This is a genomic window from Mycobacterium simiae (assembly GCF_008370645.1).
Lineage (GTDB): Bacteria > Actinomycetota > Actinomycetes > Mycobacteriales > Mycobacteriaceae > Mycobacterium > Mycobacterium simiae_A.
Genome location: NZ_VTZN01000011.1, coordinates 1 through 50,935, shown reverse-complemented (window position 1 = coordinate 50,935; position 50,935 = coordinate 1). Strand labels below are relative to the sequence as shown.

The window sequence follows — 50,935 nt, the reverse complement described above, 5'->3', positions numbered from 1 at the left end:
GGGCGCGGACCTCGTCGGCCGTGTACGCGCGACGTTTGCGCTCGTCGCGCACCACCAACGCTCCCCCGGCCACCACGCCAGCGACGCTGGCCAGCCCAAGCCACTTCCACATACTGCGCATCACGACAGGCTATCGGCGCCTATGGTGCTGGGGGTGGAAAACAGCACGCTCACATTGGACCAGGCGCTGAACGAAACCCGCACTGGCGACCTGTGGCTGTTTCGCGGCCGGTCCAGACCCGATCGGGCCATCCAGGCCTTGACCAATAGTCCAGTGAATCACGTCGGCATGACGGTGGCCATCGACGACTTGCCACCGCTGATCTGGCACGCCGAATTGGGCGACAAGCTCGTCGACGTGTGGACCGGTAGCCAGCACCGCGGCGTGCAGCTCAATGATGCCCGTCAGGTCGTCGAGCAATGGACGGGGCGCTACCAACAGCGGTGCTGGCTGCGGCAGCTGATCCCATACGCCAACCGCAAACAGGAAAACGATCTGCTACGGGTCATCGCCCGGATGGACGGCACCGCGTTCCCCACCACCGCCCGCCTGACCGGCCGATGGCTGCGCGGCCGGGCGCCCACCATCAACGACTGGATACGTGGAATTCCGTTGGTGGAGAAAAAGGTTTACGAACAAACGCAACGACGCAGGGCAAGCCGTCGCAAGATGGGCCTAGAGACAGCGTACTGCGCTGAGACGGTGGCCATCACTTACGAGGAAATGGGTCTGCTCGTCACGGACAAGAACACAAACTGGTTTGACCCGGGCAAGTTCTGGAGCGGTGATGTGCTGCCGCTGGCGCCGGGTTATCAGCTGGGCAACGAGATCGCGGTGATCGTCGGTTAATCGACCGCCATCTCCCCCAACCTCGACCACCCGGCTGCGTCGATCGTCTGGCTGATGATCTTGGGCGTGGCCGTCAGTGCCTGCGGCAGCTGCCGCATCGCCTGCTGGAAATGGTCGCTATTGACGTGGACACTGCCCGCATCACCGTCGCGGAAGGCCTCGACCAGGACGTACTCGGCGGGGTTATCCAGGTTGCGCGACCACTCGAACCACAGGTTGCCCTCTTCAGCACGGGTGGCCGCGGTGAACGACGCGACCAGGTCCGGCCAGCGCTCGCTCCACTCGGGTTTGGTTTCAAACTTGACGACGATGAATATCATTGCCGCTCCCCACTTCTGCCGCTGGTCTGGTCCGCGGCGAGCAGAGTCAGGATACCCAGGGGAGCCAACTCAGGTGGCCGGTTGGTCGTCACCGCGTCGAATGGTAAGGCGCATCGCCCGTTGTATCGAGCCGCCCGTTCAGTGTGAGCTGAATCTTCATCACTACCGATGACGAATTGACAACAATTGCTCCACCAGGAAAAATGGCGCGACCATGCCCTTTCCGTAAATGTGACTGACCGCACAATTACGGATTGGGCAGGCGGCTGTTATAGCACGCGTGCGATGTGTGTGACCCAGCTCGCAGAATAGTCACTGCTTGGATCACTCACCTGCCAATTGTCACGTATTTGTTATTCCGGAATCGCCCGGATTAGCCGCGTCCACCACAGCCGCGGGCGCGTCCGGCCCTGACGCGTCGAGTTCGGCGGCGTCAGCATCCATCGGCAGGAACATGTGATGGGTGAATTGTGCCTGGTAGGCGCCTGCGCCACCGATGTGGACGCCGCCACCTTCACCGCTGGATACCGGGGTTCCATCAGGCAGCGTGACGGCCGTGTGACGCCCATTCCAACCGATCACCAAGGCATTGGGAGCAGTCCCTTGTTGAAAGCCCCGAGCCGCCAAAGCGGCTTCCTCGGTGCCGGTGTTGAATCGGTCCCCGAATACTGGCCGGTCCGTCGCCGCATTCGATACCCACGAAGCCAGGCCTGAACAGTCGGTTCCGGCGGGAGAATCGCCACCCGCAATATACGGCGTTCCTGAGACCTGGTTGATAAGCGTCAACAGCGTTGCAAGAGCAATCATGACCAGCGACGCTACAGAAATTAGCCATTAAAAATCAAAAATTGTGGCAGTTATCACGCACAAACAGATAATCCTCTGAACGGCATATACCGAAGGAAAGTCACGCAATTATCGATAAATCGAAACAGAAGTGATTCCTCTGCAGGTAGCAAACTGTAAGAAAATCACGAAGCTGGCGGTAAAAGAGCGTTGAACAGCGGCAACACGCGGTCTGCAGTCGCCGTGTTCGATTGCACGGCAACTGTACGATCAGGGCGTGGGAACTGCCCACGGAGATGGAAGGCCGGGCCGACTATGCCTTCCTCTGCTGTCCGGACGCGGCTTGGAAGCGGAACTCGACCACGTCGCCGTCGGCCATCACGTAGTCCTTGCCTTCCATGCGGACCTTGCCGGCCGCCTTGGCCGCAGCCATGGATCCGGCGGCCATCAGGTCGTCGTAGGAAACGATCTCTGCCTTGATGAAGCCTTTTTCGAAGTCGCTGTGGATCACCCCGGCCGCCTTGGGCGCGGTGTCACCCTGGTGGATGGTCCAGGCGCGCGCTTCCTTGGGTCCGGCCGTGAGGAAGGTCTGCAGTTTGAGAGTATGAAAACCTGCCCGCGCCAACGCATCGAGGCCCCGCTGGGTCTGTCCGATCGACTCCAGCAGCTCCGCGGCCGACTCGTCGTCGAGCTCGGTCAGCTCCGATTCGATGGCCGCGTCGAGGAAGACGGCGTCTGCGGGCGCAACAAGCTCACGCAGTTGGGCGACGCGTGCGGGATCGGTCAGCACCGCCTCGTCGGCGTTGAACACATACAGGAACGGCTTGGTGGTCAGCAGGTTCAGCTCTTTGAGCACCGCGGCGTCCACCGCCCCCGCCGTTCCAGCGGCGAACAGGGTCTTGCCACTGTTGAGCACTTCGTGGGCGGCGTGTGCCGCGTCACAGACCGGTTTGCGTTCCTTGGTGGTGCGAGCTTCCTTCTCCAGCCGCGGCAGGGCGCGCTCCAAGGTTTGTAGGTCGGCCAGTATCAGCTCGGTTTCGACCACCTCAATATCGGATTGCGGATCGACCTTACCGGCGACGTGGGTCACGTCGTCGTCAGCGAAAACCCGCACCACCTGACAGATCGCGTCGCACTCGCGGATGTGGGCCAGGAATTTGTTGCCCAGCCCGGCCCCTTCAGACGCCCCCTTGACCAGGCCGGCGATGTCGACGAACGTCACCGGGGCAAAAACCGTGCGCTCGGACTCGAAAAGGTGGGCCAGCTTGTCAAGGCGCGGATCGGGCAGGGAAACGACACCCTCGTTCGGCTCGATGGTCGCAAACGGATAGTTCGCCGCCACCACGTTGTTCCGGGTCAGGGCGTTGAAAAGGGTCGACTTGCCGACGTTGGGCAGGCCCACGATTCCCAGGCTCAGGCTCACAGGGACCCAAGTCTAGGACGGGCTGCGAAGGTGGTGCCCAGGGCTGCCCGGCACGGCTGGATGGCCGGCGAGTGCGGCGCGCGCACCGAGTAGCACTGAGGTTCCCGTGGCGTATGTGACTGTCGCCGGGACGAGCCGCTGCACGCGGGAGATGGCACGCCAGCGGCCGCGGTCCAGCTATATACGAGCCTTTGGCCGCATTCCCGGTACGGTCTAGATGTGTCAACGCGGCGGGCGAGTACAGCGGTGGAGCCAAGTCACCGCTCAATCGTCCCCAACATCCCTGGTGTGCCGTGGTGGGCAGCCGTACTGATAGCCGCCACCGCGACGGTGGTGGGGTATGCGTTCGACGCCGGCCACAAGGAATTGACGCACGTTTTCGCCGGCTTTTACATCGCGGGCTGCCTGGTAGCAGTGCTGGCTGTGCGCCAGTCGGGTGTCTTTACGGCAGTCATCCAGCCGCCGCTGATCCTTTTCTTCGCGGTCCCCGGCGCCTACTGGCTGTTCCACGGCGGCAGGGTCGACAAGTTCAAGGATCTCCTGATCAATTGCGGCTATCCGCTCATCGAACGCTTCCCGCTCATGCTGGGCACCGCTGGAGCTGTGTTGCTGGTTGGCCTGGTCAGGTGGTACTTGGGTATGACCCAACGATCGACCGCGGCCGCAAAAGCCGAGGACGGCACGGCTACCGCCAGCACCCGATCGGCTGTCCTCAACAAAATCGTGTCGAAACTGAGCGGGTTGCTGGCCCACGATTCCGACGACACCGGCGACGAGGCTGCCGACGCAGGTTCACAGCCGTCCCACGCGATCGGCCGTCCATCGAGAAGCAGTCGGTCCACCCGAAGCAGTCGCAGTGCTAGCCGCCGTACCGACCGAACCCGATCACGGCATAACCGACCACCGGTCGACGACCCACCCGACCCGACTGCCGAACGTGCGCGCCGCCGCCGCCAGGCCCCCCGCACGGACGAGGCCCCCGAACAACTCCGTCGATCGCGCCGCCCCCGGCCGCAGGTCGATCCCGGGCAGCCGCCAAGCGAAGCGCGACGCGACCCGCACACCCGTCGCAACCCCTATGAGCGGCCTATGCCGCGTAGCAGCCGGTTCGATCCCTACCGCAGCTACGAGCCGCCTGAGTCGGCCGGCCCCGCCGAGCCGGTAAACCGGTACGAGCGCCGGGGTGCCCGTTACGAGCCGTATGAGCCGTACCAGCCGCCGCGCCGGCGGACCACCCCGAGCGGCTCGACCAGCGCCAACCCAGCACACCACCCGATTGCCCAGGTACGCTACCGCGGAGCCACCCCTCGTGATGAAGTGCGCGAGGTGCCGCGTGATGAGCCGCGCTCAGATCGCCGGATTCATTCCCGCCCTCCGCGTACACCGCAGCCGGAATCCTGGGAATTCGACGTCTAAGCCCGTCTGAGACGACCTCACCGAGCCGAGCGGATCTCCCGGGGCAGCGCAAATACCAGCGTTTCGTTGGCTGTCGTCACCGGTTGCACCATGTCGTAACCCAACTCGGCCAGGCGTTCCAGCACGCCGCGCACCAGCACCTCGGGAACCGAGGCCCCGGACGTGACACCGACAGTGACGACACCGTGCAACCACGCCGGGTCGATGTCGTCGGCCCAATCGACCAAGTGAGCCGCCCGCGCCCCGGCGCCCAGCGCCACCTCAACTAGCCGCACCGAGTTCGATGAGTTGGGTGAGCCGACGACGATCACCAGCTCACATTCAGGTGCCATCGCCTTGACCGCGACCTGTCGATTCTGAGTCGCATAGCAGATGTCGTCACTGGGCGGATCCTGCAATCTCGGGAACCGCTGACGTAGCTTCTCGACGATCTCCATGGTCTCGTCGACCGACAGGGTGGTCTGCGATAGCCAGACGACCCTATCCGCATTGCGCACGGTCACGGCATCGACGGCTGCCACCCCGTCGACCAGTTGTACGTGGTCGGGCGCCTCCCCGGCAGTGCCGATGACCTCCTCATGACCCTCGTGACCAATCAACAGGATGTCGTAATCGTCGCGGGCGAAGCGCCTGGCCTCGTTGTGCACCTTGGTGACCAGTGGACACGTGGCGTCGATGGTCTGCAAATTACGCTCGGCCGCAGCTGCATACACCGTGGGCGCGACCCCGTGCGCGGAGAACACCACGATGGCTCCCTCCGGAACCTGGTCGGTTTCCTCGACGAACACCGCCCCGGCCTTCGTCAACGTCTCAACGACGTGCCGGTTGTGCACGATCTCGTGACGCACGTAGACAGGGGCGCCGTGCTTGTCCAGGGCTCGTTCGACCGTTTCGACGGCCCGGTCCACACCTGCGCAGTAACCCCGCGGCTCGGCCAGCAGTACCCGCTTGCGATGCGGGACACCACCTTCGGAGGCCACCGACCTCGATGCGCCGGGAATCCCCATGTCAACAGTCGGCACCATGACATTCAGGGTACGTTCCAACGACGCGGCCGGGCCATTTCAGGGATCGATATGCCCATCACACCGCGGCTAGCTTGGCGTTCGCGGCCCCTTAAGGCAGTCTTGGACCCATGGCTACTGCACCGTACGGGGTTCGGCTACTAGTCGGCGCGGCGACAGTCGCCGTCGAGGAGACGATGAAACTGCCGCGAACCATCCTGATGTATCCGATGACCTTGGTCAGCCAGGCTGCGCACATCGTCATGCGCTTCCAGCAGAACCTGGCCGAACTGGTCATCAAGGGCGACAACACATTGGAGTCGCTGTTTCCGCCAAAAGACGAGCAGCCGGAATGGGCAACCTTCGACGAGGACCTTCCGGAGGACCTGCAGGGGCTTGCTGCGCTGCCCGGTGCCGACACTATTGATGCCGATCGCCGATCGGAGGGGCGGTTCGCGTTGTACTCGATATCCGACCCGACGGAGTCCAACGCCGCAGCGGCGCAGCCGACACCGGCCAGACAACCGAAGACGTCGTCATCCAGCCCGACTGTTCCCGCACCGGCGATCGCCAGCGAACTCGACTATGCATCGCTGACGCTAGCTCAGCTGCGCGCCAGGCTCCCAGCGCTGGACGTGACCGATCTCGAAGTCCTACTGGCCTATGAGCAGGCAACCAAGGCGCGCGCCCCGTTCCAGACGTTGCTCGCCAACAGGATCACTCGCGCGACCGCCAAGTGACCCGAGCCGCAGAACCAAATTCGGCCGAGAATCCGTTCCCGGTACGTGCGGTAGCCATCCGGGTCGCTGGCTGGATCGACAGACTGGGTACGGTCTGGGTGGAGGGGCAATTAGCCCAGGTAACCATACGACCGAACGCCAAGACAGTGTTCATGGTGCTGCGCGATCCCGCCGCTGACATGTCACTGAATGTGACCTGCCCGCGCGAACTGATACTCGGCGCCCCAGTGAAATTGGCCGAGGGTACCCAGGTGGTGGTCTGCGGCAAGCCCTCGTTCTACACGGGGCGGGGCACATTCTCCTTGCGGCTCAGCGAGATTCGAGCCGTCGGAGTTGGTGAGCTGCTGGCCCGCATCGATCGGTTGCGGCGGTTGCTGGCGGCCGAGGGACTATTCGATCCGCGACTGAAGCGGCCGATTCCATTCTTACCCAACATGATTGGGGTGATCACCGGTCGCGCCAGCGCCGCCGAGCGTGACGTGATGACGGTGGCCGCCGCGCGCTGGCCGGCAGCGCGGTTCGCCGTGCGCAACACCGCCGTGCAGGGTCCTGGCGCCGTGGTACAGATCGTCGAGGCGCTGCGTGAACTTGACCGACACCTCGAGGTGGACGTGATCGTGCTCGCCCGTGGCGGTGGAAGTGTCGAAGACCTGCTGCCGTTTTCCGACGAGACGTTGTGCCGCGCGATCTCGGCCTGCCGCACGCCGGTAATCAGCGCGGTCGGTCACGAACCCGACAATCCGCTCTGCGATCTGGTCGCCGATCTGCGCGCCGCCACCCCCACCGACGCGGCCAAGAAAGTCGTCCCGGATACCGCTGCCGAGCAGCGGTTGATCAAGGATCTGCGCCGGCGCAGTGCTCAAGCGCTGCGCAACTGGGTTACCCGTGAGCAACGAGCACTGGCCGCGCTGCGCAGCCGACCGGTGCTGGCCGACCCACTGCGAGCACTGGCGACCCGCACTGAAGAAGTCCATCGCGCCCGTTCAGCGCTGCGTCGGGACATCACCCGGCTGGTCGCCGCCGAAACCGAGCGCGTCGGCCATCTGTCCGCACGGCTGACGACGCTAGGCCCGGCCGCGACGCTCGCCCGCGGTTACGCAGTGGTGCAGAGGGTTTCGGAGGCGGGCCATCCGATGGAGGTGCTCCGCTCAGTCCACGAGGCGCCGGCAGGCACCAGACTGCGGGTGCGGGTTGCCGACGGCGCAATCGCGGCGGTAAGTGAAGGACGTACTGATGGGTGCTGACGACACCAACAACGACACCAACAACGCCACCAACGAGACGGCTAGCTCTACTACACCTATTAGTCAACTCGGCTATGAAGACTGCCGGGACGAGCTAATTGAGGTCGTCCGTCTTCTCGAGCAAGGCGGACTCGACCTCGAGACGTCGCTAAAGCTCTGGGAAAGAGGAGAACAACTCGCCAAAAGTTGTGAAGAACACTTAGCTGGCGCGCGCCAGCGGGTGACCGATGCACTGGCTGTCGGCACGGCCGATGAGACTGAGGCAAACTGACACGCACCGGTTCTGGACGCGAATAGTTATTCCGAACTGGAACACGTTTCAGTTATGCTTCGCCGCATGGGTGATGCATCACTGACAACCGAACTCGGGCGCGTCCTGGTCACCGGCGGCTCCGGCTTCGTTGGCGCCAACCTGGTCCGCACGTTGCTGGATCGGGGATACCAGGTGCGGTCCTTCGACCGCGCGCCGTCGCCACTGCCCCAGCATCCGAAGCTGGAGGTGCTGCGCGGTGACATTACCGACGCGGCTACCTGCGCGGCGGCGGTCGACGGCATCGACACCATCTTCCACACGGCGGCAATCATCGATCTGATGGGCGGCGCTTCGGTGACCGACGAATACCGACAGCGCAGCTTCTCGGTTAACGTCGGCGGCACCGAGAACCTGGTGCGAAGCGGCCAGCAGGCAGGGGTCAAACGCTTCGTCTACACGGCATCCAACAGCGTGGTGATGGGTGGCCAGAACATCACCGGCGGTGACGAGACGATGCCGTACACCACTCGGTTCAACGACCTCTACACCGAGACCAAGGTGGTGGCTGAACGATATGTGCTGTCGCAGAACGGTGTCGACGGCATGCTGACCTGCTCGATCCGACCCAGTGGCATCTGGGGCCGAGGCGACCAGACGATGTTCCGCAAGCTGTTCGAAAGCGTCGTCAAAGGCCAGGTCAAGGTGTTGGTCGGCCGTAAGTCGACCCGGCTGGATAACTCCTACGTGGACAACCTCATTCACGGTTTCATCCTGGCCGCGCAGCACTTGGTGGCCGGGGGGACCGCACCCGGGCAAGCATATTTCATTAACGACGGCGAGCCGATCAACATGTTCGAGTTCGCCCGACCGGTGGTCACGGCGTGTGGCGAAAGTTGGCCGCGGATACGGATACCTGGCCGGCTGGTGCGCGACATCATGTCTGTATGGCAGTGGCTGCATTTCCGGTTCCGGCTGCCCAAGCCGCCACTGGAACCCCTTGCGGTGGAACGGATTTACCTTGACAACTACTTTTCCATCGGCAAGGCCGAGCGTGATCTGGGCTATCGCCCACTGTTCACCACCGAGCAGGCCCTTGCCGAATGCCTGCCCTACTACAAAGATCTTTTTGCGCAGGTCAAGGCGGCAGCCAAACCCCACCTGGTGTCTGTGGTCGACACTTCACCGCCGGAATAGCGTGCAGGGCGCGGCATCGGCCGAAGGCCCGCGGCCTGACCATCGGACCGCCATGTTCGACGAGAGTCGCCGCGGTGGGTCCGTGCGGCCGGTTTCCGGCCAGACCTAGATAGGTTTCAGCGAAAGCTCACAACCTCGCCACCCCAGGTTGCTCGGATGTGCGCGTCCAGATCGCGCGCGACGATGTCGCTCCTGTCGATGATCAGGCAGCGTCGGTCGGCCTCGTCGTATGCTGGCCATTCCGGTTCGCCGGCCGCGCCCACGGGCTTGCCCCGCGCAGCGAAGTTGACCCACCGGGTCCGCACTCTTCGCGACACCGCCTTGGCGGTCTTGGCACCACCGAGCCGTAGCGTCGGATCGTGAGGCCCACCCAGATTGCCCCAGATGTAAGGCAATTCGGTGGCATGGGCGGCTCGCACCAGCAGCAGTTTGAGCAGCGGCGTCGAGTAGTCGAAACGGTAAAGATACACCGGCGCCACCCTGCTGTGGCCATCAGCCAACCACACCGAAGGCATCCGGAAGCCGACATCGGTGGCAATACTCACCGGCCTAGACCTACGCCGAATCCGGGAGTACACCAGCCCCATCTCCTCCTCAGTCGGCAACTGCAGGTCGGGCTGTTCGGCAGCAATCTCGTTAAACATCGACGTGATCGCGTGCGGCGTGATCGGCATCAGCGGCGACCTCATCAACCGAAATAGCGCTGCCTCATGCTTGTTGGTGCCGATGATCAACGGGACCGGTTGCGAACGGCCCTCCTGCGCCAGCTTTACCGGATAGTCGGTCAGCACGTCGCCATCGACGATGGGAACGAACGCCAGCGTGCCGGGGTTGTGGACCGGCACTTCGTCGAACACTTCTTTGGCCGCAGCCATGAGCGCAGTGGTGGGCACCAAGGGAACCCGGTGCACATCGGAGGGGTCGATGCCCAGCCTATCGAGAATGCAGGCCGCCACGCGTTGCGCTCGGCCGCGGTCGTATACCGAGGTGGCCGGTGAGCTCTGGGCGATCGCCCGAGCGAACAAGCCTTGAGCCGCTGAAGTGGCCAGCAGGGTCGTGACGATCCCGGCCCCAGCGGATTCACCGAACAGTGTGACCCGTCCGGGATCGCCGCCGAAGCCGGCGATGTTGTCACGTACCCAACGCAGCGCGGCCAGCGCATCACGCAAGCCGATATTGGAATCGAAGCGCCGCCGCGCGCTGCTGAACGAGGACAAGTCGAGAAAGCCCAGCGCTCCGAGCCGATAATTGACCGTCACCACCACAACATCACCGGATTGGGCCAATCTGCGGCCATCATAGAGAGGCTGGCTGCCGGACCCAAACATGTACGCGCCGCCGTGCAGCCAGACCATCACCGGTTTTCCGCCACCCGGTTGGGTATCGGCGGGCGCCCAGATGTTCAGCCTTAGGCAGTCCTCGCGCTGCGGCGCGCCCAGCTCGAGCGGCACGTTTGGAATGGGCGGTTGCGGGCAAGCCGGGCCAAACAGGGTGGCGTCGGCAACCTCTGTCCACCGCTCGGGTGGCTCTGGCGCGCGGAAACGCAGGTCGCCCACGGGCGGCGCGGCGTATCTGATGCCTTTCCACACCCTGACGCAACCGTCGTCGATGCCTCGCACCGCGCCGTAGCTGGTTTCGACCACACAGTTGTTGATCGCCATACGCCCAAAAGCTCCTAACCCCGTGCTTAGCATTAGGTTAACGACCAGTTGCGCGATGCGGCCACGGGGCGATGCTGGACGTCTGCCACCCACCTGGGAGGGTCAGCACAGCAACCGCTTGCGCCCAGATAACCTGACTAGGCCCACCGCCTCCGGTTATGGTTGCGCTCGACACCGACGCGGAGGGCGGACCCGGTCAGCAATGAACACCGAATTCACGCTCACTCAGAAGCGCGCTCTGGCGGTCCTGACGCTCATCGCGCTGCTGTTCGGCGCGTACTTCCTGCGGAACTACTTCGTCCTCATGGTGGTGGCAGCGGTCGGCGCGTATCTGTTCACGCCGCTGTTCAACTGGTTCAACAAACGCCTAAGCACCGGTTTGTCGGCCGCGTGCACGGTGTTGACGGCACTAGCCAGTGTCTTCCTTCCAGTCGGGCTCTTGGTGGTACTGGCCGTAGTCCAGATCGCCCGCATGATCGACAACGTCGCCGCGTGGTTCCAGACGACCGATCCCAGCCAGCTCGGCGACAAAGTACTGCACCTGATCAATGACGTGCTGGCGCAGGTACCGTTTTTGCACGTCACCGTCACCGCCGAGATGCTGCGATCCACGATGATCTCGGCGGCCCGCACGGTCGGCATGTGGCTGCTGCATGTCCTGCAAGGCGCGGCGGGAAGTCTCGCCGGCGCAATCACCTCAGCCATCATCTTTCTGTACGTATTTGTCGCGCTGCTGCTGAACCGGAACAAAGTGCGGACACTGATCAGCCAGCTCAATCCGCTGGGTGAAGAAGTTACGGATTTGTACCTACGCAAGGTGGGCTCCATGGTGCGTGGCACCGTGAACGGCCAGTTCGTCATAGCCCTGTGCCAAGGCGTAACCGGCGCTGCTTCCATCTACGTGGCCGGATTTCACAACGGGTTCTTCATCTTCGCGATTGTGCTGACTGCGCTGTCCATCATTCCGCTGGGCGGCGGGATCGTGACAATTCCGTTCGGCATCGGAATGATCTTCTACGGCAATATCGGGGGCGGGGCCTTCGTCATCCTCTGGCACCTCGTGGTGGTCACCAATATCGACAACTTCTTGCGTCCGATTCTCGTGCCGCGCGATGCGCGGCTAAATTCGGCGCTGATGTTGCTGTCGGTGTTCGCCGGTATCAGCATGTTCGGCCCATGGGGCATCATCATCGGCCCGGTGCTGATGATCCTCATCGTCACCACCATCGACGTCTACCTCGCGGTGTACAAGGGCGTGGAACTCCAGCAACACCACGCCCCGCCACCAGCCCGTCGCAGCTGGCTCTCGCGCCGAACCGGGAATGCGCCGGTGAGCGTGGCTACCGACTCAGCCGCTCGGTGAGGAACTCGACCACGCGCTTGCGCGCTTCGTAGGCCGGGTGGCCGTCCACCTCACGGACCTCTTCGGTCAGCACCGAATGCGCCATCCGGCCGAAGCCGTACGCATTCCCCGGACCGGAGTCAATCTCGACCACCTCGAAGGCGTCACCAAGACGCTCCTTCAGTGCGTGGAACCGTTCGCGCGGCACCATCCTGTCCGCACTGAACCGTAATCCCATGGCGCACAAGCCATCATTGGCGCAGCGACCGGTAACGACGCTGAGCTCCGTTTCGCTCAGCCCGGGGTCGCGTCGCTGCGCAGCCGTCAACGGCAGCGGCACCGACGGCTGGCTGAGCACGGGGGCCAGCACGCTGTCGTCGACAGCGGCGGCCAGAGCGAAGCCGCCGGTGAGACATTGGCCGATCACACCGACGCCCTTGCCCGGCGTCGACGCATTGAGGTCGCGCGCCAACGCGCGCAGGAACACCGATACCGGGCGCTGTTTGTTGGTGGCCATAGCCGCGAATTCTCTTGCCACACAGGCCCGGGCCAGCGTGGTCGCCACATACCCGGCCGACACCGCGCGCCCCGGCGTGCCGAACAGTGAGGGGATGGCGACGGTGAACCCGTTGTCCACCAGGTGATTACCCAGCGCCAGCACGCCCGGGTGCATGCCTGGTATCTCCGGGATCAGCACCACTCCGGGGCCAGATCCTTTGCGGTAGACATCGTGGGTGTACTCGCCACCGGTGAAGGGTGCCACCGACCATCCGGACAGGTCTGCTGCGGGTCCACTCACCATAGCTCCCTTCTATCGGTTCGCTGGCTGGTTCGCAGGCAGGGGCGGTTGCGATTGTGTCGCCACAGCCAGCGTACGGAACTGATCGGCGCTGCCGGCACCAGTCACCGCGATCTGGGCAGCGCCAGCGGGCCCGGTGAGCCTGGTCGTCCACACCGGCTCGAGCGCCCTGTCCTGGTCTGCACCTTGATAGACGACCCAGCTGGTACCGGCCACCTCGACGGTTCCGGTCGGGTACATGCCCGGATGAATCGACCCGATCAGCTTGTCCTCGTCGGCGTTGCTCTGGGTCAGACTCACGTACATGCCGGTCGGGCTGAGGTATCCCACGGTCGAGGCGGCCGCGTTCAGGCGCTGCCTGCTCACAGGGTCGGTCCGACCGTCCTCGATGCCGCTGCGCCCGCCGGAGTTGGATTGCCAGCCCGGCGGCAATACCGGTAACCGGATCGGGAAACCCAGTGTCAGGGCGTCGGCACGCAGTGCTGCGGCGGCGTTATAGGAGGGGACTCTGCCGCGGTTCGTCCCGCCTGGCGCAAACGTACACATACCAACCATGCCGGCCAGCAGGATGCAGCCCGCCACCAGCGGCACCAGCGACCAGAACATGTCCCGACCGTCCTGCAGCAGCCGGGGTTTGGCTGGCTTCGGGGTCGGCTGCGGCTCAGCAGTCACGAGGCCAGTATCCCAGCTCCAGCTCAATAATTCGCTTCTGGGACAATCAGCAACCATGACAGCACAGGGATCCGGTTCGTCGCCGACGGCCGTTGTGAGCCCCGACCCGGCGTCCGCGCGGCCGACGCGCGGAGAAGCTCCCGACCGCAACCTGGCCCTGGAACTGGTGCGTGTCACCGAAGCGGGCGCGATGGCCGCAGGGCGTTGGGTGGGCCGCGGCGACAAGGAAGGCGGCGACCGCGCAGCGGTCGATGCGATCCGCGAGCTGGTGAATTCGGTGTCGATGCGCGGGATCGTCGTGATCGGCGAGGGCGAGAAAGACGACGCTCCGATGTTGTACAACGGCGAAGAGGTTGGCAACGGCGACGGCCCCGAGTGCGACTTCGCCGTTGACCCGATCGACGGCACCACGCTGATGAGCAAGGGCATGCCCAACGCCATCTCGGTGCTGGCCGTGGCCGACCGCGGCGCGATGTTCGATCCGTCCGCGGTTTTCTACATGAACAAGATCGCCGTCGGCCCTGACGCCGCGCACGTGCTAGACATCACCGCGCCGATTGCCGAGAACATCCGCGCTGTCGCCCGCGTCAAAGAATTGTCGGTGCGCGACATGACCGTGTGCATCCTGGACCGACCGCGGCACGCCCTGCTGATCGACCACGTCCGCGCCACCGGGGCCCGCATTCGGTTGATCACTGACGGCGACGTCGCCGGCGCGATCTCAGCGTGCCGACCCGAGTCCGGCACCGACATGCTGGCCGGAATTGGCGGCACCCCGGAGGGAATCATCGCCGCCGCGGCGATCCGGTGCATGGGCGGCGCCATCCAGGCACAGCTGGCACCTAAGGACGATGCCGAACGCCGCAAGGCGCTCGACGCCGGCTACGACCTCGGAAAGGTGCTGACCACCGAGGACCTGGTCTCCGGCGAGAACGTTTTCTTCTGCGCCACCGGCGTCACCGATGGCGACCTGCTTAAGGGTGTGCGCTACTACCCCGGCGGCTGCACTACCCAATCGATCGTGATGCGGTCAAAGTCCGGCACCGTCCGGATGATCGAGGCCTATCACCGGCTGTCGAAGCTCAACGAATACTCGGCCATCGACTTCACCGGCGACACCAACGCCGCCTATCCACTCCCATAACCACCTTCCAACGAATAAGGAACCCTATTCTATGGCCGAAGACGCCGAATACCGCATCGAGCACGACACTATGGGCGAGGTCCAGGTGCCGGCAAAAGCGTTGTGGCGCGCGCAAACCCAGCGTGCAGTGGAAAATTTTCCGATCTCCGGGCGAGGCCTGGAGCGCACCCAGATTCGCGCCTTGGGTCTGTTGAAAGGTGCATGCGCGCAGGTGAACAAGGACCTCGGGCTACTGGCCCCGGAAAAAGCCGACGCCATCATCGCCGCGGCGGCTGAGATCGCGGACGGTCAACACGATGACCAGTTCCCCATCGACGTCTTTCAGACCGGTTCGGGCACTAGCTCGAACATGAACACCAACGAGGTGATCGCGAGCATCGCGGCCGCCAACGGCGTGACGGTGCACCCTAACGACGACGTCAACATGTCGCAGTCGTCCAACGACACCTTCCCGACCGCAACCCACATCGCAGCCACTGAGGCCGCGGTCAGTCACCTCATCCCGGCCCTCGAGGTGCTGCAGGACGCGCTGGCGGCCAAGGCTTTGGAGTGGCACACGGTGGTGAAGTCGGGGCGGACCCATCTGATGGACGCTGTTCCGGTGACGCTGGGCCAAGAGTTCAGCGGATATGCTCGCCAGATCGAGGCCGGTATGGAAAGAGTGCGCGCCACCCTCCCGCGGCTGGGCGAACTGCCCATCGGCGGCACCGCGGTCGGTACCGGACTCAACGCGCCCGACGGCTTCGGCGTCAAGGTGGTCGCGGTGCTGATCGCACAGACCGGTCTGTCTGAATTGCGAACAGCGGCAAACTCTTTCGAAGCCCAGGCAGCCCGTGATGGATTGGTCGAGGCATCTGGCGCACTGCGTACCATCGCGGTGTCACTGACAAAGATCGCCAACGACATGCGGTGGATGGGCTCTGGCCCACTGACCGGCCTGGCCGAGCTTCAGTTGCCGGACCTGCAGCCCGGCAGCTCCATCATGCCGGGTAAAGTGAATCCTGTTATCCCCGAGGCGGTTACGCAGGTCGCCGCGCAGGTGATCGGCAACGACGCGGCGGTGGCCTGGGGCGGCGCCAACGGCGCCTTCGAACTCAACGTGTACATCCCTATGATGGCCCGCAATGTTCTGGAGTCGTTCAAGCTGCTGACCAACGTGTCGAGGTTGTTCGCGGAGCGGTGCATCACCGGGCTGATCGCCAATGTCGAGCACCTGCGTCAGCTGGCCGAGTCTTCGCCCTCGATCGTGACACCGCTGAACTCGGCCATCGGCTACGAGGAGGCGGCTGCCGTCGCCAAGCAAGCACTTAAGGAACGAAAGACGATTCGCCAGACCGTCATTGACCGAGGCCTGATCGGCGACAAGCTCTCCATCGAAGAACTCGACCGCCGTCTCGACGTGCTGGCGATGGCCAGGGTGGAATCGGCCGACGACTAGGCTGACCGCTGCGATTGCCCGTTACCTCAGGCGCGGTGGTCCAACGAAAGCCCAACGAAACGAGGGTGTTTAGCACATGACGGCTCCTCCCGGCGGTCCCTACGATCCATACGGAACGAATCCGTATGGACAGCAACCATATTGGGGCGGCCAGCCGCAGGGCGGGGGGTACCCGTACCCGCCAGGTGGCCCGTACCGCAACCCCCAGGGCGGTGCGGACCCGTACACCGGGGCCGGCTACCCATCCCAGCAATATCCGCCTACCTGGCCGCCGGGGGCCTACCCGCCCGGGCCACCACCGAAAGGGCCGGGCTCAAAGCTGCCGTGGGTCATCGTGGCCGGCGTCGCGGTGCTGGGCGTCATCGCGCTGGTGGTAGTCCTGGTGATCGCTCTGAGCCACCGCAACAAGCCGGTCACAGCCACCCCCTCTTCCACTCTGACGAGCACCCCCACCTCGCAGCCCAACAGCTCCGGGCAGACAGCGACCGGCTGCACCCCTAACGTGTCCGGCGGCGAGCAGCCCGGCGACGACACGATCAGCGCCGGCAAGCTGTCGTTTCCGGCCAGCGCGGCACCCGGATGGTCGCCGTTCTCCGATGACCAGAGCCCGAACCTCATCGACGCGGTCGGAATCGGTCAGGAGGTGCCTGGCGCCAGCCAGTGGATGATGCAGGCTGAGGTCGCCATTACCAATTTCGTCCCCAGCATCGACGTGGCCGCGCAAGCGTCGAAGCTGATGGAATGCGTGGCCAACGGTCCCGGTTACGCGCAGTCGGGGCCCACGCTGGGCCCGACGAAGAAGTCGTCGATCACGGTCGACGGTGTCAAGGCCGCCCGGGTCGAGGCCGATATCACGATCGCCGACACCTCGCGGCGGATCAAGGGCGACACGGTCGTCATCATTGCGGTTGACACCAAGCCGGTCACCATCTTCTTAGGCGCCACGCCCATCGGCGATGCGGGCTCGGCGGCCATCATCAACCGGGTCATCGCGGCGCTGAAGGTCTCGAAGTCGTGAAGCCGCAGTTACGCATCACCGGCCGGTGCCGAGACTAGCGTGGGTTCCGAGCGACCCCGCTGCACCGTCGAATAGCATGCGCCCCACTCGTCGCGCTCGGCCTCGTCGGCGCGCTCAATCGCCGCCGCTGAGCCCAGGATCCGGCGGTCGGAGGTCTTGGCAAGGTCGGCAAGTCGCGCGGCTTCATTGACCGCGTTGCCGATAACCGGGTATTCGTAGCGGTTTTCGGCGCCGATAACCGCTACAGGCAACTGTTGCAACCGGGTCCCAGCGCACGTGCCGTCGCCAGCGCAGCCGATGCCGGTTCGCTCGTTCGCAGGGGCGCTCCGAAGACGGCCAGCGCCGCGTCGCCCTCGAATTTGTTGATTAGCCCTTGATGTTCGTCCACGGCCCGGACAACGATCCGGAAGAACTCGTTGAGCACTCGGGCAACCTCTTGCGGCGCAAGGTCTTCCGCAAGCTGCGTCGAGCCCACCAGGTCGATGTAGAGAATTGCGGCCTCTACCACGTCGCCAGACAGCGCGGAACCCTCATCGAGGGCACGGCGGGCCACATCTGCTCCGACGTGTCGACCGAACAAGACGCGCAGCCGTTCGCGCTCGTGGAGACCCACGACCATCCGGTTGAATCCACTTTGCAGTCGCCCGATTTGGGAACGTTCGTAGGCACCCACGCACGTAGTGGTGTTGCCTTGCTCTACCTGGGCCATCGCGTCGACGATCTCGTCGAGCGGATCAGAAATGGATCGAGACGTCAGGATCATCGTCGGAAGCCCGAGCAACAGCGCGGCCAGCGACACCACCAGAATGGGCACATTCAGGTCCGCGGACTCTCGGATCAGCCGGCCGTAAGACTGCAGGATGACGAAGGTCGAACACCCCGGGTACCGCCAGCCGCGGCTGGCAACCCCGGGTGGCCACTCCGATGATCGGCCGCAAGGTGCGTTGCGCCAGCAAAAAACCGGTGCCCGCGGCGGCCGGTCCGCCCAGTACCACCCCGAGCAGAACTGGCAGCAAGGTCTGCGCGACGTCAGCGTGATTCATCAGTAGGAGGACTGCGCCGCACGCTGACCAGGCGCCCACCAGGATGGCCGACTGGCGGCCGCCAAGCTTGATCGCGGCCTCGCGCTGTTGTGGCGTGGGCTCGTGGCCGGGGACATACCAGCGCAGTGTAGGAGCCAGGATCAGAACACCACCCAGCGCGACGCCGATGATTCCCAACACAACCAGCACCAACACAGCTGCCATGTTCTTCTGGGCGAAGTCGACGTAGGTGTGACCGCGCAGCGGGATCAGGATGGCCGATGCGTCGACGACGGCGAGCAGGTAGGCCAAGGAGAGGTCAAACGCATTCTGCAGCAACAACCTGCGGCGCTCTTCGGATGCGCTTCAGCTGCGGCAGCGCGCGTGCTACGCACCGTTGTTTGGCCCGCCCGAGTTTTGGCCGGGAATGTCGGTGATCGGGAAGTTGGGCATGGGCTTAGGCGAGGGCGTGTTGGGCAACGACGGGATCTGGCTGGCCGGGATGTCATGGAGTTCGTTGACCGCAGGACCGTTCTCCCGGCTGCCGTAGCTGCTTCCCGGTGTCCGCGGGCCGAGCAGCTCGCTGACCGTCACCAGCCGGTAGCCGTTGGCCTTAAGCACTGGGATGAACTGATACACCAAGTCGACGGTGCTGGAGTAGGTGTCGTGGAACAACACCACCGAGCCGGGCTTGATGTGGGTCATCAGTTGGTATCGCGTCGCCGCGGTATTCGGGTCGTTGGCCCAGTCGAAAGGAATGACATCCCACAGGATTTCGGCTTGACCGAACGTGGCGGCGGTGTGCCGCACCGCCTGGTTGGACAGTCCGCCGGCGGGACGGTACAGCGTGGGCGTGCGGCCGGTCGCGGCGGTGATCGCGTCATCGGCCCGGGAAAACTGGCCGGCGATGTCCTCGGGGGGGATCGTGGTCATGTTCGGGTGTTCCCAGGTGTGGCTGCCTATCTCCATTCCTGCGTCGGCGATCCGCTTGGCTCCCGCCGGGTTAGCCGCCACCTTGTTGCCAATCAGGAAGAACGTGGCTTTGGCGTCGTTGTCCTTGAGGATTTGCAGTAGTCGGTCGGTGTACGGTCCCGGCCCGTCGTCAAAGGTCAGCGCGACGCACCTGACCGCCGCGCAGTCGAGGCTCTCAGCCCGGGTGACGTGGCCGGTAAGGCCGCCGATGACCAGCACCGCGACGGCCGTCACGACGCCAACCACCATGCGCCAGTAGCGCCAGGCCTGGTTGTCGGGTCGTTTGGGCACTGCTGAAGTTTACCGGGCATCGAGCGTGCGGTCTGGGCGGTGCGTGTCGACTCGCGGCGGTGCGCGTGCCGTCAGGGCGCGATCCGAACGATTTTCCCGCCCTGGACGCGCACCCGAAGCCCACGGCGCACACTCAGCGCGGTCCGGTGATTTCTTCCAGCATCTCGGTGACCAGCGCAGCGATCGGCGACCGTTCACTGCGCAGCAGAGTGATGTGCGCGAACAATGGGTGACCTTTCAGCTTCTCGATCACTGCGACGATCCCGTCGTGGCGGCCCACCCGCAAGTTGTCGCGCTGGGCGATGTCGTGGGTCAGCACCACCCGCGACCCGGAGCCCAGCCGCGACAGCACAGTCAGCAGCACATTGCGTTCCAGCGACTGCGCTTCGTCGACGATGACGAACGAGTCGTGCAAGGACCGACCCCGGATGTGAGTCAGGGGCAGCACCTCGAGCATGCCCCGGGATAGCACCTCGTCCAACACCGCCGGGCTGGCCAGCCCCTCGAGAGTGTCGAAGACGGCTTGCGCCCAGGGGCCCATCTTGTCGCTTTCGCTTCCCGGCAGGTAGCCCAGCTCTTGGCCGCCGACGGCATACAGCGGGCGGAAGACGACCACCTTGCGGTGGGTCCGCCGTTCCAGCACCGCCTCCAGCCCCGCGCACAACGCCAGCGCCGACTTTCCCGTGCCGGCTTTGCCGCCCAGCGACACGATGCCCACCGACTCGTCGAGCAGCAGGTCCAGTGCCACCCGCTGCTCGGCCGAGCGGCCTCGGAGCCCGAACACTTCGCGGTCACCGCGAACCAGCTGTACCCGTTTGGCCGGGTTCACCCGCCCTAACGCATGCGAGCTGCCGCCGAGCAACCGAATCCCGGTGTGGCAGGGTAGTTCCCGCGTCTCGGCCAGGTCGATCTCGCCGTCGGCGAACAACGTGTCGATGTCCTCGACAGCGGTCTCGATCTCGTGCATCCCCGACCATCCGGAGGCGACGACGTCTTGCGCGTGGTACTCGTCGGCGGCCAACCCCACCGCAGCGGCTTTGACCCGCAGCGGGATGTCTTTGCTGACCAACGTGACTTGCTTGCCCTCGGCGGCGAGGTTGGCGGCGCAGCTCAAGATCCGCGAGTCGTTGCTATCGGTCCGGAAGCCGGCGGGCAGCACCGCCGGGTCGGTGTGGTTCAGTTCGACGTGCAGCGTACCGCCTTGGGCACCAACAGGAATGGGCTGATCCAGCCGTCCGTGCTCTAGCCGGAGGTCGTCGAACAATCGCAATGCTTGGCGGGCGAACCAGCCCAGCTCGTGGTGATGGCGTTTCGCTTCGAGTTCACTGATCACTACCAGCGGAACCACCACTTCATGCTCGGCGAACCGACTGCACGCCCAGGGATCAGACAGCAGCACGGAGGTGTCGAGCACGTAAGTCCGGATATCGGTCACGGAGCGCTCCTCGAGCGAATTACGCCCGGGCGGACCCACACGAGCGTGTCGGCGCGGGCCGCGGCACCAGGACCGGGGCCGGTCCTGCCTTTGTCATGACAGCAGTCGTGACGGAGGGTGCCGCCCTGGCAGCAGAGCATGTCGCTGACCATCGAGTGCGACGCTACTCCGGTGACGACAACCCTGCAGGGCAGGCGCGCCGACCTCGGGTCTAGCTGGTGACAAACTGCTTCAGTTGCGGCTCGTCAGCCAAACCCCAGGCGGTGATGCGGTCGGAGATCACCTGCTTGAGTTGCTGGGGGCCGAAAATCCCGGCGTCGGCCACATGCTGCAGCTTGTCGTGATAGGCGTCGATATCGCCACCAACGACGTGCAGGTCGGTGGCGCGGGCGGCAATCGCCGCGATGGTCTCGTCGCGGCTGTAGTCAAGGCAGTGCGTGACCAGATTGGCGAAAAACTGCTCGTGACGCGCCTCGTCCCGGGCGATCCGGTCGATCAGCGCAGCCAAGATCGGTTCTTCGATCTGCGCGGCCAGGTTTTGGCAGAACACCGCGAAGGAGCGCTCGTCGAATGCCATGTACACCAGGGTTTCAACTTGCGTGTACTGGTCGGCCCGGTAGCCCTTCATCACATGCTGGACTCGGACTTCTTCGTTGGCAACCGGGTCGACCTCGCGGGTCACCACCAAATATTCGCGCAGCGCGATGGCGTGCAGGTGTTCCTCTGCAGTCCACCTGCCAAGCCAGCGGCCCCACCCCTCCTCGAGGAGGAAGTGCTCGACCAGCTCGCGGTGATGACCGGCCAAGTTGTCCTTGAGAATCAGCAGGATTTCGCAGGCGTCGGTGATCACCCTGGGCAGGGTCGCCTGCGACGGGTCCCAGTCACGCCCACCGAGGAAGGCAAAGTTCTCGCCGCGGTCGAACGGGACGTAATCGTGGGCGAACCAGATCTCCTCGGTATCGAGGTGGCGAGCCATGTTCACTTCGACCACCGGCTCAAGCTCAAGGGTCAGCGCATTAGCGACAGGTTTCTGTGCCATGCGGTAACTGTAACCCGAAGACACAGGTTCTGTGAAATCAGGTAGCGCGCGTGTCGCGAGCTAGCGGCCGACAAGGCCCCAATCCTCGAGACCGTCATACAGCGGGAACTCTTCGGCAAGCCGGGTTACCCGTTGTCTCAGCGCGGCCAGGTCAACAGAGCTGCCAACGGCAAGGGCGGTCGCAATGACGTCGGCCACCTCGCCGAATTCGGCGTCGCCGAACCCGCGCGTCGCCAGCGCCGGAGTGCCGATCCGCAGCCCCGATGTCACCATCGGCGGCCGGGGGTCGTTGGGGACGGCGTTACGGTTGACCGTGATCCCCACTTCGTGTAGCAGGTCCTCGGCGGCCTGGCCGTCGAGTGGGGAGTTGCGCAAGTCGACCAGGACCAGGTGAACGTCGGTACCACCGCTGACCACCGACACGCCGGCTTGCGCGACATCGTCAGCCAGCAGTCGATCCGCGATGATCCGGGCACCGGAGAGGGTGCGGCGCTGACGGTCAGCGAACTCGGAGCTGGCGGCGATCTTCAGCGCAACCGCCTTGCCGGCGATCACATGCATCAGTGGTCCGCCCTGCTGGCCTGGAAAGACCGCCGAGTTGATGGCTTTGGCGTACTCCTGCTTGCCCAGAATCATGCCGGAACGGCCCCCGCCCAGCGTCTTATGGATGGTGGTGGAGACCACGTCGGCATGCGGTACCGGCGAGGGATGCAGCCGGGTGGCGACCAAACCCGCGAAATGCGCCATGTCCACCCACAACTTGGCGTCAACTTCGTCGGCGATGGACCGGAACGCCGCGAAGTCGAGAATTCGTGGGTAGGCCGACCAGCCGGCGATGATCACCTGCGGGCGGAACTCGAGCGCTTTGGCCCGCACCGCGTCCATGTCGACCAGATGCGTCGTCGGGTCCACGCCGTAGAAGCCGGTTTCATACAACTTGCCGGAGAAGTTCAGCCGCATGCCGTGGGTCAAGTGGCCGCCGTTGGCGAGGTCCAGGCCCAGCAGCCGCTCCCCCGGGGTCATCAGCGCATGCAGCACCGCGGCATTAGCTTGGGCACCCGAGTGCGGCTGCACATTGGCGAAATCGGCGCCAAACAGTGCCTTGGCCCGGTCGCGGGCGATGTTTTCCACCACGTCGACGTGCTCGCAACCGCCGTAGTACCGCCGCCCTGGCAGCCCCTCGGCGTACTTGTTGGTCAGCACGCTGCCCTGCGCCTGCAACACCGCGCGCGGCACGAAGTTCTCCGAAGCGATCATCTCCAAGGTGTCGCGTTGCCGGCCGAGTTCCTTTCTCAGCAGCTCGGCGATGTCCGGGTCCACCTCGGCGAGGGGGGCTGACATGACGGAGTTCGTTTCACGGGCAGAAATGCGGGCGTCGGGTGCGGCAGTCACGCGCGCTAGTCTATCCAGCGGGCGGTTTGGGGGGCTGGCCACGCGGCGTGCAAGTGTGCACTGAGGGTCTCAGCGGGCGTTCCGGGTGCGGAATCGGCGAAATTCCCGCCCGCAGCGCACACCGGAAACGCTCCCTGCAAGACTTGGCATTATGCCGCGGCTTAGCGAGCCGAGCCCGTATGTCGAGTTCGACCGGAAGCAATGGCGTGCGCTTCGCATGTCCACGCCGCTGGCGCTCTCCGAAGAGGAACTGACCGGGCTGCGTGGTCTTGGCGAACAGCTTGACCTGCTCGAGGTCGAAGAGGTTTATCTGCCCCTGGCCCGGCTGATTCACCTTCAGGTGGCCGCCCGCCAACGGCTGTTCGCCGCTACCGCGGAATTTCTCGGCGAGCCGCAGCAAAACCCGGACCGGCCGGTGCCGTTCATCATCGGTGTGGCTGGCAGCGTGGCAGTCGGCAAGTCCACCACCGCCCGGGTGCTGCAGGCACTGCTAGCGCGCTGGGACCATCATCCGCGAGTCGACTTAGTCACCACCGACGGCTTTCTCTACCCCAACGCCGAACTGGAACGGCGCAACCTCATGCACCGCAAGGGTTTTCCCGAGAGCTACAACCGCCGGGCCCTGATGCGGTTCGTCACCTTGGTGAAATCCGGCTCGGACTACGCCTGTGCGCCGGTCTATTCGCATCTGCATTACGACATCATTCCGGGGGCCAAACACGTGGTTCGCCATCCCGACATCCTGATCCTCGAGGGGCTCAACGTCTTGCAGACTGGCCCCACCCTGATGGTGTCGGACCTCTTCGACTTCTCGCTCTATGTCGACGCCCGTATCGAAGACATCGAGCAGTGGTACGTATCGCGTTTCCTGGCCATGCGTAACACCGCGTTCGCCGACCCCGAATCCCACTTCCACCACTACGCGGCATTGTCGGACCCGGAGGCCGTCGTCGCCGCTCGTGAGATCTGGCGGTCGATCAACCGCCCCAACCTGGTCGAGAACATTCTGCCTACCCGACCACGCGCCACACTGGTACTGCGCAAAGACGCCGACCATTCCATCAACCGGCTGCGGTTGCGGAAGCTGTAGTCATCCGGCCGGTCTCGCGCATGGACACCCAACGGCTGACGCGGGACACCAAGCGCCAGCGGCGCAGGTGCCCCGCATCAGCGGGAAGGGGAGCTACGCTGGCAGACGGCGCACTCCCAGGTACTGCAAACCGGCGAACCCCGCCGTGTACACGCCGCTGGCCAGCGTCGCGGCTACCCCGGTGGCGGTCATCGGCACCAGGTCAGCCGCTAGCACCGCTGCCATGGTGTAGCTAATGTTGCCCACGACGACAGCGATACCGGCACGGCGCAAATCAGGCAGCGCGGCAAGGCTGAATACCACCAAGCCGTAGGCCACAAAGAAGGCGCCGATGCTGTATTCCTGGATGGACGTAAGGCCGGTCATTGTGGAAATCGGGTCGGCGGCGACGGCTACAGCCAGACCCATCAGGCCGGTCAACGTAGCATCAGCGCGCATTGCGAACCGCAGCAGTGAATCTGTCGCGTCGTTGCGGGGCCGAGTTGTTGGGCCAGAAACAGCGGTCATGCCAGTACTCCTTGAGGCTTTCGAGCGAGCGGTTGGTCGGTCACTTCCGAGGGTGCCGTTGCCGCACTGCCAGATCGACACATAGCACTGCCAACTGCTGCCAACCCGAGCCCGAGTCAGCTGGCGGTCGCCTCGATGACGCTGTAAGGCGATGTGGTTTCGACGACCCGCGTCATGCGAAAGCCAGCCTGCTCGAAGAGCCGCTGGTATTCGCCGGCGGTACGCTCGCGGGCGTCGAGTGAAACCAACATTTCCAGGTCGGCCCACTTCCCCGGGAATTCACGGCGATGCGACGGAATCACTTGCTCGACGAGCAAGACCTTCTGGCCCGTCCCCGCCGCCGCGCGCACGTTGCGCAGAATGCGCACCGCATCGCCATCGGGCCAGTCGTGAATGATGTTCTTGAGAAGGTACGCGTCTGCACCACTGGGGACGGCGTCATCGAAGAACGACCCCGCTGCGATCCGCACCCGGTCGGCGACGTGATGTTCAGCAAGCACGGCCGGGGCGCCGGCCACCACCTGAGGTTGGTCGAACAGGATGCCTTTCGCATGCGGCGCCGTTTGCAGGATCGCGGCCAAGAGCCTTCCATGCCCGCCACCGACGTCGACGATCGTCGCGAAAACACCGAAGTCATAGGCAGCGACCACCGGCGCGATGGAAAGTTCAGATGTGCTCGTCATGGCCTGATTGAAGATCTCGGCCAGCTCCACCTCGCCGGACAGGTACTCGAAAAAGGGCTTGCCCCGCAGCGCCGGGATGACGGCGCGCCCGCTCCGGATCGCATCGGTTAAATGGCTCCAATGCTGGCGGTGTTGGCGTGCCCCCACCCATCTGGCCATGCCGGCCACAGACACCTCAGCATCCCGGCGAAGAGCTTGTGCCAGCGGGTTCAACTCGTAGCGCCCATCGCGGCGCTGGCGGAATATGCCCCGACCGATCAGGGCCCGAAGCAATCGAGAGAGGGCGTCGGCGTCGGCGTTGACCGCGGCCGCCAACTCCTGTGCCGACAGCGGTCCGTTGGCGAGGGCATCAGCCATGCCGAGTTCCGCGGCAGTAGTGATCGCCTGAGCTACCCAAGCGTCCAAGATCATCTCGATCAACGCAACCGGTGGCGGGACCAAACGGCGATGTAGTCGGTTGAGGTAATGCCGCGCAAAGTCAATGACCCGCACCAATTTTGCGGGCGGCAGCTTTGGTGTCATGGATTCCCTTGGCTGATCGCCGGCGCTCTCGGTGTGTATTTGAAGCGCACGACCACGAGGATGGAGTCGACTGTAATACACACCGCGGCGACACACATCAGCGCATGCAGTGCTCATCCCCGGCAGCGGGGACCCGCCCGCGCAGATCGGCGGCAATAAGCCGGGCCGCAGCGTTTTGCCAATTGTGCAGTGAGCGCTGTGGCACCTCGGTGACCAGCCATTGCCACGCTTGTCTGGCGGTCGCGTCCAAACCGGCCGCAGTGGCGTTCTGAGCGTAGGCGCGCACCCCGGCAACGTAGGGAAAATACAGCGAGTTGTAATAACGCCACTGTTCGGTGGTGCCGAAGTCGCCGGCGTCGCGCGGCTTAAGCCGCGCAATACCGTCGGCCAGCACGGCCTTGAGTTCATTGGCCCGTTCCAGCGGATGATCGGGTGCGCCGCGGGCGGCCAGGCGTTCGTCGATCACCGGCAACGCGGTCAACGGGCTGGCGACCAGCTTGGTCAGGTCGCCGTAGTGGCCGAGTGCCCGGCGAGTGAGTCTGACGAACGCGTCGTCATCGATGTGCTCGAGCGAATCAGCCGACCGAAGTGGCAAGGCCGCGCCGGTGTGCCGCAACGCGGCCCGGTCCGCCCGCAGCGCCGGCGATTGAGCGAAAGCCACGCGGTCCAGCATCCCGGCCAGCGGATCGGCCAGCACTTGCACCGTAATCGCGACCGCCACACTGGTGAATAGCAGTATGGTCAGAGCCGTCTGTGCGGTGGGCTCACTGCGGGTCACCGCCAAGCCGGTCAGCGCCTGGCCACCGAACAGAACCGCCACTGCCACCGTGCCGAGGAACGAGCGCAGCATGTCCGCCCGCAGTGCCTGGCCCTCGTCGAAGGCATCCCACAGCGCAACCGCCACCCCGAGCGCCAAGATGTCGAAACCCGTCGACGCCAGGGCCAGCCAGCTGGGCAACAAGCCCAGCGGGATGATGAGGATGGCATTGGCCAGCGCGAAGAACAAGGTTGCGACAATCACCACGCCGACGACCGGGGTCGGCTGGCTGGGCCGAACTACGGCGCCGACCATCCCTCCGAGGGCGGACACGGATATCACCGCGAACATCAGTAAGTGACCTGCCCGCAGCGGGCCGTCCACGCTGCCCGCCATCACTGCGCCCACCAGAGTCAGCGCGGCGACGCCGCAGACCAATAACAGCTCGCGGCTGCGCGCCCGCCAGCTATCGCTGGGCCGGGACAGCTCGAGCAGCACCGCGAACCAGGCAATGCCGGGAACCGCAACCAGATAGATCTCGACCTGGCTGAGCCGATCGCCGTGCAGGACGCTGGTTGTTCGCACCGCGTCCAAGGCGACTACCGCAGCAAAGCCGCACAGGCCGATCGCCGCCAGGGCCAGTACCGGCTTGCGCGGATCCCGGGCTAGCAGGTACAGCCCAAGCCACGCACTCAGCGTGAACACCACCGCCGACAGCACAGCCACGCATCCAGTGTGTCACGCGACTACTTGCCGTAGCGGCGATGCCGCTGACTGTAATCGCGCAGCGCGCGAAGGAAATCGACTCGGCGAAAAGCGGGCCAGTGTGCTTCGGTGAACCACATCTCAGAATAGGCGCTTTGCCACAGCAGAAAACCCGACAGTCGCTGCTCACCGGAGGTGCGAATCACCAAATCAGGGTCGGGTTGTCCAGAGGTGTAGAGGTTTTCGGATATGCCGTCTTCGGTCACCGCGTCGACAAGTTCCTCGGCGGTGGCGCCGTTGGCTAATCGCTTGCTCAACAGCGCTCGCACTGCATCGACGATCTCCCGGCGGCCACCGTAGCCCACCGCGACGTTGACGTGGAACGGCGCCGTCTCCGGTGTGGATTCCACCGCCTCGCGCAGCCGGCGTGCCGGCTCCTCCCCGATCAGCCCCAGATCGCCGACTGTGCGGACACTCCAACGGTTGGCGGGGGCGCAGATCTCCTCGACGACGTCGGTGATGATCTCGATCAATCCGGCGAGCTCGTCGGGATCACGTTGCAGGTTTTCGGTGGACAGCAGGTACACGGTGGTCATTTCAATGCCCGCGTCCTGGCACCAGCGCAACATCTCGGCGATCTTGGCGGCACCCATCCGGTAGCCGTAGCTGACGTCCTCATAGCCCGCGTTGCGCGCCCAGCGCCGGTTGCCGTCACACAGGACCGCAATGTGTCGCGGCAATTCGGATCTGGTGGCGGCCAATCCTTGCCGCAGCCGCAGCTCGTAAATCCGATACAACGGCTCTTTGAGCCGCGGCGGGATGATCTCCACGAGAATCCAGCCTACTGTGACCGACACCCAATCCCGGCCTGGTTTCCTCCTAATATCACCGCGCGCTTGCCCACGTTGTCGGCCCGTTGAGAAATCGACGCGACTAGGGTGATCGGTGACGAATACCGGTACACGACGGGGAGACGGGAGACATGAGCAGCCAGGCCAGCATGGCTAGCACCGCAGAGCCCGAATCACACGGGTTCAAACCGTCCGATGCTGCCCACCACATCGTCGAAGGCGTTACCCGGGCCCTGACCAAGCCCCGCTTCCGCGGCTGGATCCACGTCTATTCGGCCGCCACCGCCGTTGTCGCCGGTGCGTCGCTGGTCGCGGTCTCGTGGGCGGTCGGTTCTACCGAGGCCGGGCTGGCAACGCTCGCCTACGCCGCGGCCACGATTGTGATGTTCACCGTCAGCGCCACCTATCACCGGGTCAACTGGGAATCGGCGACCGCCCACAAGTGGATGAAGCGGGCCGACCACTCGATGATCTTCGTGTTCATCGCCGGCAGCTACACACCGTTCGCGCTACTGGCGCTGCCTGGCCACGACGGGCACCTAGTGCTGGCCATCGTGTGGGGTGGCGCCATGTCCGGGGTGTTGCTGAAGATGTGCTGGCCGACCGCCCCGCGCTGGGTTGGTGTGCCGCTCTACCTGCTGCTGGGTTGGGTGGCGGTGTGGTTCACGGCGACGATCCTGCACAACGCGGGGGTCGCAGCGATGGTGCTGCTGTTTGTCGGCGGTGCCCTGTACAGCATCGGCGGCATTCTCTACGGAGTACGCTGGCCCGACCCGTGGCCGTCAACGTTTGGCTATCACGAGTTCTTTCACGCTTGCACCGCGATCGCAGCAATCTGCCATTTCATCGCGATGTGGTTTGTGGTGTTTTAAGCGACCTGCCCCGACCAGCGTGAAGCCAGTTTCACATTCGGCGCCGAGCGTGAAGCCAGCTTCACATTCGCGAGCCACTCCCTAGGGCGGCCGCCAGCTCATCCGCACTGGTCACCGGCAGATCGCAAACCGGTCCGCGGCACACGTAGGCAGCGTCCGCACCGTCCACCCGATCCCGACCCGCCAGCAGCGCTGACGAATCGACGTGGCCGCCGACGACGATCGCCCCGCCGGGCGCCAGCCGGCGGGCGGCGGCCAGTAGCGCGGATTGCGCGCCGTCATAGGCCACCGCGATTTGCAGCGGTCCACGCACGGCGGCTTCGGCGACAGCCAGCCAGTGGCCGGCCGACCGTGGCGCGCGGGCCAGCAGGATCGAGTGTTCGCGCAGCGTATCGGCGGCCGCCTGCAAGTACCGCTCGGCGCGGACCCCGTCCACCAGGTGCGCAGCGGTCAGCAATGCCTCGGCAATCGACGAAGCCCCCGACGGTGTGGCCCCGTCTAGCGGATCGGCGGGCCGCAGCACCAACTGCTCAGCATCGTCTGCGGTGTCGAACCAGCGGCCAGGGCGTTGCGGATCGGCGAAGTGCGCCAGCGCGGTATCCAGCAAACCGGCGGCCGCGGTCAGCCAGGCGGCATCGGAGGTGAGCTGATAGAGCGCCAGCAGCCCGGTGGCCAGCATGGCGTAATCCTCCAGAATGGCGGCGCTGTCGCCGACCACCCCACCTAGGCTGGCTCGCCGCAACCGGTCCTCAACGAGGTGTAGGTCCAGCAGCGTCTTGGCACAGCGCTGTGCAGCTTCGGCCAGTTCGGGTTGCTGCAGTGCCACACTGGACTCGGCGAGCGCGGTGATCGCTAACCCGTTCCAGGACGTGACGACCTTATCGTCGCGCCCGGGTTGGGTTCGGGTCAGCCGGGCCGCCAACAAAACGGCCCTGACCCGCTGCAGACGCTGAGGGTCGTCGGGGTCGCTGAGCAACTGCAGCACCGAGGTCCCGTGCTCAAACGTGCCGGGCTGGGTAACCGCGAAAATCCCTGCCGCCCAACGCCCGTCGTCAGCACCGAGCATGTCGACCAGCTGCGCCGGGGTCCAAACGTAGGTCGAACCCTCGCGGCCGTCGGCATCCGCATCCAGCGACGACGTGAACAGGTCACCTTCGGCCAGGTCGTCAAGCAGAAACCGCGCCGTCTCAGTGGCGACTCGCTGAGCCAGCGGGTCGCCGGTGCGCCGGGCCCAGTGCGCGTAGGCGCGCAGCAACAGCGCGTTGTCATACAGCATCTTCTCGAAATGCGGTACCACCCAGGCGTTGTCGACGCTGTATCGAGCGAAGCCACCGGCCAGCTGATCATAGATGCCGCCGCGGGCCATCGCGGTGCCGGCGCGCGACACCGCCTGCAGAGCTGCGCGTGACCCGGTGCGCTCGTAGTGCCGCACCAGCCCTTCCAACAGCGCCGACGGCGGAAACTTGGGTGCGTTGCCCCAGCCGCCGTGCGTAGTGTCCTGCTCGCGTAACACCACCGCGACGGCGTTGTCGCACATCTGCGGCGCCACGTCCGGACCGCCGCCGGGCAGGCCCGACGCCATCGAGCGCAACTCGCCGGCGATATGGTCGGAGGCCTGCTCCACCTCGCCGCGCCGCTCCCGCCACGCCTCGGATATGGCCGAAAGTAGTTGCAGAAAGGCGGCTTTGGGGTAGTAGGTGCCGCAGAAAAAGGGGCGGCCGTCGGGGGCGAGGAAGCACGTCATCGGCCAACCGCCCTGCCCGGTGAGCGCGACCGTGGCGTTCATGTAGACCGCGTCGATGTCCGGACGTTCCTCGCGATCTACCTTGATGGCGAGGAACCCGGCGTTCAGCACGGCAGCCACCTCGTCGTCCTCGAACGATTCGTGGGCCATCACGTGACACCAATGGCACGCGGCGTAGCCGACCGACAGCAGGATCGGCACGTCGCGCGCGGACGCCTCGGCCAGTGCTTGCGGCGTCCACTGCTGCCAATGCACCGGGTTGTCAGCATGTTGGCGCAGGTAGGGGCTGGTAGCCTGCGCGAGGTTATTCGTCCCAGACGAATCAACCGGGTTCATCGGCGGGTCCCGCTGGTCGGGCGTTTCCGTCGGCCGCGCTGCCGGGCGGCTCCGCGGAGTTAACCGCATCCGTGCCCTCGTCGGCGGCCTGGTCGGGCTCGGGGTGCTGGCGGTCGAATGATTCGGGCACCTTTTTCAATTGCCGGTTCATCGACCGCACCAGGAACAGGGTGGCCACCACCAGTAGCACGACGACCAGTAGCCCCAGCGGACTGGCTTTGCCGAAATCAGGCCCATGGTTGCGGGGCGCCTCATCCGCAATCACGGTGAGCATAAGGCGGCTCACCGGTCGAGCTCGATTCCGGCGAACAGCTCACTTTCCGGTAACCGTAGCGGGACACGCGAGCGCGCCAACTCGAATTCCTCGGTCGGCCATAGCTGCTGCTGCCAGGACAGCGGGGCGGCGAAGAACTCGGCATTCGGGTCGATCTGGGTGGCATGCGCACGCAGCGCGTCGTCACGTTGAGCGAAGTACTTCGAGCACTCAACGCGCGTGGTCACCCGGTTGGCGAAGGGATCGTGGTCGGGATGCCAGTGCTCGAGCCACTTCGCGAACGGACCTTCTTGGCCCCGCTTGATGAACTCGTCCTGCAGGACTCGCATGCGTTCCCTCAGGAAGCCGTGAATGTAGTACAGCTTGGACACCGTCCACGGCTCACCGGCATCCGGGAATCGACGGTAGTCGCCGGCCGCCTCATAGGCGCCGATGGAGACCTGATGGCAGCGGATATGGTCAGGATGCGGGTAGCCGCCGTTCTCGTCATACGTAGTGATCACGTGTGGCCGAAACTCCCGGACCACGCGCACCAGCGCCTCAATGGACTCCTCGAGCGGCACCAGCGCAAAGCAGCCGTCCGGCAGTGGCGGCGGTGGATCGCTCTTGGGCAGTCCGGAGTCGACGAAGCCCAGCCAGGTGTGCTCCACGCCGAGAATTTCGGCAGCCTTCGCCATCTCGTCGCGGCGAATTTCAGAGATGCGCCCATGTACATCAGGTAGGTCCATCGCCGGGTTGAGAATCTCGCCGCGCTCACCCCCGGTCAACGTCACCACCACTACGCGATGACCCTCGTCGGCGTAGCGAGCAAGGGTGGCCGCGCCCTTACTGGACTCGTCGTCGGGGTGGGCATGCACCGCCATCAACCGCAGTTCGCTCACGTGCCCCCTTGTCTCTCGGCCGGTCGGTGGGTCAGCTGGTCGCCCGATTGCGAGCCTATAATTCCAGTTCTCGATCGTTACATCCTCCTCGGCCGGAGGCCCCGTCAACTGGCCGGCCACGAACCAGGCATGAACTCAGCACCCGTTTCCCGTCCCGAAGCCCGCTACGGTCAGCGGCGGCTATCCGGTAGATCGCGGCGCCGCGTCACCGTCGCTTCGACACTGTTGGTGGCGGCGGCCGGCACCGGCCTGGCCGTCATCGGCTACCAACGGATCAGCACCAGCGACGTCAGCGGGGCGCTGGCCGGCTACCAAGTGATCGATGACGAGACGGCATCGGTGACGATCAGCGTGACGCGCAAAGACCCGTCGCGCGCGGTGGACTGCATCGTGCGGGTTAGGTCCAACGACGGCAGCGAGACGGGCCGGCGCGAAGTGCTGGTGCCGCCGTCCGATCAGACCACGGTGCAGGTGACGACAACGCTGAAATCGGCCAAGCCGCCACTGATGGCCGACATATATGGTTGCGGCACAGACGTACCCGCTTACCTTCGGTCGTCTTGATCCGAACTGCGCAGATGCCGTCATCGAGTGTTAGCTCAGTGGTAACATAGGTGAATGCACGGTCCGCTTTGGACCGTGTATTGCTGCATTAATGGCCGTGAGCAGAACGGAGTGGCAGCACCCGGGGCGGGAACCCGCCGGCAGATGAGTTCACGGCGATCAAAACCTACGCGATTACGCGGCAGAGAACACAAGGAGCGCGACGAGATGACGGATATTCAGGTGACCTGGCTGACCCAGGAGTCACATGACCGACTCAAGGCCGAGCTCGATCAGTTGATCGCCAATCGTCCGGTCATCGCCGCCGAAATCAACGATCGCCGCGAAGAAGGCGACCTGCGCGAGAACGGCGGCTACCACGCTGCCCGCGAAGAGCAAGGCCAGCAAGAGGCCCGCATCCGTCAGCTGCAGGATCTGCTCAGCAATGCCAAGGTCGGCGAAGCGCCCAAGCAGTCCGGTGTTGCCCTGCCCGGTTCGGTGGTCAAGGTCTACTACAACGGCGACAAGTCCGACACCGAGACGTTCCTGATCGCCACCCGCCAGGAGGGCGTCAACGACGGCAAGCTCGAGGTCTATTCACCGAATTCGCCGCTGGGCGGCGCCCTGATTGATGCCAAGGTCGGTGAGACCCGCAGCTACAAGGTGCCCAACGGCAGCACCGTCAAAGTCACGCTGGTGAGCGCGGAGCCGTATCACTCTTAATTGGTGCCGCCAAGCGTGAATTTCGCAACAGCCCGCTAGCGGCGTGTCTCGTCGTGTAATTCGCGTTCGGAGCGAAGGGCTAGCTGAGCGCCTGCTCCAGATCGGCGAGCAGGTCGGCGATGTCCTCGATTCCGACAGAAAGCCGTACCAGGTCGTCGGGCACCTCCAGCTGCGACCCGGCCGTCGACGCATGCGTCATGGCGGCGGGATGCTCGAGCAGCGACTCCACGCCGCCAAGCGATTCGGCCAGGATGAAAATGGTGGTCGTGGCGCACAAATCCTGGGCGGCCTTCCGGCCGGCTGCCATCCGCACCGAGACCATGCCGCCGAAGCCGCGCATCTGCCGCGCCGCCACATCATGCCCGGGGTGACTCGGTAGTCCGGGGTAGCACACGGCACTGACCGCCGGATGCTGCGCGAGGTATTCCGCTACGGCGGCGGCGTTTTCGCAGTGCCGCTGCATCCGCAGCGCCAGAGTTTTCAGGCCGCGCAAGGCCAGATAGGCGTCGAACGGGCCGGGCACCGCGCCGGCTCCGTTCTGCAGGAACGCGAAAGCCTGGTCCAGCTCTTCGTCGTCAGTGACAAGCGCACCGCCCACCAAATCGGAGTGACCGCCGATGTACTTCGTCGTCGAGTGCAGCACCACGTCGGCGCCCAGCGTGAGCGGTTGCTGCAACGCCGGCGATGCAAACGTGTTGTCCACCAATACTTTTGCCGAGTTCTTGGCGGCGATGTCGGCGATGGCCGCGATATCGGCGATCGTCAACAGCGGGTTGGTCGGTGATTCCACCCACACCAGCTGCGTCTGCGGCCTGATCGCGGCGCGCAACGCGTCCAGGTTGGCGAGCGGCACCGGCGTGTACTCGATACCCCACTGCGTGAACACCTTGTCGATCAACCGGAAGGTACCGCCGTAGGCGTCGTCGGGAATGATCAAGTGGTCGCCGGGGCGCAGGATGGCGCGCAACGCACAGTCACCGGCCGCCATCCCGGAGCTAAACGCCCGGCCGTACCTGCCCTCCTCGACCGCGGCGAGTGCAGCCTCCAGCGCAGCCCTGGTCGGATTGCCGGTGCGCGCGTATTCGAACCCGCCGCGCAGCACCCCGACACCGTCTTGGGCGAAGGTGCTGCTCGCGTAGATGGGAGCGTTGACGGCTCCGGTTGCCGGGTCCGGACGATAACCGGCGTGGATGGCCTTGGTAGCCAGTCCGGTGAACTGGTGATGTCCCTGGCGCTCGTTCATTGGTGCACAGCCTAGTAGCCGCACAGCCACCGCCGTGGCGAGTCGCTAGGTTGCCACCCTTGATCAGTCTCGATCAGAGCGGCAAACAGACCGTCGTCATGATCTTGTCGGCCAGCGTCTGCCGCTTGGCGTCCCACAGCGGCCACAGGAAGCCGACGTAGCAGATGATCGCATCGACGAAGTGCGCAAGTTGGCGTACCAGCGACAAACCGAAGCCCAACGGCTGTCCCGTAGTCTCGCTGACCACCTTGAACTTCATTACCGACTTGCCGAGGCTCGATCCGGTAGTGCCCTGACGGTAGCCCCAGTTCCACACCCAGTACGCCAGTATTAGCAGCGAGGCCAGCCCTTGCGCCAACCCACCGATGATCGAATCCTGCGCGTAGCAGTACTGGCTTACATCGAACTGGTTGACGCTGGTGACACACGACGATTGCTGCGTGACCAACGCGATCACCCAACCGATGCCGTAGACCGCAACGATCGGGGCATTGTCGATCAAGGCGGCGAGCACCCGGGTGATCCACGGTGTGTAGGACTCAGTGGGCTGCGACCGGATAACCGGTCCCGGCGGCGGCGGCGCGTACCCGCCGGCCGACGGAGGAGGTGGCGGCGGGTAGCCGCCCGCGGGCGGTGCAGGGGGCGGAGGCGGAGGGTAGGAACCACCGCTAGGCGCCGAAGGTGGTGGTGGTGGCACATACCCCCCAGCAGGCCCAGGAGGTGGGGGCGGTGGCGGGTAAGACCCGCCGGGAGGCGGCTGATCGGTCATTGGCAACCTTCCACTCGGGGTTAGCTCTCGGGCGGCCTTACAGTACCCGAGGTTGGGCTGTCACGGAGCGCAGCCGGACGAAACCAGGGTTAGCGCCGGCTGCGGGCAGAACCCATTCGCGGCGCGACTTTCGCACTAGCGCCGGCCGGTGCCTTCGGACAGGAAGCCCAGCAAGTCGTAGCGGGTGATGACACCGACCGGTTTGCCTTCCTCCACCACCATCAAGGCATCCCAGTCCCGTAATGCCTTGCCGGCCATACTGACCAGCTCGCCGGCCCCGATCATCCTCAAGGGCGGGCTCATATGCTGCGATACGGCGTCGGCCAACTTGGCCCGGCCCTCGAAAACGGCCGACAGCAGTTCGCGTTCGGAGACGCTGCCAGCGACCTCGCCGGCCATCACCGGCGGTTCGGCGCCGACAACGGGCATCTGCGACACCCCGTACTCGCGCAGAATCCCGATCGCGTCGCGCACCGTCTCCGACGGGTGGGTGTGCACCAGATCGGGCAACGCACCAGACTTGCGGCGCAAAACGTCACCGACCGTGGCTTCCTCCGTCGACCCGTCGAGACGGCTGCGCAAGAACCCGTATGACGACATCCAGGCGTCGTTGAAGATTTTCGACATGTAGCCGCGGCCGCCGTCCGGTAATAGGACGACAACCAAAGCGTCGGGCCCCGCGTCTGCGGCAACTTTCAATGCCGCAACCACGGCCATCCCGCACGAGCCGCCCACCAGCAGCGCTTCTTCGCGAGCAAGCCGCCTGGTCATGTCGAACGAGTCGGAGTCCGACACCGCGATGATGTCGTCGGGCACCGACGGGTCATAGGCTGCTGGCCAGAAATCTTCGCCGACCCCCTCCACCAAATAGGGGCGGCCGGCACCGCCTGAATACACCGACCCTTCGGGGTCGGCACCGATCACGCGGACCGAGCCTCCAGATACCTCTTTGAGATAGCGGCCCGCACCGCTGATCGTCCCACCAGTGCCAATTCCGGTGACGAAATGAGTGACCCTACCGTCGGTATCGGCCCAGATCTCCGGGCCGGTGGTTGCGTAATGGCTGGCCGGCCCCTCCGGGTTGGCGTACTGGTCAGGCTTCCACGCTCCGTCGATTTCTCTGACCAAACGGTCGGAGACGCTGTAGTAGCTATCGGGGTCGTCGGGCGGCACCGCCGTCGGGCACACCACTACCTCGGCACCATAGGCGCGCAGCACATTCCGCTTGTCCTCGCTGACCTTGTCGGGGCAGACGAACACGCATTTATAGCCGCGATGCTGTGCCACCAAAGCCAGTCCGACACCGGTGTTGCCGGAGGTGGGCTCAACGATGGTCCCGCCCGGCCTCAGCTGACCACTGGCCTCTGCAGCATCGATCATCTTCACCGCGATCCGGTCCTTGGAACTGCCTCCCGGGTTGAGGTATTCGATTTTTGCCGCCACCGTTGCGGCCTTAGCGGGGACGACCGAGTTCAGGCGGACCAGTGGTGTGCCGCCGATGAGGTCACTGATGTGCTGCGCAATCCGCATGCGTTCATCGTGTCAGGCGGATCATGCACATCTGCTAGGCGGGTTCGGCTCGGCGCTAGCCGGTGGCCTCGCGGATGTACTCCCCTATCAGACGCAGGGAGCGAACCGCCTCCGGCACCATCGGCGCCGCGACCTGGAAGTCGTGCACCTGGCCCGGCCAGACCCGTACCTCGGCCGGCACTCCAGCGGCAGCCAGCTTGCGTGCCGCCAGCTGAGCGTCGTGCAGCAGCACCTCGGATCCGGAGACGTGAATCAACGTCCGCGGTAGCCCCGGGCGGATGTGATCCAAAGGCTCGTAGAGTTCTTCCGGCTTGCCGTCGACGAGGTTCTTGGCAGCCGCGCTAGCAACCAATTCACCGAGCGCGTCGAGCGCCTTGGAGGTGAACATCGCGTCGGTCTTGATGTTCGGATGTGCTTGCTTGTCTTCCTTTGCCAGCTGCAGCAGTGGCGAGATCGCTACCAGGGCTGCGGGCTCCTCCTCTTCGTGCTGCAGCCGCTGCGCGAGCGTCAAGGCAAGGTATCCGCCCGCCGAGTCGCCGGCCAACACAATCTGCTCCGGGTTGTAGCCCTGCTGCCGCAGCCACCGGTAGCCGTCGTGACAGTCGTCGAGCGCCATTCCGATCGAGTGCTTGGGCATCAACCGATAGTTGACTATCAGGACAGGCGCATCAGCAAACAGCGAAAGCAGCTCGACCAGTCGACCGTGAGAGTTTGCTCCACAAGTCAGAAACGCGCCCCCGTGCAGATAGAGAACGACTCGCCGAGTACCGTCCGCGGGCAGTACACCGCCCGCCCGAACCAGTTGCGCGCAGGCGTTCGGCAAGGTTACCGCCGCCCGAACGGTGGCCGACGCCGGCAGCAGGGCCTTGGCGGCGTGATCGATCAGACCCCACGGCCAAGGCAGGTGCGGGACATAACTACCGACCGTCAAAACCGGCCGGATTGTCATCCACGACGCCAGGGTAGCAACGCGCGCAGCAATGCTCGGGCCGGACTCGACGACCTCGACTGGAGCGCCGTCGCTAATGGCAAATCTGCGTGCTTGCAGTCTACGTGCCTTGAGAACGTCGCGTGGCCGAATGGCAGCACGAGGCGAACCCGATACTCGACTAGGAGCAGTCATGCCCAACACTTCCTACGACGTTGTAGTCCGATACAGCATGTGACGGTTCGGCTGAGGCTCTGGTTCACCTGATTGTCAGGCCCTCGGCCAACCCCGCGAACTTAGCTTGACAGCTTGATTCACGGCCGTGGCCCAAGAGTCTGATTCGATATCACATTAGTTCCACAACGTAATCCGTCCGTTCACCAGCTACCCACTGCAAGCCGACCTAAACTAGGTCTTGTGAGCATGCGCGTGCCGCGGCGTTCCACGATCGCTTTGGCCACAGCGGGTGCACTCGCCTCGACGGGCACGGCCTATCTGAGTGCACGCAACCTGCTGGTTGGCCAGGCGACACACGCGCGCACAGTCATTCCCCGAGCTTTCGAACCCCCGCCGCGCGCCGACGGGGTATACATGCGTGGCGGCGGTCCCGTACAACGCTGGCGGCGCGGAACGCCGTTCGATGTGCACTTGATGATGTTTGGTGACTCGACCGCAAGCGGCTACGGTTGTCGCACCGCCGAGGAAGTTCCGGGCGTGCTGCTGGCGCGAAAACTAGCCGAACAGACCGGTAAGCGGGTGCGGCTCAGCACCAAGGCGATTGTTGGCGCCACCTCCACCGGCGTCTGCGGCCAAGTCGATGCCATGTTCGTGGCCGGACCGCCACCGGACGCGGCGGTAATCATGATCGGCGCCAACGACGTAACGTCGCTCAACGCCATCGGTGAGTCTGCAGAACGGCTCGCCTCGTCGGTGCGTCGGCTGCGCGCCCGCGGCGCGGTCGTGGTCGTGGGCACCTGTCCAGATTTCGGCGTCATCACCGCGATCCCCCAACCACTGCGCGCCCTGGCCCACACCCGCGCCGCGCGGTTGGCCCGCGCCCAGACCGTCGCAGTCAAGACGGCCGGCGGTATGCCGGTGCCGCTCGCACATTTGTTGGCGCCCCAATTCCGGGCCGCACCCGAACTGATGTTCTCCGCCGACCGCTATCACCCGTCGGCGACCGCATATGCCTTAGCAGCCGAACAGCTGCTGGTGGCGCTGCGCGACGCGCTGCGAGCCAAGGTCGGCACGGCAACGCTGGATGCGCCGTCACGATCTGCTGCACCAGCGCTCGGTTACGGGCACGCGCGGGGCAGGATGGTCTCGCGGCTGTGGCGGCGTCCGCTGCCGACCGCGTCTGCGCCCGTCGTCGTCCCGGCCGGCGGCTAGCCCGGCCCGCTTGCCCACCACATCGTCGCCCTGCTAGGCCAATTGCCCGGCCCCTTCTCGGCCCGTTGCGCAGGCCGTATCGGCGCCGGGCCAGGCCCGGCCCCGACGTCCCCCGCGGAGCAACATCAGTAGATATGTAGAAGAAATCATTGCGATAAATTACTATTGCCATCTACAACGATGTATGCCCACCACAATGTCGTGAACGTCCTTTCGAGCATGCCGATGTTGCTCCCCGCCACCCTTCACGTTGCGAGGCTTGATGATCTTTGAGATCGCGATCAGCGAAACCCTTTCCAGCCCAGCCAGATCCGGCAACGACGGCGCGCGGTGATGCCGTAGTGGCAACCAACATGCTCGGAGCGGCTGGCCTCCTGGGGCCTGGCACCGCCGCGTCGGAACCTGTCCCCGCTGCCGAGTCACTCCACGCATCCAGCGCAACGGTCAACACACCAGGCGCCGCTATCGACCACCCCATTGCGGCACCGCCACCGGTCCACTTCCGAACTATGTTTGATTTCGGGGCAATCCCTCCGGAGATCAATTCGGCGCGCATGTACATCGGCCCGGGGTCGGGTCCCTTGATCGCCGCAGCGACGGCCTGGGATGCTCTCGCGGCAGAACTGGCATTGGCAGCCGGGAGTTACCGGTCGGTGGTTGCGGAGCTAATCAGTTCGCCGTGGATAGGCCCCGCTTCGGCGGCTATGGCGGCCTCATCTACCCCGTATGCCGACTGGATAAGCGCCACCGCGGAGCAAGCTGGACTGGCTGCAACACAGGCGAGGACAGCGGCATCGGCCTTCGAAATTGCGCACGCAATGACGGTGCCCCCGCCGACCGTTATGGCCAACCGGGCCTTGCTGCAGACGCTGATAGCAACCAATATTCTCGGGCAGAACGCGCCGGCGATCGCAGCCACCGAGTTCCACTACGCCGAGATGTGGGCTCAAGACGCCGCCGCAATGTACTGCTATGCCGACTCCATTGTGACCGCGACCAGGCTGACCCCATTCACGGCACCACCAACAACAACCAACCCGGCCGGACTGCCCCAGCAGGCTGCGGCGGTTACCAAAGCCGCGGCCACACAGGCAGGCACATCCGCGGCGCGGATAGCGCAGATATCCGCAAAACTGATCGGTAGCTCTTCGCTAGTCCACGTGCTACAACAACTGCCGTCAAAGACGCCGTGGTATGCCAAGATCTGGGATTTCTTCAAGAGCATTCCGATACAGGTGTGGATTGAGCTGCTGAACCTTGAATACACCGACGGGGAGCTCATCTATGCCACCCAAGGATTCGAGCTGAATGCCCTACAGATCTTGCAGTCGTTGGCGTGGGCGCCGGCGATCGCAACGGCCGATGCCGCGGTGGCAGCAGGTAGTGCCGGCGCGCATCGCGCAGGAATTGGCTTGGCCCGCCTAGGAGCTAGTGAAGTCTCGGCAAGTTTGGGCCAAGCCGGCAAGATCGGGCCATTGTCAACGCCGCCCAGTTGGGTTGCCTCGGCTCCCTTAGCAAAAGCTGACCCTGTGCGAGTTTCCAACGCCATCAGCTATGCCACCGGACCGGACAACAGTCCATCGGCCCTAGTTCGCGGCGTACCGATACGTGGGTCGGCAGCGGGCTCACACTTTGCTAACCGCAGACAGGGCTCACCAGTCAGGGTGATCGGACCCCGGGCGATCGGCTAGCGGCCCGCCTCCCTAAACACGAAACCGAGCCGCAAGACCGACCGAGATGTTGACCGCGACGAAGTGAGGAACTGATAGCAATGATCGATTTTGGCGCTTTACCTCCGGAGATTAACTCCCTACGCGTTTATTCCGGTCCAGGGTCGACGCCGATGCTGGCCGCCGCATCGGCCTGGAACGGATTGGCTGCCGAATTAACCTCGGCCGCTATGGATTACGAAAAGGTGATCGCCACGCTGCACAGTGAGACCTGGACCGGCCCCGCGGCGACATCGATGATCGATGCGATCGAACCATACCTGGCCTGGATGCGAGAGACTGCTGCCCGAGCCGAGCAGGCGGCGACCCAGGCGCGGATGGCGGTCGCAGCCTACGATGCCGTACTAGCCGCAGTAGTGCCCCCGCCACTAGTGGCGGCCAACCGCGCTCAGACGGCGTCGCTGTTGTCGACCAACATCCTTGGTCAGAACACGGCACGGATCGCGCTCCTCGAAGCAGAATACAGCGACATGTGGACCCAGGACGCCACAGCGATGTATGTCTACGCTGCGGCCTCCGCGAGCATCGCGCAGGTGACACCGTTCGCTCCCCCGCCACACACCACCAACCCAGCAGCCTCTGCCTTGCAGGGCGCCGCTGTCGCGAAAGCCGCCGGCACCTCAGCTGGCGCGACGCAGAGCGCGCTGACAAAGCTCATTTCTCAGGCGCCGAACGCATTGTTGGACCTCGCATCGCCACTCTCGTGTCTGTTGGCCTCCGCCCGAGCTATTCCAACACCGCCTGCGTGGCTGCTCTGGTTAGAGGATTTCTTCAACATTATTTCGCCCTTCACAGGGACGTTTTACAACGTCACCGGCCTGCCGTATTTCGGCATCGGTATCACCAACAGCCTGGCATCGACTGCGCGCGCCGTAGGGGCGATCGGTCCGGAGGTCGCTGCATCGGTGGGTATCGCAGAAGGCGCCGCGACGGAGGCCGCAGGAATGCTCGGTGCCAGCGGGCCAATCGCCGCAAGCATGGGCGATGCGGCAGCACTGGGCAAGTTATCGGTACCACCCACCTGGTCACTCGGCCCGGAACTGGCTCCTGCAGTAGGTTCTGAATCCGTACCTTTGATCAGCAACTTCGTTGAACCAGAAACAACTTCTCCCGCCGGCAGCATGCTTGGCGGCATGCCACTGGCCGGTGCGGCGGGTCCGGCAGGTAGCGGTCCCCGATATGGGTTCCGTCCTAAAGTGATCGTGCGGCCACCGTTCGCGGGTTAGCGCGATACACGTCAGAATCATCCGATGACGACCTCAGACCCGATTAGCACGGTCGCCGCGCCCGATTCCGCAGAGCATGTCCCTCGATTGCATCGGGGTCTTGCCAACCGACATATTCAGTTGATTGCGATCGGAGGCGCGATCGGCACCGGTCTATTCATGGGGTCCGGACGAACGATCTCCCTCGCCGGTCCGGCCGTGCTGCTGGTGTACGGAATCATCGGATTCTTTGTATTCTTCGTGCTGCGTGCGATGGGCGAGCTGCTGCTGTCGAACCTGAACTACAAATCGTTCGTCGACTTTGCCGCCGACCTATTGGGGCCTGCGGCGGGCTACTTAGTGGGGTGGTCGTACTGGTTCGCCTGGATCGTCACCGGTATCGCCGACCTCGTAGCGATCACCGGCTACACGAAGTTTTGGCGGCCCGACCTGCCGCTATGGCTACCGGTTGTGGTCGCAGTCGCTGTGATTTTGATCTGCAACTTGCTCAGCGTTGGCAGTTTCGGGGAAATGGAGTTCTGGTTCGCGTTGATCAAGCTCGCGGCGATCGGCGGCCTGATCATCGTAGCCATGGTCCTGGTAGCAACTGACTTCGTTTCTGCGCATGGCGCCCACGCAGCAGCAGCGAATCTTTGGAATGACGGCGGGTTCTTCCCTACCGGGTTCATGGGTCTGGTCAGGGGATTTCAGATCGCATTTTTTGCCTACACCGGTTCGGAACTCGTCGGCACCGCCGCAGCCGAGACAGCAAACCCGCGGCGCACCCTTCCCCGCGCCATCAACGCAGTACCGCTGCGAGTAGCGATCTTCTATCTCGCGGCACTACTGGCAATTCTGGTCGTCGTTCCTTGGCGGCAGTTCGCCAGCGGACAGTCCCCGTTCGTGATGATGTTCTCCCTGGCCGGATTTGCTGCTGCAGCGTCGATCGTCAACTTCGTCGTAATCACGTCGGCCACCTCCTCGGCGAACTCAGGTGTCTTTTCCACCGGGAGGATGCTTTACGGTCTGGCGGACGAGGGCAGCGCCCCGGCATTTTTCGGCAAACTCAACCGCGCCGGTGTACCGGCGCCGGCCCTGCTGCTGACGGCCACCCTGCTGCTGACCGCTATCCCACTGCTGTACGCCGGCGGTTCAGTGATCAGCGCCTTCACCCTTATTACGACCGTCTCGTCTTTGCTGTTCATGTTCGTGTGGACGATGATCATCGTCAGCTATCTCGTTTACCGTCGCCGGCATCCGAGGCGTCACGCCGACTCGGCTTACAAAATGCCCGGCGGCGCGTTAATGGCGTGGACCGTCCTGGGCTTCTTCGCATTCGTGATCTGGACGCTCACCACCGGAACCGAAACCGCAATCGCATTGGCATGGTTCCCAGTATGGTTCGGCGTCCTTGCGACCGGCTGGTTGATCCTCCGGCGCCGGCCGTCCCGCACTGAACAGTACTGCCGATTCCAAGCCGAGATGAACGCCGAGATGAACCGAGTGCGACGCTGACCAATCCCAGCGAGCTCACCCGGTCGCATTCGTCGAGAGACATGAGCGGCGAAGTTAAAGCAGAGGTCAAAAGGCTCATGTGCAGTAGCCCGTCGTCGCAGCGAGTTTGGCGAGCGCGGGTGCACGTAGCGTCGGTGAGCCAGTCGAAATCCGTTGCGATGTCAGGCCCAACTGCCCGCCTCTCCCCCGCAAGCGGGCGGTGCCCACCTCAGCCCGCTGCGCGAGCCGCATCGTCGCCGGGCTAGATTCGGCTACGCCAGACCCAATGGAGGGAGCCCGTCATGCCAGAAGCCGTCATCGTCTCGACCGCCCGCTCGCCCATCGGCCGCGCCATGAAGGGGTCGCTGGTCAACATGCGCCCAGACGACCTCGCTGTTCAGATGGTGCGCGCCGCCTTGGATAAAGTGCCCGCCCTGAACCCGCACCACATCGACGACCTCATCATGGGCTGCGGCCTGCCCGGTGGTGAGTCGGGCTTCAACATTGCGCGCGTCGTCGCAGTCGCGCTCGGGTACGACTTCCTGCCGGGCACGACGGTCAACCGCTACTGCTCGTCGTCGCTGCAGACCACCCGGATGGCATTCCACGCGATCAAAGCCGGTGAGGGCGACGCATTCATCTCCGCGGGCGTGGAGACCGTGTCGCGATCCGGCAAGGGCAGCTCCGACTCCTGGCCGGATACCAAGAACCCGCTATTCGACGGGGCCCAGCAACGCTCGACTGCCGCGGCGGCCGGCGTCGACGAATGGCACGACCCGCGCGCCGACGGGAAAGTGCCCGACGTCTATATCGCAATGGGCCAGACCGCAGAAAACGTTGCGATCCTTACCGGAATCTCGCGCGAAGACCAGGACCACTGGGGAGTGCGCAGCCAGAACCGTGCCGAGGAGGCGATCAAGAACGGATTCTTCGAGCGGGAGATCACTCAAGTCACGCTCCCGGACGGCACCACGGTCAGTACCGACGACGGCCCGCGCGCCGGTACCACCTACGAAAAGGTGAGCGAACTCAAGCCAGTGTTCCGACCCAACGGCACGGTGACCGCCGGCAACGCCTGCCCCCTCAACGACGGCGCCGCCGCGCTGGTAATCACCAGTGATACCAAGGCCAAAGAACTCGGCCTGACACCGCTGGCGCGCATCGTGTCCACCGGTGTCAGCGGCCTGTCCCCGGAAATTATGGGCCTTGGCCCGATTGAGGCCTCCAAAAAGGCACTGCAACGAGCCGGCATGTCGGTTGGCGACATCGACCTGTTCGAGATTAACGAAGCCTTTGCGGTGCAGGTGCTGGGCTCGGCCCGCGAACTGGGCATCGACCAGGACAAGCTGAACGTCTCGGGTGGAGCGATCGCCCTCGGACATCCATTCGGCATGACCGGCGCACGCATCACCACCACGTTGCTGAACAATTTGCAAACCCACGACAAAACGTTTGGTCTGGAAACCATGTGTGTGGGAGGCGGCCAAGGTATGGCGATGGTGATCGAGCGGCTCAGTTAGCGCCGCTCGCCGGTCGAGAGTGCGGCCAGGGCGCGACACGCCGCGCCGACACCCAACCCACCGGGCACGAAAAAAGCCGGCACCACCAGTGCCGGCTTTCTTCGTCGAGCAAGCTAGTCGTTCTGCAGATAACTGAGCAGACGCAGAATCTCGATGTAGAGCCAAACCAGCGTTACGGTCAGGCCCAGCGCGATACCCCACGCCGCCTTGTCCGGCGCTCCCGCCCGGATCATCTGGTCAGCCGCGTCGAAGTCGATAAGGAAGCTGAACGCCGCGATAGCAATCACAACCAGCGAGAAGATGATTGCCAACGGTCCGCCGCTGCGCAGGCCCAGGCCCGCTCCGCCGCCGACCCCAAACATCGCCAGCAGAAAGTTGCCGAGCATCAGGACCAGCACACCGAATAGCGACGCGACCACCATGCGGGTGAACTTGGGCGTGACCCGGATGGCGCCGGTCTTGTAAACGACAAGCATGCCGAAGAACACACCCAGGGTGCCCAGGACCGCCTCGCCGATCAGCATTCCCGCATTGGCGGAGCCCACCGAGAAATTGGCCAAGACAAACGAAAAGGCGCCCAGGAACAGACCCTCCAGTGCGGCGTAGCTCAGCACGATGGCCGGGTTGTCCTGTTTGCGGCCGAACGTGGCAACCAACACCAGCGCCAACCCACCGAACGCACCGACCAAGGTCAGCGGCATTGCCAGGTTGAGGTTCTGAGCGACCAGGAAGTAGGAAACCACCGCACTCGCTGTCAGCATGGCCAGCGTCAGACCGGTCTTGGTGACGACATCGTCGATAGTCAGCGGGCGAGACGCCCGAGTCTCCTGGTAAGGAGCGTAAGGGTCCGCCCCATATCCCGGCTGGGCGACGCCCGTGCCGAACTGTGCGTATCCGCCCCTCTGCTTCGGCAGCGAACGAAATACCGGGTTACTAGTCTCCCGCACCGTCGGATCCTCTCTAGTGGCTCCACATATGGCTACAGCATCGAGCTGTGCGAACAACTACTCAACGATCAATGGCACCGCCGGGTTCCCAGCGCAGCTGCTGTTTTGTCGTCCGGCTCACCCTAAACCTTAGCCCCGCGGACGCTCCGGAGCGAGTCACGATCTAGATTGCACGTCAAACTCATCGGCAGACTTGAGCCGGATTCCGGCCGAGGGGAGACCAAATCTTGACCGCAGCCGTGACCGGGGAATCCGCCGCAGTGCTGACCCGCGTAGCAGGCGGTATCGGCCTCATTACGCTCAACCGTCCCACCGCGATCAATTCGCTGAACCTTACGATGGTGGAATTGCTCGGCACGGTCCTCATCCGCTGGGAACGCGACGACGAAGTGCGCGCGGTGGTGGTCGCCGGAGCCGGACAACGCGGATTATGCGCCGGCGGCGATGTGGTGGCCGTCTACCACAGCGCCCGCGGGGACGGTGTGCAAGCGCGGCGGTTCTGGCGTGCTGAGTATCTGATGAACGGCCAGATCGGCCGGTTCGGCAAGCCGTACGTGGCGCTGATGGACGGCATCGTGATGGGCGGCGGCGTCGGAGTCAGCGCTCACGGCAACACCAGAGTCGTTACCGACACGTCCACGATCGCGATGCCTGAGGTCGGCATCGGATTCATCCCCGACGTCGGGGGGGCTTACCTGCTGTCGCGGGCTCCTGGCGGGCTGGGACTGCACGCTGCACTGACCGGGGCGCCGTTTTCCGGTGCCGACGCCATCGCGATGGGCTTCGCTGATCACTACCTGCCGCATAGCGAACTCGACGCCTTCACCGCGGCAATCGCTTCCGATGGAATAGCGAGCGCGCTCGCCCACCACGCGATCGAGCCCCCACCCAGTGAGCTTGTAGCACAACGTGATTGGATCGACGAGTGCTATACGGGAGATACCGTGGCCGACATCGTCGCAGCACTGCGAAGCCACCGTGCCGGACCAGCCAACGAGGCGGCCGGCCTGATCGCCACTCGCTCCCCTATCGCGCTGTCAGTGACGTTGGAGGCAGTCCGCCGCGCCGCAAAAATGCAAACGCTGGAAGACGTTTTGATCCAGGACTATCGGGTGTCGTCGGCGTCGTTGCGCTCACACGATCTGGTGGAGGGCATCCGGGCGCAACTGATCGACAAAGATCGCAAGCCGGTGTGGTCGCCGGCGACACTGGCCGAGATCACCACGGCTGACGTCGCAGCGTATTTCGAGCCGGTGGATGACGACCTGAGTTTCGAGAAAGGTAGGCCATGAGCTACGAGACCATCCTGGTCGAGCGCGACGAACGGGTGGGCCTCATCGCCCTCAACCGGCCACACGCGCTCAATGCGCTCAACACTCAGGTGATGAATGAAGTCACCAGTGCGGCAACCGAATTGGATAACGACGCCGGCATCGGAGCGATCATCATTACCGGGTCGGCCAAGGCGTTCGCGGCCGGCGCCGACATCAAGGAGATGGCCGCTTTGTCGTTTGCCGACGCCTTTGACGCCGACTTCTTCGCCGCCTGGGGCAAACTGGCCGCTGTGCGCACCCCGACGATCGCCGCGGTAGCCGGATACGCGCTTGGTGGCGGTTGCGAGCTGGCCATGATGTGCGACGTGTTGATCGCCGCCGACACTGCGAAGTTCGGCCAGCCGGAGATCAAGCTCGGCGTACTACCCGGCATGGGCGGGTCCCAGCGGCTGACCCGGGCCATCGGTAAAGCCAAGGCGATGGACCTCATCCTGACCGGGCGCACCATCGACGCCGCCGAGGCCGAGCGCAGCGGGTTGGTGTCGCGAGTGGTGCCCGCCGCCGACCTGATGTCTGAGGCCAAGGCCGTGGCCACCACGATTTCGCAAATGTCGAGGTCTGCGGCCAGGATGGCCAAAGAAGCCGTCAACCGAGCCTTCGAATCGACGTTGGCCGAAGGACTGCTCTATGAACGCCGGCTCTTCCACGCAGCGTTCGCGACTGATGATCAATCCGAAGGGATGGCGGCCTTCATAGACAAGCGTCCGCCCAATTTCACCCACCGATGAGCGATTCGGGTTCTACTACCAGCGCCGACACCGGCGCGGCAGCCGGTGTGGCATCGGCCGATGCTCCGGCCATGAAAACCCCTGTGCCACAATCGGTCCGGAAGGCATGGTGGATTCGGCACTACACATTCACCGGCAGCACGATCGGCCTGGTTTTCCTGTGGTTTTCCATGACCCCGTCGCTGTTGCCGCGTGGTCCGTTGTATCAGGGATTGGTCAGCGGCATTTCCGGCGCCATCGGCTACGGCTTGGGCGTCTTCGGAGTCTGGCTGATCCGGTACATGCGGTCGCAGGATTCCAGCCCCCCGCCACCACGCTGGGTGTGGGTGCCGTTGGTCGGGGTGGGCGCGGTCGGCATGGTCCTGATGGCGATCTGGTTCCACATTTGGCAGGACGGCGTCCGTGATCTGATGGGTGTTGAGCACCTGAAGTGGTACGACTACCCGCTGGCTGCGATGGTATCGCTGATCGTGTTGTTCACGCTCGTCGAAATCGGCCAGTTCATCCGCCTGCTGGTTGGTTTTCTGGTGCGGCAGTGTGACCGGATTGCGCCGTTTCGGGTGTCGGCGGCCATCGTGGTGGTCTTGCTGGTGGTGCTGACGATCGCCCTGCTCAACGGTGTCGTGCTCAAGTTCGCGATGAACTCCATGAACAGCACTTTCGCCTCGGTGAACGACGAGATGAATCCCGACACTGCGCCCCCGAAGACTCCCCTGCGCTCAGGCGGCCCGCAGTCGCTGGTGTCGTGGGATTCGCTGGGTCATCAAGGTCGCATCTTCGTGGAGGGCGGTCCTACCGTCGCCGAGCTGACCACGTTCAACGGAACCCCGGCCACCGAGCCGATCCGGGCTTACGCCGGCCTGGACTCCGCGAACGGGATCACGGCGGCCGCGGAGTTGGCGGCTCGGGAGCTGCAACGCACCGGCGGCCTGCAACGGGCCGTCGTCGCGGTGGCCACCACCACCGGCACCGGATGGATCAACGAGGCGGAAGCCGATGCGCTGGAGTACATGTACAACGGCAACACCGCGATCGTGAGCATGCAGTACTCCTATCTGCCCAGCTGGCTGTCCTTCCTGGTGGACAAGGAGAATGCCCGGCAGGCCGGGCAGGCCCTGTTCGAGGCGGTGGACAAGCTGATCCGGCAGATGCCGGAATTCAAGCGTCCCAAGCTTGTCGTGTTCGGCGAGAGTTTGGGATCGTTCGGCGGCGAGGCACCCTTCATGAGCCTCAACAACATCCTCGCCCGCACCGACGGGGCCCTATTCAGCGGACCGACGTTCAACAACACCATCTGGACCGACTTGACCGCTACCCGCGATGCCGGTTCGCCGCAGTGGCTACCGATCTACCACGACGGCGCCCACGTACGATTCGTCGCGCGCCCGGGTGATCTGCTGCGCCCCAACGCGCCGTGGGGACAGCCACGGGTGGTCTATCTGCAGCACGCGTCGGATCCGATAGCGTGGTGGACGCCCAATCTGCTGTTCAGCAAGCCGGATTGGCTGCGGGAAAAGCGCGGTTACGACGTGTTGCCGCAGACCCGCTGGATTCCGGTGGTCACGTTCATACAAGTCACCGCGGACATGGCGGTGGCGGTGGACGTGCCACCCGGACACGGGCACCACTACGTCGCTGACGCTGCCGACGGCTGGGCCGCGGTGTTGTCGCCGCCGGGCTGGACTCAGGCTAAGACCGAAAGGCTGCGGCCGATTTTGCACTCCGACGCGAAGCCACTCGGCTCGCCAGGCGGTAATGGCTGAGCCGGAGGCTCTGCTGCGGCTATCGCAAGACGTCCAGGCGTGGCAGGCCGTGTCAAATTAATTGACAATTAGCAATTGTTTGGACTGAACGCGAAGCGTGCTAAACGGTGAACATCGAAGCTCTCGAATTGTTTTCCAATGTGCGCTGTATCGGCCATTTTAATCTGCGTGACAACGGCAGATTGCTCGATTCGTCAATGAAATTGACACGGGTCGGCGTACTGCCGTGACGGCGAGGCGTCGTCCATTGATTGCCACCTAAAATTCCTAACACTTTGTGCCCCAATGTCTTTCGTAGACATTGAGCGCAGTCATTACTCGCGCAAGCCGTTAACGACTGGGCGAGAATGCCTTATTTTTTTGGCGGATATGGCCTTAACTATTTACGATCCCGGACGATGTAATTACCAAC

44 protein-coding genes and 2 pseudogenes are annotated in these 50,935 nt (G+C 64.4%); 22 read left to right on the top strand and 24 right to left on the bottom strand.

Features of this window, described 5'->3' with window-relative positions; all coding sequences use genetic code 11:
- Window positions 1-142 precede the first annotated feature (142 nt).
- Window positions 143-850: a guanylate cyclase gene (locus F0Q45_RS03605; protein ID WP_188112769.1), complete on the top strand. Its 708-nt coding sequence runs from the start codon at window positions 143-145 to the stop codon at window positions 848-850.
- Here F0Q45_RS03605 and F0Q45_RS03600 read toward each other — a convergent pair.
- The 3 genes and pseudogenes from F0Q45_RS03600 to ychF form a co-directional block, all read right to left on the bottom strand.
- Window positions 847-1,170: a putative quinol monooxygenase gene (locus tag F0Q45_RS03600; protein ID WP_149652617.1), complete on the bottom strand. Its 324-nt coding sequence runs from the start codon at window positions 1,168-1,170 to the stop codon at window positions 847-849. The two genes, F0Q45_RS03605 and F0Q45_RS03600, sit on opposite strands and share 4 nt — an antisense overlap.
- 369 nt (window positions 1,171-1,539) lie before the next feature.
- A pseudogene (locus tag F0Q45_RS03595) lies at window positions 1,540-1,977 on the bottom strand (hypothetical protein); the annotation flags it as partial.
- 292 nt (window positions 1,978-2,269) lie between these two features.
- Window positions 2,270-3,379, bottom strand: a complete 1,110-nt coding sequence (gene ychF / locus F0Q45_RS03590; protein ID WP_149652616.1) for a redox-regulated ATPase YchF — start codon at window positions 3,377-3,379, stop codon at window positions 2,270-2,272.
- Between the two features lie 219 nt (window positions 3,380-3,598).
- Between ychF and F0Q45_RS03585 the strand changes: the two genes are divergently transcribed.
- Complete coding sequence (locus F0Q45_RS03585) at window positions 3,599-4,795, top strand: DUF6542 domain-containing protein (RefSeq protein WP_149652615.1); 1,197 nt, start codon at window positions 3,599-3,601, stop codon at window positions 4,793-4,795.
- A 17-nt stretch (window positions 4,796-4,812) separates the two neighbouring features.
- Here the strand turns inward: F0Q45_RS03585 and F0Q45_RS03580 are convergent, their stop codons facing one another.
- Window positions 4,813-5,820, bottom strand: coding sequence for a 4-hydroxy-3-methylbut-2-enyl diphosphate reductase (locus F0Q45_RS03580; protein WP_149652614.1), 1,008 nt, complete (start codon window positions 5,818-5,820; stop codon window positions 4,813-4,815).
- A 110-nt stretch (window positions 5,821-5,930) separates the two neighbouring features.
- On the opposite strand from F0Q45_RS03580, the gene F0Q45_RS03575 reads away from it, so the two are divergent.
- Genes F0Q45_RS03575 through F0Q45_RS03560 form a run of 4 tightly spaced genes read left to right on the top strand, consistent with a single transcriptional unit; the run spans window position 5,931 to window position 9,230 of the window.
- Window positions 5,931-6,539 (top strand): lipid droplet-associated protein, encoded by a 609-nt coding sequence (locus F0Q45_RS03575; protein ID WP_149652613.1) that lies wholly within the window; start codon window positions 5,931-5,933, stop codon window positions 6,537-6,539.
- Complete coding sequence (gene xseA / locus F0Q45_RS03570) at window positions 6,536-7,783, top strand: exodeoxyribonuclease VII large subunit (RefSeq protein WP_149652612.1); 1,248 nt, start codon at window positions 6,536-6,538, stop codon at window positions 7,781-7,783. Before F0Q45_RS03575 ends, xseA begins: the two co-directional genes overlap by 4 nt.
- Window positions 7,773-8,054 carry an exodeoxyribonuclease VII small subunit gene (locus F0Q45_RS03565; protein ID WP_149652611.1) on the top strand — a complete coding sequence of 94 codons (282 nt, stop codon included), beginning with the start codon at window positions 7,773-7,775 and terminating at the stop codon, window positions 8,052-8,054. Before xseA ends, F0Q45_RS03565 begins: the two co-directional genes overlap by 11 nt.
- 54 nt (window positions 8,055-8,108) lie before the next feature.
- Window positions 8,109-9,230, top strand: a complete 1,122-nt coding sequence (locus tag F0Q45_RS03560) for a 3-beta-hydroxysteroid dehydrogenase (protein WP_149652610.1) — start codon at window positions 8,109-8,111, stop codon at window positions 9,228-9,230.
- Window positions 9,231-9,346: 116 nt separating this feature from the next.
- Here the strand turns inward: F0Q45_RS03560 and F0Q45_RS03555 are convergent, their stop codons facing one another.
- The gene (locus tag F0Q45_RS03555) at window positions 9,347-10,891 is read right to left on the bottom strand and encodes a carboxylesterase/lipase family protein (RefSeq protein WP_149652609.1); all 1,545 of its coding nucleotides are present in this window, start codon (window positions 10,889-10,891) and stop codon (window positions 9,347-9,349) included.
- A gap of 202 nt (window positions 10,892-11,093) precedes the next feature.
- Here F0Q45_RS03555 and F0Q45_RS03550 point away from each other — a divergent pair, with 202 nt between their 5' ends.
- On the top strand, window positions 11,094-12,254 hold the full coding sequence (locus F0Q45_RS03550; RefSeq protein ID WP_149652608.1) for an AI-2E family transporter: 1,161 nt from the start codon (window positions 11,094-11,096) through the stop codon (window positions 12,252-12,254).
- Here the strand turns inward: F0Q45_RS03550 and F0Q45_RS03545 are convergent.
- Window positions 12,232-13,032 carry a dienelactone hydrolase family protein gene (locus F0Q45_RS03545; protein ID WP_149652607.1) on the bottom strand — a complete coding sequence of 267 codons (801 nt, stop codon included), beginning with the start codon at window positions 13,030-13,032 and terminating at the stop codon, window positions 12,232-12,234. The genes F0Q45_RS03550 and F0Q45_RS03545 overlap by 23 nt on opposite strands.
- A 12-nt stretch (window positions 13,033-13,044) precedes the next feature.
- Window positions 13,045-13,704, bottom strand: coding sequence for a DUF4245 domain-containing protein (locus tag F0Q45_RS03540; RefSeq protein WP_262490856.1), 660 nt, complete (start codon window positions 13,702-13,704; stop codon window positions 13,045-13,047).
- Window positions 13,705-13,759: 55 nt separating this feature from the next.
- Between F0Q45_RS03540 and glpX the strand changes: the two genes are divergently transcribed.
- From glpX to F0Q45_RS03525, 3 genes are all read left to right on the top strand, one after another.
- Complete coding sequence (gene glpX / locus F0Q45_RS03535; RefSeq protein ID WP_149652605.1) at window positions 13,760-14,848, top strand: class II fructose-bisphosphatase; 1,089 nt, start codon at window positions 13,760-13,762, stop codon at window positions 14,846-14,848.
- 31 nt (window positions 14,849-14,879) lie between these two features.
- Window positions 14,880-16,286 carry a class II fumarate hydratase gene (locus F0Q45_RS03530; protein WP_149652604.1) on the top strand — a complete coding sequence of 469 codons (1,407 nt, stop codon included), beginning with the start codon at window positions 14,880-14,882 and terminating at the stop codon, window positions 16,284-16,286.
- A gap of 76 nt (window positions 16,287-16,362) precedes the next feature.
- The gene (locus tag F0Q45_RS03525; RefSeq protein ID WP_149652603.1) at window positions 16,363-17,304 is read left to right on the top strand and encodes a hypothetical protein; all 942 of its coding nucleotides are present in this window, start codon (window positions 16,363-16,365) and stop codon (window positions 17,302-17,304) included.
- An 8-nt stretch (window positions 17,305-17,312) separates the two neighbouring features.
- Here the strand turns inward: F0Q45_RS03525 and F0Q45_RS03520 are convergent.
- From F0Q45_RS03520 to glyA, 5 genes and pseudogenes are all read right to left on the bottom strand, one after another.
- Window positions 17,313-18,665: pseudogene (locus tag F0Q45_RS03520) on the bottom strand (adenylate/guanylate cyclase domain-containing protein).
- Between the two features lie 48 nt (window positions 18,666-18,713).
- On the bottom strand, window positions 18,714-19,589 hold the full coding sequence (locus F0Q45_RS03515) for a polysaccharide deacetylase family protein (protein WP_149652602.1): 876 nt from the start codon (window positions 19,587-19,589) through the stop codon (window positions 18,714-18,716).
- Between the two features lie 133 nt (window positions 19,590-19,722).
- Window positions 19,723-21,024, bottom strand: a complete 1,302-nt coding sequence (locus F0Q45_RS03510) for a PhoH family protein (protein WP_149652601.1) — start codon at window positions 21,022-21,024, stop codon at window positions 19,723-19,725.
- Window positions 21,025-21,235: 211 nt separating this feature from the next.
- Complete coding sequence (locus F0Q45_RS03505) at window positions 21,236-22,063, bottom strand: acyl-ACP desaturase (RefSeq protein ID WP_149652600.1); 828 nt, start codon at window positions 22,061-22,063, stop codon at window positions 21,236-21,238.
- Between the two features lie 60 nt (window positions 22,064-22,123).
- On the bottom strand, window positions 22,124-23,404 hold the full coding sequence (gene glyA / locus F0Q45_RS03500) for a serine hydroxymethyltransferase (RefSeq protein WP_149652623.1): 1,281 nt from the start codon (window positions 23,402-23,404) through the stop codon (window positions 22,124-22,126).
- 202 nt (window positions 23,405-23,606) lie between these two features.
- On the opposite strand from glyA, the gene coaA reads away from it, so the two are divergent.
- A complete protein-coding gene (coaA, locus tag F0Q45_RS03495; protein ID WP_149652599.1) occupies window positions 23,607-24,545 on the top strand; it encodes a type I pantothenate kinase in 939 nt (312 codons plus the stop codon).
- 93 nt (window positions 24,546-24,638) lie between these two features.
- Here coaA and F0Q45_RS03490 read toward each other — a convergent pair whose 3' ends face one another.
- The 4 genes from F0Q45_RS03490 to F0Q45_RS03475 form a co-directional block, all read right to left on the bottom strand.
- Entirely contained in the window at window positions 24,639-25,052 is a 414-nt protein-coding gene (locus F0Q45_RS03490) for a hypothetical protein (RefSeq protein ID WP_149652598.1), read from the bottom strand.
- A 116-nt stretch (window positions 25,053-25,168) separates the two neighbouring features.
- Window positions 25,169-26,257, bottom strand: a complete 1,089-nt coding sequence (locus F0Q45_RS03485; protein ID WP_149652597.1) for a methyltransferase — start codon at window positions 26,255-26,257, stop codon at window positions 25,169-25,171.
- Window positions 26,258-26,354: 97 nt separating this feature from the next.
- Complete coding sequence (locus F0Q45_RS03480; protein ID WP_149652596.1) at window positions 26,355-27,740, bottom strand: hypothetical protein; 1,386 nt, start codon at window positions 27,738-27,740, stop codon at window positions 26,355-26,357.
- A gap of 20 nt (window positions 27,741-27,760) precedes the next feature.
- Complete coding sequence (locus tag F0Q45_RS03475; RefSeq protein ID WP_149652622.1) at window positions 27,761-28,549, bottom strand: (2Z,6E)-farnesyl diphosphate synthase; 789 nt, start codon at window positions 28,547-28,549, stop codon at window positions 27,761-27,763.
- Between the two features lie 152 nt (window positions 28,550-28,701).
- On the opposite strand from F0Q45_RS03475, the gene trhA reads away from it, so the two are divergent.
- Window positions 28,702-29,442, top strand: coding sequence for a PAQR family membrane homeostasis protein TrhA (gene trhA, locus F0Q45_RS03470; protein WP_149652595.1), 741 nt, complete (start codon window positions 28,702-28,704; stop codon window positions 29,440-29,442).
- Window positions 29,443-29,503: 61 nt separating this feature from the next.
- Here the strand turns inward: trhA and F0Q45_RS03465 are convergent, their stop codons facing one another.
- The 3 genes from F0Q45_RS03465 to mca are packed head-to-tail and all read right to left on the bottom strand — an operon-like array spanning window position 29,504 to window position 32,677.
- A complete protein-coding gene (locus F0Q45_RS03465) occupies window positions 29,504-31,522 on the bottom strand; it encodes a thioredoxin domain-containing protein (protein WP_149652594.1) in 2,019 nt (672 codons plus the stop codon).
- Entirely contained in the window at window positions 31,509-31,808 is a 300-nt protein-coding gene (locus F0Q45_RS03460; protein WP_149652593.1) for a hypothetical protein, read from the bottom strand. Before F0Q45_RS03460 ends, F0Q45_RS03465 begins: the two co-directional genes overlap by 14 nt.
- Window positions 31,805-32,677, bottom strand: coding sequence for a mycothiol conjugate amidase Mca (mca, locus tag F0Q45_RS03455; RefSeq protein WP_149652592.1), 873 nt, complete (start codon window positions 32,675-32,677; stop codon window positions 31,805-31,807). The genes F0Q45_RS03460 and mca overlap by 4 nt, the downstream gene beginning before the upstream one ends.
- A 129-nt stretch (window positions 32,678-32,806) precedes the next feature.
- Here mca and F0Q45_RS03450 point away from each other — a divergent pair, with 129 nt between their 5' ends.
- Window positions 32,807-33,241, top strand: coding sequence for a DUF4307 domain-containing protein (locus tag F0Q45_RS03450; RefSeq protein ID WP_149652591.1), 435 nt, complete (start codon window positions 32,807-32,809; stop codon window positions 33,239-33,241).
- Between the two features lie 207 nt (window positions 33,242-33,448).
- Window positions 33,449-33,943, top strand: a complete 495-nt coding sequence (greA, locus tag F0Q45_RS03445) for a transcription elongation factor GreA (protein WP_149652590.1) — start codon at window positions 33,449-33,451, stop codon at window positions 33,941-33,943.
- A gap of 79 nt (window positions 33,944-34,022) precedes the next feature.
- Here the strand turns inward: greA and F0Q45_RS03440 are convergent, their stop codons facing one another.
- The 4 genes from F0Q45_RS03440 to F0Q45_RS03425 all read right to left on the bottom strand — a co-directional run bounded on the left by F0Q45_RS03440 (window position 34,023) and on the right by F0Q45_RS03425 (window position 38,608).
- The gene (locus F0Q45_RS03440) at window positions 34,023-35,186 is read right to left on the bottom strand and encodes a cystathionine gamma-synthase (protein ID WP_149652589.1); all 1,164 of its coding nucleotides are present in this window, start codon (window positions 35,184-35,186) and stop codon (window positions 34,023-34,025) included.
- A gap of 73 nt (window positions 35,187-35,259) precedes the next feature.
- Window positions 35,260-35,955 (bottom strand): RDD family protein, encoded by a 696-nt coding sequence (locus tag F0Q45_RS03435; protein ID WP_149652588.1) that lies wholly within the window; start codon window positions 35,953-35,955, stop codon window positions 35,260-35,262.
- A gap of 135 nt (window positions 35,956-36,090) precedes the next feature.
- A complete protein-coding gene (locus F0Q45_RS03430; protein ID WP_149652587.1) occupies window positions 36,091-37,485 on the bottom strand; it encodes a cystathionine beta-synthase in 1,395 nt (464 codons plus the stop codon).
- A 55-nt stretch (window positions 37,486-37,540) separates the two neighbouring features.
- A complete protein-coding gene (locus F0Q45_RS03425; RefSeq protein ID WP_149652586.1) occupies window positions 37,541-38,608 on the bottom strand; it encodes an alpha/beta hydrolase in 1,068 nt (355 codons plus the stop codon).
- Between the two features lie 234 nt (window positions 38,609-38,842).
- Here F0Q45_RS03425 and F0Q45_RS03420 point away from each other — a divergent pair, with 234 nt between their 5' ends.
- From F0Q45_RS03420 to F0Q45_RS03400, 5 genes are all read left to right on the top strand, one after another.
- Complete coding sequence (locus tag F0Q45_RS03420) at window positions 38,843-39,802, top strand: SGNH/GDSL hydrolase family protein (protein WP_149652621.1); 960 nt, start codon at window positions 38,843-38,845, stop codon at window positions 39,800-39,802.
- Between the two features lie 509 nt (window positions 39,803-40,311).
- Window positions 40,312-41,493 (top strand): PPE family protein, encoded by a 1,182-nt coding sequence (locus F0Q45_RS03415; protein WP_149652585.1) that lies wholly within the window; start codon window positions 40,312-40,314, stop codon window positions 41,491-41,493.
- 83 nt (window positions 41,494-41,576) lie between these two features.
- Entirely contained in the window at window positions 41,577-42,758 is a 1,182-nt protein-coding gene (locus F0Q45_RS03410; RefSeq protein WP_149652620.1) for a PPE family protein, read from the top strand.
- Between the two features lie 24 nt (window positions 42,759-42,782).
- The gene (locus tag F0Q45_RS03405) at window positions 42,783-44,252 is read left to right on the top strand and encodes an amino acid permease (protein ID WP_149652584.1); all 1,470 of its coding nucleotides are present in this window, start codon (window positions 42,783-42,785) and stop codon (window positions 44,250-44,252) included.
- Between the two features lie 281 nt (window positions 44,253-44,533).
- The gene (locus F0Q45_RS03400) at window positions 44,534-45,751 is read left to right on the top strand and encodes an acetyl-CoA C-acetyltransferase (RefSeq protein WP_149652583.1); all 1,218 of its coding nucleotides are present in this window, start codon (window positions 44,534-44,536) and stop codon (window positions 45,749-45,751) included.
- A 113-nt stretch (window positions 45,752-45,864) separates the two neighbouring features.
- Here F0Q45_RS03400 and F0Q45_RS03395 read toward each other — a convergent pair whose 3' ends face one another.
- Window positions 45,865-46,698, bottom strand: a complete 834-nt coding sequence (locus F0Q45_RS03395) for a Bax inhibitor-1/YccA family protein (protein WP_149652582.1) — start codon at window positions 46,696-46,698, stop codon at window positions 45,865-45,867.
- A gap of 239 nt (window positions 46,699-46,937) precedes the next feature.
- Between F0Q45_RS03395 and F0Q45_RS03390 the strand changes: the two genes are divergently transcribed.
- Genes F0Q45_RS03390 through F0Q45_RS03380 form a run of 3 tightly spaced genes read left to right on the top strand, consistent with a single transcriptional unit; the run spans window position 46,938 to window position 50,523 of the window.
- Entirely contained in the window at window positions 46,938-47,990 is a 1,053-nt protein-coding gene (locus F0Q45_RS03390) for an enoyl-CoA hydratase/isomerase family protein (RefSeq protein WP_149652619.1), read from the top strand.
- Entirely contained in the window at window positions 47,987-48,760 is a 774-nt protein-coding gene (locus F0Q45_RS03385; protein ID WP_149652581.1) for an enoyl-CoA hydratase, read from the top strand. The genes F0Q45_RS03390 and F0Q45_RS03385 overlap by 4 nt, the downstream gene beginning before the upstream one ends.
- Complete coding sequence (locus F0Q45_RS03380; protein ID WP_149652580.1) at window positions 48,757-50,523, top strand: alpha/beta hydrolase; 1,767 nt, start codon at window positions 48,757-48,759, stop codon at window positions 50,521-50,523. The genes F0Q45_RS03385 and F0Q45_RS03380 overlap by 4 nt, the downstream gene beginning before the upstream one ends.
- Window positions 50,524-50,935: the final 412 nt, after the last annotated feature.

Excerpts from the sequence above, each read along its gene's own strand:
- F0Q45_RS03490 (WP_149652598.1), bottom strand. The coding sequence starts at position 25,052 with ATGACCGCTGTTTCTGGCCCAACAACTCGGCCCCGCAACGACGCGACA.
- F0Q45_RS03485 (WP_149652597.1), bottom strand. The coding sequence starts at position 26,257 with ATGACACCAAAGCTGCCGCCCGCAAAATTGGTGCGGGTCATTGACTTT.
- F0Q45_RS03565 (WP_149652611.1), top strand. The coding sequence starts at position 7,773 with ATGGGTGCTGACGACACCAACAACGACACCAACAACGCCACCAACGAG.
- F0Q45_RS03400 (WP_149652583.1), top strand. The coding sequence starts at position 44,534 with ATGCCAGAAGCCGTCATCGTCTCGACCGCCCGCTCGCCCATCGGCCGC.
- F0Q45_RS03440 (WP_149652589.1), bottom strand. The coding sequence starts at position 35,186 with ATGAACGAGCGCCAGGGACATCACCAGTTCACCGGACTGGCTACCAAG.
- F0Q45_RS03600 (WP_149652617.1), bottom strand. The coding sequence starts at position 1,170 with ATGATATTCATCGTCGTCAAGTTTGAAACCAAACCCGAGTGGAGCGAG.
- F0Q45_RS03385 (WP_149652581.1), top strand. The coding sequence starts at position 47,987 with ATGAGCTACGAGACCATCCTGGTCGAGCGCGACGAACGGGTGGGCCTC.
- F0Q45_RS03525 (WP_149652603.1), top strand. The coding sequence starts at position 16,363 with ATGACGGCTCCTCCCGGCGGTCCCTACGATCCATACGGAACGAATCCG.
- F0Q45_RS03505 (WP_149652600.1), bottom strand. The coding sequence starts at position 22,063 with ATGGCACAGAAACCTGTCGCTAATGCGCTGACCCTTGAGCTTGAGCCG.
- F0Q45_RS03430 (WP_149652587.1), bottom strand. The coding sequence starts at position 37,485 with ATGCGGATTGCGCAGCACATCAGTGACCTCATCGGCGGCACACCACTG.
- glyA (WP_149652623.1), bottom strand. The coding sequence starts at position 23,404 with ATGTCAGCCCCCCTCGCCGAGGTGGACCCGGACATCGCCGAGCTGCTG.
- F0Q45_RS03425 (WP_149652586.1), bottom strand. The coding sequence starts at position 38,608 with ATGACTGCTCCTAGTCGAGTATCGGGTTCGCCTCGTGCTGCCATTCGG.
- F0Q45_RS03380 (WP_149652580.1), top strand. The coding sequence starts at position 48,757 with ATGAGCGATTCGGGTTCTACTACCAGCGCCGACACCGGCGCGGCAGCC.
- F0Q45_RS03560 (WP_149652610.1), top strand. The coding sequence starts at position 8,109 with ATGCTTCGCCGCATGGGTGATGCATCACTGACAACCGAACTCGGGCGC.
- F0Q45_RS03575 (WP_149652613.1), top strand. The coding sequence starts at position 5,931 with ATGGCTACTGCACCGTACGGGGTTCGGCTACTAGTCGGCGCGGCGACA.
- F0Q45_RS03605 (WP_188112769.1), top strand. The coding sequence starts at position 143 with ATGGTGCTGGGGGTGGAAAACAGCACGCTCACATTGGACCAGGCGCTG.
- glpX (WP_149652605.1), top strand. The coding sequence starts at position 13,760 with ATGACAGCACAGGGATCCGGTTCGTCGCCGACGGCCGTTGTGAGCCCC.
- coaA (WP_149652599.1), top strand. The coding sequence starts at position 23,607 with ATGCCGCGGCTTAGCGAGCCGAGCCCGTATGTCGAGTTCGACCGGAAG.
- F0Q45_RS03405 (WP_149652584.1), top strand. The coding sequence starts at position 42,783 with ATGACGACCTCAGACCCGATTAGCACGGTCGCCGCGCCCGATTCCGCA.
- F0Q45_RS03415 (WP_149652585.1), top strand. The coding sequence starts at position 40,312 with ATGTTTGATTTCGGGGCAATCCCTCCGGAGATCAATTCGGCGCGCATG.
- F0Q45_RS03550 (WP_149652608.1), top strand. The coding sequence starts at position 11,094 with ATGAACACCGAATTCACGCTCACTCAGAAGCGCGCTCTGGCGGTCCTG.
- F0Q45_RS03450 (WP_149652591.1), top strand. The coding sequence starts at position 32,807 with ATGAACTCAGCACCCGTTTCCCGTCCCGAAGCCCGCTACGGTCAGCGG.
- F0Q45_RS03580 (WP_149652614.1), bottom strand. The coding sequence starts at position 5,820 with ATGGTGCCGACTGTTGACATGGGGATTCCCGGCGCATCGAGGTCGGTG.
- F0Q45_RS03530 (WP_149652604.1), top strand. The coding sequence starts at position 14,880 with ATGGCCGAAGACGCCGAATACCGCATCGAGCACGACACTATGGGCGAG.
- F0Q45_RS03555 (WP_149652609.1), bottom strand. The coding sequence starts at position 10,891 with ATGGCGATCAACAACTGTGTGGTCGAAACCAGCTACGGCGCGGTGCGA.
- F0Q45_RS03435 (WP_149652588.1), bottom strand. The coding sequence starts at position 35,955 with ATGACCGATCAGCCGCCTCCCGGCGGGTCTTACCCGCCACCGCCCCCA.
- trhA (WP_149652595.1), top strand. The coding sequence starts at position 28,702 with ATGAGCAGCCAGGCCAGCATGGCTAGCACCGCAGAGCCCGAATCACAC.
- greA (WP_149652590.1), top strand. The coding sequence starts at position 33,449 with ATGACGGATATTCAGGTGACCTGGCTGACCCAGGAGTCACATGACCGA.
- F0Q45_RS03465 (WP_149652594.1), bottom strand. The coding sequence starts at position 31,522 with ATGAACCCGGTTGATTCGTCTGGGACGAATAACCTCGCGCAGGCTACC.